The organism is Pseudomonas sp. P4_C4, assembly GCF_056402055.1.
The window spans coordinates 111,435-168,432 of sequence record NZ_JBFUID010000003.1 but is presented as its reverse complement, the minus strand read 5'-3'; the positions used below and the strand labels follow the sequence as shown (position 1 = coordinate 168,432).

Genomic DNA, 56,998 nt, shown 5'->3' with positions numbered 1-56,998 from the left:
AGCTTGATCGACAATGGATCAGCCGCACGAATCAGATAAGGCGTCAGCAAGGTCGTGATCACCGAAACCGCCACAGCCACGGGGTACAGAAAGTTACTGGTAACCTGCAACGTCATGCCCAGTGCCGCGATGATGAAAGAGAATTCGCCAATCTGTGAAAGACCCATCCCGACACGCAGCGAGGTGCGTCCGTCATTGCCGGCGATAAATGCACCAAGGCCACAGGACAGCATCTTGCCGAGCACTACGGCTACGGTAATGACGGCGATTGGCCAGGCGTACTGAAGCAGGATCGCCGGATCGAGCATCAGCCCGATGGCCACAAAGAAAATCGCACTGAAAAGATCGCGAACCGGTTCAATCAGTCGTTCAATTTTCAGCAGTTGCCGGGATTCAGCCATGATTGCGCCAATCAGGAATGCCCCGAGGACCATGCTGTATTCAAGCTTGACCACCAGCAGGCAGAAGCCAAAACACAGGCCCAGCACCGTGATCAGCAGCATTTCGTTGCTCTCGAATCTGGCCACGTAGGCCAGCAAGCGCGGCACCATCAGGATGCCGATGACCAATGCGACGATCATGAACAGCGACAACTTGCCGACCGTGGAAAACACTTCGCCGGAGCTGACCGTACCGCTGACCGCTATGCTGGACAGCAGCGCGATGATGCCGATGCCCAGAATGTCTTCGACGATCAGCACTCCGAATATCAACTGGGCAAATCGCTCGTTCTTCAACTTCAGATCATTGAGCGCCTTGACGATGATGGTGGTCGAGGAAATCGCCAGGATCGCGCCGAGGAACAGTGAATCCATGGTGTTCCAGTCAAACCAGCGGCCAATTTCGTAGCCGATCCAGATCATCAGCACGATTTCCAGGAACGCCGCGATGAATGCCGTGGCCCCAACCTTGAACAGCTTGCGCAGGCTGAACTCCAGGCCCAGGCAGAACATCAGGAATATCACTCCGAGTTCGGCCAGGGTCTTGATGGTTTCTTCGTCGTGGATCAGGCCGAATGGCGGAGTGTGCGGGCCAATGATGAAACCGGCGACGATGTAGCCCAGCACTACCGGTTGTTTCAGCCGATGGAAGAGTACGGTTACCACGCCTGCGATCAACATGATCACTGCCAGATCCTGAATGAAACTGATGGCATGCATGGCGTGAGACTCCCTGGATGGTATTGCTCGATCCCCGGAAGCAGGAAAAGTCTGATCGAGCAGAACAAAAATCGGAATTGCACGTAGGAAATGCCCTTGAGGCAAGGCTTTTTGCAGGGTAACACCGCGACTTCTGACAGAAAGGCGGTGCAATATATGGAAACAGATCGTTCCGGCGTGACGGCGACTCCGCACCCGGCGTCCCGATAACTGTTGGTTTGAAAAAACCGCTGAGGCACCCGCAGAGGTGCATCCCTCAAACCTGGCCTTGACCCGTGAGAATGCTATGGAACCCGGAAACGCCCAGCTGTCGATGACGGTATTGATGACCCCTGACATGGCCAACTTCTCTGGCAATGTTCACGGCGGTACCCTGCTCAAATACCTCGACGAAGTGGCCTACGCCTGCGCCAGCCGTTATGCCGGCCGCTATGTGGTGACCCTGTCGGTGGATCAGGTCATTTTCCGTGAGCCGATCCATGTCGGCGAACTGGTGACCTTTCTCGCCTCGGTCAACTACACCGGCAACACCTCCATGGAGGTGGGCATCAAAGTGGTGACCGAGAACATCCGCGAACGCTCGGTGCGCCACACCAACAGTTGCTTCTTCACCATGGTCGCGGTGGATGACCAGCGTAAACCTGCATCGGTACCACCGCTGCAACCGCAGAACAGCGAGGACAAGCGCCGCTATATGCAGGCTCAACAGCGTCGGCAGATTCGTCAGGAGTCGGAAAAGCGCTATCAGGAGATCAAGGGCGACGTCTGACGTGTTCGATCGTTCAATCGCCATCGCGGGCAAGTCGAATCGTCGCACCGCCGCTCCCACAGGGATTCAAGTTGTAAGCACTCTTTGTGCAACACAGCAAAACCTGTGGGAGCGGGCTTGCTCCGGGCGGCGATCCGACGATTGGCGTCAACGCCAGATCAGAGGCTGATCGAGGTCGCCTCGAACCGCACCCGCGGATGGGCAATCCGGTCCTGGGCCCGGACCAGTTCCAACTCGTAGCTGGTACACGCCTGGGTTTCCAGCAGCACTTCATGCACCGCCGACGCCGTGAACTCGAAAGCTGCCACCAGGCTGTCACCCAACAACACACGCGCCAGGAACAGCCCGGACGTCAGATCGCCCACGCCCACCGGCTGACGCGGGAACGCCAGCAGCGGACGCTGCAAGTGCCAGCTGCCTTCGGCCGTCACCAGCAGCATCTCAAAGACCTCCGCCGGTTTACCGGGATAGTCCAGATGCTTGACCAGCACTGCTTTCGGGCCGCGCGCCAACAATGCACGTGCCATGGCCAGGCAATCGAACAGCGATTGCGGCTTGCGCCCGGAGAAGCTGTCCAGCTCCAGCTGGTTCGGACACATGAAGTCCGCCACGGCGGCGGCCTCTTCCAACAGGAAATCACTGACCTCCGCCGGAACACTGCAGCCCTTCTCCGGATGCCCCATGACCGGGTCACACAGGTACAGCGCCTTGGGATTCATCGACTTGATCCGCGCCACACCAGTCAGGATCGCCCGACCCTGGGCCGCACTGCCGAGGTAACCGGAGAGCACCGCATCGCAGTTACCCAACTCGCCAATCGCCGCGATACCCTCGACCAGGTCGGGGATCTGGTGCGGCGCCAGCACCTCACCGGCCCACTGACCGTACTGGGTGTGATTGGAGAACTGCACGGTGTTGAGCGGCCAGACATTCACCCCGACCCGTTGCATCGGGAAAACCGCGGCGCTGTTGCCGGCGTGACCGAATACCACGTGGGACTGGATAGCGAGCAAATGCGGAGTACGTTTCATGCGGTGGATTTCCGTAAAACGATTGAAATTCTAGCCGCGCAGTATGCGACTAAACGCAGCCTGTACGACAGACCAGCGACGCAGTTAAGCTGACACTATCTTGTTGGAGCACCCTGTTGATGCTGACCCTTGGAAATATATTCGTGCTGATGCTGTTCGCCACTGCCGGCGCATGGCTATGGCACAACCACGGCTTGCGCGAGCGCGCGCTGGAGCGGGTCAAGCAGCATTGCGGCAAACTCGGGATCGAATTGCTGGACGGCAACGTGGCCTTGAAAAGAATCGCGTTCATCAAGGATGCCAGTGGTCGGCGACGCCTGGCCCGTGTGTACAACTTCGAATTCACTGTGACCGGTGAAAGCCGGCACAACGGCACCATCACCCAGTTCGGCGCTCACAGTGCACAGATTGAGCTGGCGCCCTACCCGGTCCCGTTCGACGAAACCGAACCAGTGGTCGACGTGGCGAAACCTCGCGCGGAAGTGATCGAGCTGAGCCAGTGGCGTCAGGACCATACCAAGTGGCGGCCTTGAGCCGTTAACACGATCCGGGGCGGCACGCTGCCAGCTCACGCTGCAGTCGTTCTGCATTCTGCGCCTCACTGAAAATCAGCTCGATACGCGAGTCCTGCCGCCATTCACTGGGCTGCCAGTGCAGCACCGAGTTATCCACCGCGTTCGCCGAAACCCAGCCGTGGGCGCTGTGGATAACCAGCTTCGCCCGCCTCCAGGCAAGGCTTTCAAGCCACCGACCAACCAGAGCGGCATCAAACACCTGGCTTGCGTGCCAACGCCATCCGATGCTCCAGCCTCCTTCCTGTTCCTGGCTCAAGCAAATGGGCAACGCAGGATCGCTCCAGACCGCCGGCAACTGCGCCAATCCCTTGGGCAAGGCGAAGTTATCCACACCTGCCAGCGCCTTGGCATTCAGCCCCGGCAATTCGCTCAAGGGTAAAGCCGCCTGTTGCGTCCAGCACAGGGGGAGCGGCGGCAATTGTCCGGCGATTCGCTGGCGACTGTCTTCGTCGAGACCTTCAGACTTGTTCAACAGCAGCAATCCCGCATGGCCCAGCGCTTGCTGTTGAACATCCGGCAGCGGTTTGCCAGCGGCGAGCAACTGGGCATCCAACACCAGCACACAAGGCTGAACAGCCAACACGCCTTGCCACGGCGCCTCACTCAATTGCCTGAGCAACTGCGCCGGATGCCCCAGCCCCGAGGGTTCGATGAACAGCCGATCCGGTTGCGCCTTGCGCAACAAGCGCCCAAGACCAATCTGAAACGGCGCACCGTTGACGCAACACAAGCAGCCACCGGCCACTTCCCCCAGTGCGATACCATCGGCGTCCCGGGTCAGTAGCGCAGCGTCGAGACCGATCTGGCCAAACTCGTTGATCAACACCGCCCACCGCTCGCCAGCCGGGCGCTGGGCCAGCAGGTGCTTGATCAGGCTGGTCTTGCCGGCGCCCAACGGGCCGGCAATGACATGAGTGGGGATATTCTGCAGCATGGTTGATGATTTCTGAGGAGGTGGTGGATGCGGTTGATCGGCTTGTCGTTGCTCCTGGCACTCGTTTCAGGCGAGGCACTGGCCCAGGCGTGTGTGGTTCACAGCCAGGGTGAGCGGCTTGACGTCCAGCTTTGCCAGCAGAACCGCAACATCCCGCCAAAGCTCTTTGCCGATGGCTTCTGCCAGCCGAACCTGGCGGGGCAGAAAGTCGAAGTGCAGTATGTCGATCAATGCCCCGGCGGCGCATTTGGTATCTGCAGCAACGCCCAAGTCGCCAATATGCCCTACCGACAGGATATTCACTATTACGGCGTTGCCACCGACACGGCGTATTTGCAGCCGTACTGCGAGGCCCAGAGCCAGGGCACCTGGCTCAAGCCTTGAAGCGCCAGTAGTGGATCAGGCGGCCTCTTCATACCAAGGGCCGAATGGATCAGGCAGCGAACGCCAGCCCTCTACGCCCAGCGCCATTTCCTCATCGGTCAGCAGGCAGGTGTCCAGCTCGGCCGTGAGTTGCGTGAAGTCGATGTTCTGGCCGATGAACACCAGTTCCTGGCGACAATCCCCGCTGTCGGCGGTCCAGTTTTTCATGATCCCGGTGGTACTTTCTTCGTCCTGCGGCCATTGGTTTTTCGGTACGAAACGCCACCAGCGCCCGGCAAAACCATAGCGCATCAAACCACCGGCCTGAGACCAACTGCCGGCGTCCATGTGCTTGCTCGCCAGCCAGAAAAAGCCCTTGGAGCGCAGCAGCTTGCCGTTGTCCCAAGGACCGTCGATGAAGTTGAAGAAACGCTGCGGATGGAACGGCCGGCGAGCCCGGTAAGCACTGGAAGCGATGCCGTACTCTTCGGTCTCCGGTACGTGTTCGCCGCGCAGTTCCTGCAACCATCCCGGTGCCTGGGCAGCCTTTTCGAAGTCAAAACGACCGGTGTTGAGAATCTTGTTCAAAGGGATTTCGCCCATCGCCATCGGAATGATTTCCGCCCGGGCGTTGAGCCGTTCAAGTATGGCGATCAGTTCTTCGCGTTGGTGGCGGCTGATCAAGTCGATCTTGCTGAGCAAAATCACATCGGCGAACTCGACTTGCTCGATCAATAGATCGGTAATTGAACGCTCGTCTTCTTCCCCAAGTGTTTCTCCTCGGGAAGCCAGGCTTTCGGCAGCCTGGTAATCGAGCAGGAAGTTCATGCCATCGACCACCGTGACCATGGTGTCGAGACGTGCGATGTCGTTGAGGCTCTGGCCGTTTTCATCGCGGAAGGTGAAGGTTTCCGCCACCGGCAGCGGTTCGGAAATACCGGTGGACTCGATCAGCAGATAGTCGAAGCGACCCTCCCTGGCGAGTTGACTCACCTCCTCCAGCAAGTCTTCACGTAACGTACAGCAAATACACCCGTTACTCATCTCCACCAACCGTTCTTCAGCCCGATTTAGGCTGACATCACGCTGGACTTCGGTGCCATCGACGTTGATTTCGCTCATATCGTTAACGATGACTGCAACTCGCAATCCATCGCGATTACGTAGTATGTAATTAAGAAGTGTACTTTTTCCGGCGCCTAGAAAGCCGGAGAGAACGGTCACGGGGAGTCGATTGGACATCTGCATATTCCTCACAGGGATGCCCGGTCGCGGTGTCGGGCTTATATAATGTTATACTGTAACAACACAAATAAGCCATCCCCTCTTGCCCGGCAGGGCAAAGGACAGGATGCTGAACGCCGCGCCCTTCGTGAGAAAGCCCATGCGCAACGCCCTTAAACCTGCATTGATCATGCTTTCCCTGCTGGTGGCTGCCGACGCTATGGCCCAGGTCCCGAGCCTGGCCAGATGCACCCGTAGCGCCAACCTGCTGGCCTGTGTGGATGCGGATGGCAACGCCTACAGCGTCAACACCGCCGGCAGCATCATCTACCTGCGGGGTTTCGAAACGGCCGGAAAACGCTATTGGGCGCAGACCAACAGCCGCTACGGCCAGCTTGTGTTTTTCACCGGTATCGCTTCCGACGGCGAGGCCTGGGTTGGCTACAACCAGCGCGTCGGCTGGACCACCATCAACCGGTTTTCCAGCTCTGGCGGCAGCAGCGCCAGGTTCACCTGCAGCCGGTTCACTGGCTGTTAATCCTCTTTGTTTTTCCGTTAAAGGCGTGAAATCAGGCTGAGCAAGTGGCGTCTGTGCATGATGAAAGCCTGCTCATGAAAAGACATCGTCGATTGCATAGTTATGATATAACATTAAAAATCAACTCCCACGATGGATCTGCTCATGAATGCGCTGACTCTGCCGGATATCGCCGCGCAGGCCTCACGCCAAGCCCTGCCACTGGAGTGGGTGGGCATGTGCGGCATTGCTCTACCTGTTTTGTTTGATGGCCAACGATTGAATGCAAAGGTCGATGCCGGCGTGAGCCTCGACGATGGCAACGCGCGCGGCATTCACATGTCACGGCTCTATCTGGCGCTTGAATTGCTGGAGCAGGAAAACCTTTCTCCTGCTTTATTGCGGCGGGTTTTGCAGCGTTTTCTTGAGAGTCATGACGGGCTTTCCAACAGTGCTCACTTAACCCTTCACGCCGATTTGTTGCTGAAAAGGCCGGCGCTGATCAGTCCACTGGCTGGCTGGAAAAGCTATCCCGTCACCCTCGAAGCACGTTTGAAAAACGCGATGTTCCACGTGGAACTAAAAATCGATGTGCCTTATTCCTCAACTTGCCCATGTTCCGCAGCGCTTTCTCGACAGCTGATTCAGCAGCAATTCGTCGATGATTTCGCCAACAAGCCACTGCAACACGCCGATGTTTTAGCGTGGCTCGGCTCCACGAACGGCATCGTTGCCACGCCTCACAGCCAACGCAGCAGCGCCAAGTTGCGCGTACGGCTGGCTGATTTTTTGGATGAGTTGCCTCTGATTGCCGTCATCAACGATGCCGAAGCCGCACTCGGCACAGCCGTTCAAACAGCGGTAAAACGCGCCGACGAACAGGCCTTCGCCCTCGCCAATGGTCAGAACCTGATGTTCTGCGAGGATGCCGCACGCCGTTTGAATCTGGCCCTGAAGTGCTCCACAGGCATCAACGCCTTCCACATTCGAGTCACCCACGCCGAAAGCCTGCACGCCCATGACGCCGTAGCCGAAAGCCGTTTCAACTGGGAGGTCGCATGATTGCTTGCCACGCCTTGCGCTGGGCGTACCGGGGCAGCCACTCACACCCGCGCTGGACTTCGAACTGTCGAAGGGCAGCCTGACCGCCATTATCGGTGCGAACGGCTCCGGAAAAAGCAGCCTATTGAAGGTCATCGCTGGCTTGCAAAAACCGTTGGCTGGAAAGGTGCTACTGAGTGTTCCACTCAAGAGCGGTGTGTCGTTCCTGCCCCAGCAACAACACCTGGACAGGCAATTTCCAATCAGTCTTCAGGCATTGGTCGCCGCCGGTTTCTGGGGCAACAAACAGTCATCGGAGATTCGTAGCCAACGACTGAAAACCGTCCTCCATCACTGGTGCCTGAACGGCCTGGAAGATCGACCCTTGATGGCCCTCTCCGGCGGTGAATTGCAACGCGCCCTGCTCGCCCGATTGAGCCTGACAGACGCGTCTTTGCTGCTGCTCGATGAACCCCACACAGCCCTCGATGAACTCGGCCAGGCATTGCTCTGGAAGCACATACACGATTGGCACCTCGAAGGCCGGACACTGGTGGTCGTGTGCCATGACCTCGCCGCAGTCCGCGAACACATCCCACAAACGTTGCTGATCAAACAAAGCGGTTGTGTATTCGGCCCGAGCACCGAACTGATCCGCCAACAACCACAGGCACAGGTGGCCTGATGATCGCTGCCGCGCATCTTTGGCAACCGTTCCAGGAGTTCGTCTTCATGCGTCGGGCGCTGATCGCCGCTGACCCGGCGAACACAGCCGACTATGAGCGCAACAGTAAGGCGTACCTGACACAGATCTACGCCCTGCTCGCCGAAGCCAAGGCCAAGCTCGGCTCACTGCCACCGGGCAACCGCAAGATCGTGACGTCCCATGACGCCTTCGCTTATCTCGGCCAGGCCTACGGCATCGAGTTCATGTTGCCTCAAGGTCTCTCCACCGAGCGCGAACCTTCAGCCGCCGAAGTGGCCGCACTGATCACCCAGATTCGTCAGGCCAAGGTCAAGGCGGTGTTCATGGAAAACATCAAGGACGCCCGCCTGCTCAAGCAAATCGCCGATGAAAGCGGCGCGCAGATCGGCGGCACGCTGTACTCCAATGCCCTCGCGGCGAGCGGTCCGGCCAGTACCTTCACCGGGTTGTTCGAGTACAACCTCAACACCCTGTACAACGCGTTGAGCCAGCCATGATCCGCCAGAACCCTTCCGGAGATTTACCGCTGACTGCCGAGTCGGCCTACGTCGACAAGACGGCGATCATCTGCGGCAAAGTGGTGATCGGCGAGAACGTGTTCGTCGGTCCCTACGCCGTGATCCGCGCTGACGACGTCGATGACTCAGGCGACATGCCGCCGATCACTACACTGGTGGCCAAAACCAGCCACCGTGTCGCCGATCTATTCGCCATTCCCGATCGCGGTTATCTTCGAGAAGGCTATTGGGCAGATCTGATGCTGATCAAACCCGAACCCGGCGGCGTTGCCGTTTCCACGCAACCGATCCTGTCGCAATGCGGCTGGACACCCTTCGCCCGCTGCAGCTTTCGGCACAGTGTCAGAACCACGATCGTGTCGGGGCAACTTGCCTGGCGCGACAAACGTCTTAATGACAACTGCCAGGGTTTGCCCCTACGGTTTATGCGATAACGCTCGTTAGAAGCACCTGAGTACGCCGACCATGATCCAGATCACCCTATCCGACGGTTCATTGCTTGAGTACGACCAGCCGCTGTCCGTGCACGAGGTGGCCGCCAGCATCGGCCCCGAACTGGCCAGCGCGGCTGTAGCGGGCCGAGTCAATGGTGTGCTGGTGGACTGTGAATACATGATCGAGGCGGATGCCCGGGTCAGCATTGTCACCCCCCGGGAGCCGGACGGCCTGGAGATCTTGCGCCGCTCCTGTGCCTTGATGCTGGCGATGGCGGTCAAGCAACTCCACCCGCATGCGCAAATGCGTGCGGGCAAGGAATTGGGCGACGGTTTCTTTTACGAGTTTGCCGTCGAGCCACCGCTGACCGCGGCAGACCTGCCCCTCATCGAAGCGCGCATGCAATCACTGGCAGCGACCAATCACTCGATCCGTCGTCGGCAACCGCGCGAAGAGGTCTCGCTGTACCGGCTGGGGGACACCGAGTACCAGAGCCATGGACCGCATGTCCCCACCACCAAAGTCTTGCAGGCGTTTACCCTCGACCACATCAACGGCACGTTACAACAACGGATCTACGGCACCTGCTGGTCCAGCCATCAGGAACTGCAACAGTGGTGCGTTCCACCCCTCGTGGTCGTTGTGAGCATGGATGATCGCCAGGCGACTTATGCACAAGCGGTGACCGAATCCTTGCGCCAACGGGGCGTGCGCGCCAGGGCCGACCTGCGTAACGAAAAAGTTCACTACAAGATTCGCCAGCACAGCCAGACCGTGCCGTATCTGGTGGTGGTGGGCGAGAAAGAACAAGCTGGGGGATTTGTCAGTGTGCGCAGCCGCACGGGGGAAGATTTTGGCCGGATGCCTGTCGAGGCGGCGTGTGAATGGTTGAGTCGGCCGGGGATTTAGGGAGCTGTGCGGACGCTTTCGCGAGCAGGCTCGCTCCCACAGAGAACGCACAATCAATGTGGGAGCTGTGCTCGCGAAGCTCTTTTAAGCTCTTGGCTTCACCGTGCCGCAATCCTGTCCCAACCAGACGGCGCGGGATTCGAGGCTGCCCTTCTGCTGAATGCCGGTGGCGTTGAACGTCCCGTTGACCTTGGTGGTGAATTCGCGATCACTGAGGAATGTCGCCACGCCCGCACCCTGGGCTCTCGGGCAGCTGAAACGGAATTTCCACTGATTGCCGGAGCGGTCGGTGATTTCCTGCTTGCAGCCCGACTGCGGATCGGTCAGCGGAATGTTATCGGTCTTGACTTGCTCCGGGGTCAGGCACGCCCGGACCCCTTTACCGCCCATAGTGATGCCCTGTTTTTCCAGCTGTGCACGCTGCTCAGGGGTCATCTGGCTCTGGAGCTGACCGAGGATCAATTGCAGGTCCGGCATATTCTGTTCATCGACCTTCATGTTGCTCGTAGTCAGCTCCCACAATCCTGGTTGCAGCATTTGCGCGTGAGCCGCCACAGGAAGTGCCAAACCCAGTGCCATGGCCAAACCCAGCAGACGAACGTTCATCGAGTAACTCCTGATCAGTAGTGGCCGTTAGACGTCAGCCGCGCGCTTCGGTTCATGGGCCAATTAATTAGCGACATTCTGCACGGAACATGGTCTGTTAAGCACTGAATCTTCAGGAGCAAGGCAGCCCCCATGGATTATTTCGGACCGCATATTTTCGGTTATACCATCGCCCTGTTGCACTCGCTGGGCATGATCGCAGCCATACATGCCGTATTGACCGTCCGTACCGCTCAAGGCTCGATCGCCTGGGCGCTGTCGCTGTTTTTCATCCCTTACTTCACGCTGATCCCGTACCTGATGTTCGGCCGCAGTACCTTCGATGGCTACATCAAGGCCCGGCGGCAGGCCAACGAAGAAATGCGCAAGGCTGTTTCCGAACTCAACTGGCGACCCTGGGTAGAAGAAGCGCTCACCGCCCGTGCTTCCTCTGCATACGCCTCACTCAGAGCGATGCTCAAGCTCGGACACATGCCCTGCCTGGCCAACAACCAAATGCGTCTCTTGATCAACGGTCAGAACACGTTCGAGGCCATTTTCGAGGCCATCAGCCAGGCGAAAGAAGCTGTGCTGATCCAGTTTTTCATCGTTCACGACGACCGCCTCGGCCAACGCCTGCAAACCCTGCTGTTGAAGAAAGCCGCCGAGGGCGTGGCGATTTACCTGTTGTATGACCGAATCGGCAGTCACTCCCTGCCCCACGGCTACGTACAGGCCTTGCGTGATGGCGGGGTCGAGGTCAAAGCCTTCGCCACCCGCAGTGGCTGGCTCAATCGCTTTCAGGTGAACTTCCGCAACCACCGCAAGATCGTGGTGGTGGACGGCATTCTCGGCTTCGTCGGCGGGCACAACGTCGGTGACGAATACATGGGCGAGAAACCACCCCTGGCCCCTTGGCGCGATACCCACGTGCAAGTGCGCGGGCCGGTGGTGGCGTGCATGCAGGAGTCTTTCGCCGAAGACTGGTTCTGGGCGGCTCGTGCACTGCCGCTGCTGATCCTGCCCGAGGTTTATCCGGAAGACGGCGTGCTGTGCCAGTTGCTCGCCAGCGGGCCGGCAGACGCCTACGAAACCTGTTCACTGTTCTTTGTCGAGGCCATCCATGCGGCGACGAAACGGGTGTGGATTACCAGCCCGTACTTCATCCCCGACGAAGCCGTATTCGCAGCTTTGCGCCTGGCGGTACTGCGCGGTGTGGATGTGCGCCTGCTGTTGCCGTCCAGGCCCGACCATCGAATCGTCTATGCCGCCTCCAGCCTCTATGCCTTCGAAGCGGTGCGCGCCGGAGTGCGGGTGTTCCGTTACCAACCCGGGTTCCTGCACCAGAAAGTGGTGCTGATCGACAGCGAAATCAGCGCCATCGGCAGCGCCAACCTGGACAACCGTTCGTTCCGGCTGAATTTCGAAGTGATGTTGCTGACCGTCGACCGCGCGTTCGCCGCCGAGGTGGAACAGATGCTCAACGATGACTTTGCCAACGCCCACGAAATCGCCAAAGAAGAAGGCCAGGAGACCCGCCGCCTGCAGCAGGTCGGCATGCGGGTCGCCCGGCTGATTTCACCGATTCTCTAGAGGTAGATATCGTCACGGGTCCATGGCAGTTCATGACTGCCATCGGCGTGGGCCTTCACCGCGAGAATCTGATGCAGGTTGATCCAGCCGCGAGCGAACGCGTAGGCGCAACCAGCCAGGTACAGCCGCCAGATGCGCAGGACTTGTTCCGGTACGAGTCTGGAGGCCGCTTCGAGGTTGTCTTCCAGGCGTTCGCTCCAGTGATCGAGCGTGCGAGCGTAGTGCAGGCGCAAACTCTCGACATCGACGATTTCCAGCCCGGCGTCACTGATCTCCGCTGAGATCATCGACAGGTGCGGCAACTCGCCGTTGGGGAACACATATTTCTCGATGAATTCTCCGGCACCACGTCCCACCGGACGACCGTCAATGTGTTTGGCGGTGATCCCGTGGTTCATCACCAGGCCGCCCTCTTTCACCGCGCCGAACAAGGTCTTGCAGTACTCGGCCAGATTGGCGTGGCCAACGTGTTCGAACATGCCGACGCTGACAACCTTGTCGAAACGGCCATCCTGCGGCAGATCGCGATAGTCGAGCAGTTGCAGTTCGACCAGGTCCTCCAGGCCCTCCGCTTTTACACGTTCCCGGGCCAGGTCCAACTGTTCCTTGCTGAGGGTGATACCGAACACTTTCGCGCCAAATTCTCGCGCCGCAAAACGCGCCAATCCGCCCCATCCGCAACCCACATCCAACAGGTATTCACCGGGCTGCAGGCGCAGCTTGCGGCACAGGTGACGGAACTTGGCTTGCTGGGCCTGTTCGAGGGTTTCGCTGCCCGTCTCGAAGTAAGCGCAGGAATACGCCATGTCGCTGTCGAGCCACAGCTGATAGAACGCGTTGGAAAGGTCGTAGTGGTAGGAAATCGCCTTGGCGTCCATCTCTTTGTCGTGGGCGCTACGAACCGGCTGATTGTCGTCGCTTTCATCCAGCAACGCCTGGCTCCATTCATCGCAGACGCGGATCACATCGCTGATGGAGCCTTCCAGTTCCAGTTTGCCTTCGACATACGCAGCGCCAAGGGCATCCAGGCTTGGATGGGTAAACTGGGTGACCATTTGTGGGTCCTTGACCACAATCGTGACACTGGGTGTCGGCCCCAGATTGAATTCATGGCCATCCCAGAGTCTCAGGCGAAGCGGTAGCTGCAGATTCTGTAAGGCCGGTGGAAGATGCGCGAGCATGGAGAATCCCCCTTGTTTCAGACGTCTAAACAGAGGGTAGACCATCTTTGAAAAATAGCTGGCTATCGAATCAATAGCCGTTTTCAATGAATCGCGATGCCTACACCTGCCGCCGCGAACGCACAAAAATGATGTGCCCTCATCTTCAATGACTACGAACCGGGCGCACAGTTCTAAAAAGTTGAAGCCCCGTGATTACCCGGTTTAGAGCGTTCGCCTTCAGGTTTCGTCCTTGAGCTTGAGCAACGGCTCCTGGAACCGCAGCAAACGACCGGCATTGCCCAACACCAGCAAGGTGCTGAGGTTATGCAGCAACGCCGCAATCATCGCCCCGGCAGCGCCAAGCCAGCCGAACGCGGCGAAGGCTACGATCGCCAGGGTCCAGCCCAGTCCGATGATCACATTGACCTGCAACGTCTGGCGGCACTGACGACTCAGGCGCACGCAGGTGCCGAGGCGGCGCAGGTCACTGCCGATCAGCACGATGTCCGCCGATGCCAGGGCGATGTCTGCACCACCGGCGCCCATGGCCACCCCCACCACACCAGCCTTGAGGGCCAGGGAGTCGTTGATACCATCGCCGACCACCATCGGCCGGAAGCCGCTGTCGATTTCCTTGAGCACGCGGTTCAGTTTGTCTTCGGGCAAGGCTTGCGCTTCGACGTCACTGATCCCGACATCCCGGGCCAGCGTTTGCGCGACGCTGTGCCGGTCACCGGTGAGCAACAACTGACGACCCAACCCCAGATCACGCAACTCACCCAAGGCAAACTGCGCCTCGGGTTTGACGCTGTCAGCCAGCAACAGCCACGCAAGAAACTCCCCGTTGAGCGCCAGCCCGGCAATAGGACCGTCGTGATCGGGAACCGCCGTCGTACTGATGCCCAGTTGCGCGAACAACTCCGGCCGGCCGAGTGCCGCTTCGCCCTGCCCGGTCATCGCCACCACACCGAGGCCCTGGCGTTCACGAATGTCGGAAAGCAGCAGGAAATGCTCCTGGGTCACCAACCCCGCGAGCGCACGGCTGACCGGGTGACTGCTGGCCGAGCCGAGGCTGGCGGCGAGCTTCAGGACATTGCTGCGATCTACCAGCGGACTGTCGATGGATTGCAGGCGCAGGGTGCCGAATGTCAGCGTCCCGGTTTTGTCGACCACCAGCGAGGTCAGGTCCGCCAACTCTTCAAGGAACGCGGAGCTGCGGATCAGAATGCCGTGACGCGCCGCCACTGCCACTCCGGCAATCGCCGTGGCCGGTGCCGACAACACTAACGCACAAGGGCAGGCCGCCACCAACACCGCGAGCATCGCTTGCGCATTGTTGGTGATGAACCAGGTCACAGCGGCCAGCAGCAAGACCAGCACCATATAACTGCCGGCGTAACGCTCCAGCAGACGAGTGATCGGCGGCTTCGAGCGCTCGGCGTTTTGCATCAGGGCGATGACTTTGCCGAGGGTCGACTCATGGCCGGTACGGGTCACTTTGATTCGCAGCAAACCGTCGAGGTTAATTGCGCCACCGAACACCGACATGCCGACGCCCGCCTCCATCGGTACCGACTCGCCGGTAATGGAAGCAGTGTCGAGACTGGCCTGACCGGACAACACCCGGCCATCCGCCGGCACTCGGTCACCGGCTCGCACCTCGACCAGATCGCCAGCTTTGAGTGTGCCGTTGTCGACTTCAATGATGGAGCCGTCCGCCTGAATCTTGCGCGCGTGGCTGCGGGTCAGTTTGCCGAGGGCGTGAATCGCTTCCTGGGAACCGATCACGCTACGCTCTTCCAGCACGTGACCGAAAATCATGATGATCGGCAACAACGCCGCCGTCAGCAGATCCCCGGTGGCCCAGGCACCCAGCATGGCCAGGGCAATCAATTGATCGGTGATGCCGTGCAGGCTCGGATATCGCAAGCTGTACCAGGCCGAGCGCATGACCGGCACGGCAACCAGCAGTGACGCAAAACCCAGCAGCAGCTGACTGACGCCAGTCTGCTCCGGCGCAAGCCAACGCCAGATCAGGCCCAGCGCAAGCAGGCCCAATGCGAGCATGGCCAGGGTCAACTGGCGCGCAGCGCGGCGCTGTTCGGCCGAAGACAGCAGGCTCGGCCCGGCGGCGGTTTGAGCGGTCATTGTGCAGCTCCCTGAATGATCAGGCGGGAATCGTCTTTGGGATCAATCGTCGTGACCGATCCGGCCTGACCGAGAATTTTCGGCATCCGCTCGCGGTAAATCCGCAGCAGCATTTGCGGGTCGGTACCTTGTTGTTGTGCCTTGGCCAGGCTTAACACGGTGGCCGTATCAGCCGACGCCTTGGCCAGTCGTTCACTCGCCTGGGCATGGGCCACTTGCAGCGTACGGTCGGCTTGCTCGTTGGCGGTCTGCGTCAGCTTCTCCGCCTCGGTGCGCGCATTGGCGACAGCCTTATCGGCTTGCTGGCTGGCCGTCAGTACCGCGTTGAAAGCGTTCACCGCAGGACTGGGCAGACTCGATTGCACATCGACCCGCGCCACTTCGATCCCCAAGCCTTGCCCGGTTGCAGTGAGTTCGGCCAGCCGTTGATTGATGCCCTGCACCAGATCACCACGCAAGCGCTCGCGTCTTTCAGCCGCCTGGCTATCGGCGCCGATCAATTCCGGGCGAGCAACCAGGATAGTGTCCAGATCCCGTGCGGCCGTGAGCGCAACCGCACTGCGGGTTACCAGTCGGTCCAGCGCCGGCAACACGTGTTCGCCCTGGAGCACGAACGCATAGGGCTCGGTGACTTTGTAGAAAACCCGCACATCGAGTTGCACCACACCGGCATCACCCGTTAACAGATAGCCGGAGCCTGCGAGGGCATCGCTGATGGGCGTGGCAAAACTGGCCACGCGATCTGCCTGCATCGCGGTACCACTGCGCAACAGACTGTCCACTCGACGCTCGATCACCCGATCTGCCGCTGGCAACAAAATCACCTGCTCGAAGGGTTGAGGCCAGGCCAATAACAGCCCGGCATTCTGAATGCGATCCAGCGCGCCGAAATGCAAAACCACCGCGCGATTTTGCGGATCGATCTGCCGCACATTGGAAAACGCCCACGCCAATGCCGCCAACACCGTTACCGCATACAGGGCAATAAATGCCAAGCGCCCGGCCTGAATCCAGGGGCTACTCAACTCATTTGTTCCACGTGGAACCAAACTCATGGCTGCGATCCGGATTTGTTGTCGAGGCTCGGCGGACCGTCAACCAACACGCGGAATGGTGCGGCGTCGGTGCGCAGAATCAACTTGGTCCCCGGCGTCACCACCGTTCCCAAGGTGTCGAGCGAGCGCAGCAGGTTGTAGAGCTGCGGTGATCCAGCATAGGCACGACCATAAATCTGCGCCGCTTCGACACGCGATTGCGCTTCGATATCTGCCGCTTTCACTGTGGCATCGGCCTGCACGATCCGCGCATCACGTTCGGCGGCGGAACGAATTTGCGCGGCTTCACGCTTGCCGATCGCCGTACGTTCAGTAGCGATGGTTTCACGCTCGGCGCGCATCCGGTCGACAGTCGCGGTGAGCGTCACCGAAGGTAGCGTCAATCGTTCGATACCGACCTGCAACACGCGCACGCCATAAGTGGTGAGCAGCTGCTGATCGATTTGCTTGCGCAGTTGTGCTTCGAAATCGGCGATGCGTACTTGGCTGGCATCGGTATTGACCAGGTTCGCCAAATCAAAACTGCTGGCGGTGGTTTCCAGTGCGGAGCCGACAAAGGTGCGGATCTGCCGCGCAGCTTCATCGGGTTGGTTCTGCACCGCGCGCATGAAACGTTGCACGTTGTCCGAATCACCCTGCACCTGCCAAGCCACGTAGGCCTGAACGATGATGCGTAAACCGTCCCGGGTGCCGACATCCTGCAAACCGCTGGACGTGGTGCGCAACCGCAGATCCACCGGGATCGCCGCCTCGAACGGTGCCGGCCAACGCCAGCCCAGTCCCGGTTCCAGCAAAACTCGCGATGGATTGCCGAAGCGTGTGATCACTGTGGCTTCCCCCGAACGCACCTGCACCAGGCTCGCGGCAGCGACCGCAAACGCCACCAGCAATGCAGCCCAACCCATACGGCGCCATGGAAACGGTCCGGCCTCCTGAGGATCGCCGTGGTGATGATGGTGATGGCCGTGGTGGTGATGCCCGCCATGGCCGTGATCGTGGCCGGCGTGGTCATCGTGATCATGAGTATGGGACTGGCTCAATTGGCAGCTCCTGGCTGAGCGGTTTTACGCGACGGCGCAGGGTCAACCGGCAGCGTGAACGTACGGAGGTCGATGGTCGGCGAATTGCTGCTGCCGCCCAGTCGATGATCGAGAACCAGCAATTTGGCGTTGGCCAAACCCTGGGACAACTGGCTGAAATACTGCTCCAGCACGAAGGCCTGGCCAGCGCTGGCATAGGCTTTTTGCTCGGCGTTGAATTTCAGGTCCGCCGCCTGGGCGCCTGCATTGATCTCTCGGGCGCTGGCCGTCGCCTGATCGCGGGCGATGCTGGCCTGCAACTGCGCCTGGTTGGTGGCCTCGGCAGCGGCGCCGCGTTCACGGGCGATCAAGGCTTGCGCACCTATCTGCGCCGCTTGCACGCCGTGATAGGCGTTGGCTGCACCGGCCGGAGGGTGAATCGCCTCGACCACCGTGGCGAGAATTTCCACGCCACTGTCGAGCTTTCGCAAGTCAGCCTGGACGGCGCGGCCGATTTCTTCGGCCAGCCCTACCCTGTCCTCGCCCAGCAAACCGTCGAGGGTGCGCGAAGCGAAGTCGTGAACCAGGATTCGGCTGGCGGTGCTGCGAATCAACATCGGCACATCGGCACTGTTATAGGTCGCGGCCAACGCCGCCTGATCGGTCAGGCCAATGCGATAGACGAAGCGCACGTCCATGTTGACGATCTGAAAACTCTGCTTGTCGGCTCGGCTGCTGGCAATCACCTGGGATTTGTCGTTCACATGGCTGGCGTCCCACAAACGATTGGCAATTGCCGGGGCCGGGCCTTCGGCGGGGTCGGCCTGAGCGGGGGCCGAGGTTTCGCCAACACTGGTGGCCAACTCGTGAACCACGCCATTTTCGACGCTCAACACCCGGCCCAATGGCCAAGGCAAACCCATATGCAAACCTGGGCCGAACACCTCCACTGGCTTGCCGAATCGCTCGTAGATGCCACGCCCTTGCAGGGCAATTTCGTGAATGCCGGTCAGCGACCAGCCAACCAGCGAAACCACCGCCAACACCGGCAGGAATGCCCGGCGCATATAAGTGAAGGCCCAGATTTGCCGCAGATCGATGCCGAAGCGGTTATGCAATTCGTGCTGCAACGCCAGCAATGGCTGTGGTGGCCAGCGCAGCATGTCAGCGACAACGCTGCGCGCCAGTAGCTCCGGCTCAAGGCGTTCGCGGCGCGGGCTGAACAATGACAACAGCGCACGCAGCAACAGTTCTGCCGCCACCAGCCCCGGCAGCAGCCCGATCAAAACCGCCAGGCGTACGGGCCATACCGACGTTTCATCGGCAAACAACAGACAAAAGGCACCAAGTACCAGGCTGATGATCAGCACACGAATCAATTGCGCCAACGCGGCGGCTTCAGGCCATTGCGCGGTGTTTTCCTGCGCCAGATGTCGCTCCATCACCAACATGCCGAAGGCCAACAGCAAAGAGCACGCCGCCCCGACAGTGGCCGCCAGGCCCAGTGCTGCCGAGGGCAATGCAAGGTTCCAGGCCTGTTCGACGCCCAATACCGCCAATAATGCCCAGCCACCAAGCGAAAGCGTCGGCGCGCCGATTTGCCCGAGCAGGTGCTGCGATTGCCGGCCGATCCGGTCCAGCAAACGTTCATACCATCCCGAAGGCGCGACAGACTCGTCGACAACGACCACGGGCACCACGGGATTCATGGCGCGGGCACGCCACTGGGCTACCCACCAGGCCGATTGCAAACCCGCCATCAACACGACAAACGCCATGCTCAGGTTCAACAGCAACGCTGGCCACAATGTTTGCGACGTAAACAGCCCGGCAAACAACGCCAGCAGCACACCCACCGTCGCAAGTACGCCCGCACCGATGGCGAACTGGCGCAAACGCCGCCCTTGAATGAACGCCTGCTGAAAGCGCGGCAACCCGGCTAACGGCGTTTCATCAACATCGAGATCGACTTGCATACCACTCCAGAGTGTCTTCGCTTACAGGGCAGTTCGTTACGATATAACGAAAATGGTGAAATTTCCGTATTCAGGCGCGCTATCTAAAGATGCCCAACCTGTCGCTTACCTGAAGCCTTGACCGAAATGCGACAGAATGCACATATTACGTTCGTAATTTTATCCAGTGACTACTTTTACCCATCCCTTCCCCTTTCGATCCAGGAGTACATCCATGAGCACTTATGACGTCGTGATACTCGGCGGTGGCCCCGGCGGTTACAACGCGGCGATCCGCGCCGGACAACTGGGTCTGAAGGCGGCCTGCGTGGAAGGACGCGCCACACTCGGCGGCACCTGCCTGAACGTCGGTTGCATGCCATCCAAGGCGTTGCTGCATGCCTCCGAACTGTACGACGCGGCCATGGGTGCGGAATTCGCCAACCTGGGGATCGACGTCAAACCCAGCCTCAATCTCGCCCAGATGATGAAGCAAAAGGATGAAAGCGTTACCGGGCTGACCAAGGGCATCGAGTTTCTTTTCCGCAAGAACAAGGTCGACTGGATCAAGGGCTGGGGCCACATCGACGGGCCGGGCAAAGTCACTGTGACCGACAGCGCCGGCGGCAAGACCGAACTGAGTGCCAGGGACATCATCATTGCCACCGGTTCCGAGCCCACGCCCCTGCCCGGCGTGGACATCGATAACAAACGCATCCTCGACTCCACCGGTGCCCTGGCGCTGACCGAGGTGCCCAAGCATCTGGTGGTGATCGGCGCCGGCGTGATCGGCCTGGAGCTGGGCTCGGTCTGGCGGCGACTGGGAGCGCAGGTGACGGTGGTCGAATTCCTCGACCGGATTTGTCCCGGCGTGGACATCGAAGCCGGCAAAACCCTGCAGCGTTCCCTGAGCAAGCAAGGCTTGAGTTTCAAATTGAGTTCAAAAGTGACCAGCGCCACCACCTCCGCCACCGGCGTGCAACTCAGCGTCGAGCCTGCCGCTGGCGGTGCTGCCGAGTTGCTGGAAGCCGATTACGTGCTGGTGGCCATCGGGCGCCGACCTTATACACAGGGCCTGGGCCTGGAGAACGTCGGCCTCGCGACGGACAAGCGCGGCATGCTCGCCAACAAGGGACATCGAACCGAAGCCGCCGGGATCTGGGTGATTGGCGACGTGACCTCGGGTCCCATGCTCGCGCACAAGGCCGAGGACGAAGCCATGGCTTGCGTCGAGCAAATCGTCGGCAAGGCGGGCGAGGTCAATTACGACCTGATCCCCAGCGTGGTCTACACCAGACCGGAGCTGGCCAGCGTCGGAAAGACCGAAGAGCAGCTCAAGGCTGAAGGTCGGGCGTACAAGGTCGGCAAGTTTCCCTTCACTGCCAACAGCCGGGCGAAGATCAACCACGAAACCGAAGGCTTCGCCAAAGTGCTGGCCGATGAGCGCACGGACGAAGTCCTCGGCGTGCATCTGGTCGGCCCGAGCGTCAGTGAAATGATCGGCGAGTATTGCGTGGCCATGGAATTCAGCGCCTCGGCCGAAGACATCGCCCTGACCTGCCACCCACACCCGACCCGCTCCGAGGCCTTGCGTCAGGCGGCAATGAATGTGGAGGGGATGGCGACGCAGATGTAAGGCCCCGAGGAATTGGGTGACAGATAGATCGCCATCGCGAGCAGGCTCGCTCCTACAGGGTTTGCGCTGTACCTGTGGGAGCGAGCCTGCTCGCGATGCAGGCGACTCGGTCTAAAGCGGCAAATGCTCCAGCGGCAACGCCCCCGGCGCCTTCACCGTATGAATCGCAAAATTGCTGCGGATATCACTCACTCCCGGCAACTTCAACAAGCGCCCGGTGAGAAAGCGGTCATAGGCACGCAAGTCCGGCACCACCACCTGCAGCAGAAAATCCGACTCCCCCGACACCAGAAACGCCGAAATCACCTCGGGCAACGCCGTCACCGCCAGGCGAAAACTTTCGGCTTGTTCGTCGTTATGGCGCTCGACCTTGACCCCGACAAACACCGTCAGCCCCAACCCCACTTCGTCGCGATCCAGATTGGCCTGGTAGCCGCGAATAACCCCCGCCTCTTCAAGCATCCGCACCCGGCGCAAGCAAGGCGATGCCGACAGGCCAATCTCGTCTGCCAGTTGCACATTGCTCAGGCGGCCATCCCGTTGCAGCGCGGCGAGAATCTTGCGGTCGTAGGCGTCGAGTTTCATGGTTTGGCAGATCCCGATGGTTCATGCGAAAAAAGTGGCAGATGATGCCAATACTGAGCCAGACATAAGCTGACAACGCAAGCACCTGCCCCACCCTCCAGCCCTAGACTGGCACGACCGAATCGACAACGAATGGGGTGCAACATGCAAGGGCTCTGGCTGTTTTTCATGGCGCTGGCGGTGGTCTATCTGTTGCCGGGGCCTGACATGATCCTGCTGTTGCAGACCGGTGCCCGCCAGGGCAAAGGCGCCGCGCTGGCCACCGCCGTGGGCCTGGGCATCGCCCGGGGTTGTCATGTGGCATTGGCGGCACTGGGGCTGGCAGCACTGTTCAAGGCTGCGCCCTGGACCTTCGATGTGGTGCGCCTGGCAGGCGCCGCGTACTTGCTGTGGATCGGCATTCAGTGCCTGCGAACCACGATGCTGCCGAGCTTGACCAGCACTGACACAACCGGCGAAAAACCGCGCTGGGGCGCAGCCATTCGACGCGGACTGTTGACCAACCTGCTCAACCCCAAGGCACTGTTGTTCTGCTCGGTGCTGCTACCGCAATTCATCAACCCACAGGCCGGGCCGGTGCTCGGGCAATTTGCGGCATTAGGCGTGGTGCTGGTCGGTGTCGGTTTGCTGTTCGACAGCGCTTACGCCCTGGTCGGCGCGGCACTCGGCCGTTGGCTGCAACGCAGCCCCTCAGCCCAGCGCCTGCAACAATGGTTGTTCGGCAGCCTGTTGATCGGTTTCGCCGTGCGGCTGACCTTTGTGCAACAGGCTTGAACCTTACTGCGCCTTGCGGCGGCGACGCTTGAACATCAACAGCGCGGCTGCCGCGAACGCCACTACGCTACCGATCTGTAACGGCGTCTTGTACGGTCGCAAGGCCGAACGCGCCGCGTCGGTGACTTGGGTCACGTAGCGTTTGTCGGCGTTCTCGAAGTCGGGGTACGGGCACTGGTGGCCGAAATCGGCGGCCCATTCCACGTAAGGCCCTTCTTTGACATAACGCTGATAAATCGCACTTTGCTCCTCGAGGCTGCTGTTCCACCCAGACGCCTCGCACAGCACCGCCGCAAACGCCTGGCTGGTATGAGGCAAGTTATCCGCCGCCTTGCTTGCCAGCGCGGTGGCCACGAAGCGATAGTGGTAACGCTGATCTGGCTGGGCAGCGCTGGCCTGCTGGCGCTTCACTTCGTCCTCGGCCACCAACGGACCGACCTTGAGCTCGTCGTTTGCCAGGGTGAAGTTACCGCCGAAGGTGGCGTAATCCGGCGCCATTTCGTAGCCCAGGATGTCCATGCCCCACTCGCGGGCCGTCCAGGCCGCATTGAACAGCGCAGCGGCGCGACGGGTCGGCCACCAGGCTGAATCAGCCGCCAGACGTTGCTCGCCATACAATCTCGCCTTGTGCCGCAAGCCGTCATTGTCAAAGTACGCCGGTGCTTGCTCGTAATGCCCCTCGCGCAACAAACGCCGCCCCAGCAGATTGCGCAGGCTCGCCGCCACCGGCAAGGGCACGTAGTTGTCGCGGTCCTGCTGGCTAAGCGGCGGCGGGGCCGGCACTTGTGTGTCGACGTAGTGCTTGAGTTCTTCAAGGGTCAACACACGCTCGGCAACGGTGGCGGCATCGAACCAGTAAATGCTTTGGCTGCGATACAGCTGATCGAAGGCTTGCAGGTAATCCCCGCGTTGCAGGGCCAGGATCGCACTTTCACCCTCGACCCGGCACTTGGGCTGAAGTGTTTCGTAATCGTAGTCCGGGGTCCGTCGCTCGCCCCAGGATTCGTTCTGCGGGAAGGCCTGGGCCGCTTTGGCGTAGGCTGCGGCGGCCGCGATTTTATCGCCCTCGCGCACCGCCAGTTTTGCCCGCAGCCACCACGCCAACCCGCCATCGCCGGCATGTTCGAGGAAGGCCTTGGCGCTGGCGTAATCGCCCTGTTGATAATTCATCGCCGCCAGGCGGTCGGCGTTTTCGAGACTGCCACGGGTGCTGTTTTGCAGCAGTTTGATCATTTTTTGTTCGTTGGCCGGTTGATCGCCGAACGACCAACCCAACCGGCTGATCAGCGACGCGGTCACCAACTGCTGCACGGGCTGCCCCTTGAGCAACTCGGCCACTTGATCCTCCGGCAGCGTCATCAGGTCCGCCATCAACAGCTTCAACGAGGTGTAGCCCACCGCGGAACCGTGCAGATTTTGCGTGGCGTACAGCTCGATGGCGCGGTTCCAGTCACCGGCAGTGCGCACCACCCGGGCTTCTTCGCCGAGGCTAGCGACACCCAGTTCCAGTGGATCGCTGAAGCCGTCGATGCTCAGTTGCCGGGTTTGCTCAAAGGCCTTGCGCGATTGTTCGAGCAAATCCGGGGCCGCATCGGCTTCGACGCTCATGGCGAACAACGCGCGCCCCAACGAGTAAGCCGCCCAGGTGCTGCGCGAAGCCCGTTGTTCTGCGGGCAGGGCCAGCACTCTCTTGAAATAGCCGGCGGCCAAGGCCGTATCCCCCGCGCCAAATGCCACAGCGCCGGCCAGGTACAACCTGAGCTCAGGCGGCAGTTGCGCCCCTTGGGTTTCAACCTGACGGGCATCGGTCAGGCTGCGCAGGTGTTTCACCAACACTTGTTGCTCAGCGGAAAGTCCCACCTGCTCGGCCTGATCCCGCAGCGCAACAGGGCCAGTCTCATCCGCGTAGTTGGCGCCAGCGGTGACGTTCTTCAACCCGTTGATGGTGTGGCCGAGGCGGCTGATTTCAAAGCTGAAGTTGCCTTCCGGCAGTTCCGCCAGCGACTGGCCACGGTTATCCAGCAGGCGCATGGGGAAGTCCGGGCCGCAGGCCAGCGCCGAACCCAGTGGCAGGCTGAGGCTCAGGCAAAGCAAATGACGCGGCCAGTTACGGGTGAACATTCGAACCTCCTTGATCAATGTGTGCGCAGCGAGCCCAACCAATGGCACGCTGTCCGCCGGCCGGTATTCGACCGTCGCGCAGGCGGGTGAAGGTAAGCAGATCCGGGCTCTGTTGCAACGCGTAACCGGCCAGGGCATCGGCCCCCTCACAATCACTGACCGCCAGGGTCAGACGTTCGGGCCAGGCGCGATCGAGATTGCCCTGGTTGCTAATGCCGATGTCATAGAGGTCATTGTCGGCCGAGAGCTGCAGTTTCAATTGACTGTCGAGGGCGTCACCACGCGCCACGGCGCGCAAAGTGATCAAGCTCCAGGCCCGACGGTCGTTGGCCAATGGCAGGCGAAACCAGATCAGGCCCACCATATGTTTCGGCGGATCGGCACGCAACTCGGTGCCGAGGGTGCGCAATGACTGCGGATCGGCAAGTAATTCACGGCGCAGGCCTTCACGCTCCACCGTCACTTCACTTTCCACAACAGGTGCGCCGCCCACCGACGGCAGCAACGCCACGCCATAAGCCGGCAGCGCCAGAAAGAAAGGTTTTGTTGTGATGCGGCTCCAGGCCTTCGCCCATTGCCGCGCCTGATCGGCATCAAACAAGCCGCGACGCGGATCGCTCACCGCGTGCACCTGCAACACGCTGCTGTCGACTGTGGATAACAGCGCCGGCAGTTCACGACTGTCGAGCCAGGACGGCAACGCCGTGATGCTCAGCGGCAGCGAAGTCGGCAATGCTTCGCGCAAATGCACGAGAAACTCGCGGTACGCCGGTAGCCGGGCATTACCGGCATCGTGGTCGATTTCCACGCCGGTGAGGTTCAACCCCTGTCCCTGCCAATCGCTGATCACCTGGCGGATCTGCGCAGTGACTTCCTCCTGATCCAGTGCCTTGAGCTGCCCATCCAGGCGAACCACCGCAATCACCGGCCGGCCATCACGCTTGAGCAGTGCCGGGTCAATTCGGGCCCGACTCCAGCCCGCGTTGGGGAAAGCCTGCAAGGCCAGCACTCGCAACGTCGAAAAATCGGCGCGGCTGTCCCTGAGGGCAGCGTCGTGGGCCGGCGTCCACTGCCGCTGCCAGACGTAAAGCTGTTGATCCAGCGGCGGTGCATCCTGTCTTTCGCATCCGGTGGTGAGCGCCAGCGCCATCAGCAAGACCATCGAGCGAGTGGAAAAAACCATTGAAACGCCTGTTCTTGAAATGCAGAAAGGGCTTCTGCGGCCCTTTTTCGTTCTGCCCACTACCCTACCCAGCCATCGACCGGCGGGCAATGTTGGCCTGCAATGATCTTTAGATATCGAGCACCAACGGCTGCGCCCCCTGCGCCGGAATCGCACAGCAAATCAGCACTTGTCCGTCATCCGGCACCTCCGCGGGCGGCAGTGGATAATGTACCTGTCCGCTGATCAAGCGCGTCTTGCAGGTGCCACAGGAGCCGCCTCGGCAACTGAATTCCGGGCGCAGGCCACGGCTTTCCGCCAACTCCAGCAAGCTGCCGCCCTCTGGCTGCCAGCGCGCTTCCTTGGCCGAGCGCTGGAACACCACGGGCACCGACGTGGTGGCGGCTGGCGGTTGCTCGATGACCACCGCATCGGGGTCCGGTCGCCGGCGCAAGGTGGACGGGCCGAAGGTTTCGGCGTGAATCCGCGAATCGCGAATGTTCAATTCGCGCAAGCCGTCGTACAACGCCTGGGTAAAACTCCCGGGACCACAGACGACAAAATCCAGCTGATCGTAGTCCTCGACTGTCAGCAGATCCTTGAGCAGCGCGACATCGATCCGTCCACTGAGGTCGAAGTCCTCTCCTTGCATCGCCTCGGGTTCCGGTTGGCTGAGCAAACGCACCACCCGCACCGCGTCACCGGCGTCTTCGAGCAAGCGATCCAGTTCGCGGCGAAACGGCTGGTCACCCAGCGTACGCGAACTCTGGATAAACCATGTCGGGCGGATACGGCGGGTACGCAAGCCCTGGTAAACCACCTCCCGCAGCATCGACAACAGCGGCGTGATGCCCACCCCGGCCGCCAGCAACACCAATGGCCGACGCTCATGGGGTGCCACGGTGAAATGCCCTTGCGGCGCCCGCGCCTCCAATACATCGCCAACACGAATCTGCTCGTGCAAATGCGTAGACACCCGCCCGTCACGCTTCACGCTGATGCGGAAAAAATCATCGGACGGCGCGCTCGATAAACTGTACGTGCGGATGTGCACTTCACCGTCGATATTGAAACGCAGAGGCAAATGCTGCCCGGCCTGGAACAGTGGCAACCCGGCTCCGTCAGCGGGCTCCAGGTAAATCGAGCGAATGCTGTGGCTTTGCGCTTCAATCCGCGCCACCCGCAACGGCCGCCATTGATCGCCCAGGGCCTTGGCCTGCAAACGCGCCTTGGCCTGCTCCCAGGTGCCAGTGAGCAAACTGGTGGGTGAAACACCGTCGAAACGCCAGCGCAGCGCCAGAGCGGCGGGGCGACGTACCACCTGCTCGACATCGATTGTCCACAGGCGCTCGGCTCCCTGGAACGCCTCGACCTGAGGGCCCTCCAGGATGATTTCAGTGCGTCCGCTGAGCTGCAGCAAATCACCGCTATTGAAATCGATGAACAGCAATCCGGCCCGGGGGTTGAGCAGCAGGTTGCCCAAGGTGTTGAAATGCAGGTTGCCGGCGAAGTCCGGAATGGTCAGGCGATTGCCTTCCACCCGTACGAAACCGCTCTGCCCGCCACGGTGAGACACATCCACCGAACGTTCACCGTCGACCTCCACATAACTGGCAACGAAGAACGTGTCTGCCTCGGCGATCATGGCTTTGGCCGCGTCATCCAGTTCGTTGAAATGCTGGGCGGCACGCGTCGAAGGATCGGTCAGCGGCACCGAGCGAAACTGGCGCAACTGAATGTACTGCGGGCAATTGCCGAAGGACTGGTCTACCGTCACCGCGAATCCACCCGCAGTCATGGCGCGGACATGGCCATTGATGCGGTTGCGACGGCGAGTGTGCAGCTCGATACCCAACAGGCCAATGGCCGAGCCGTCGCTCATCTGCGCAGGATCGTCAACGGCAGGCAGGCCGCGAAATTGCAGCAAGCCAGGTTCAGGCGAGTAGGCGAAACCAGGCTCACCTTCAAGGATGCTGGCCCAGGGATGACCGTCGGCATCCACCGCCCCGTACAGCATGAACGGCAATTGCTGATAGAACGTGCGGTGCTGGTCCGGCATCTCGCTGCGAATCACCTTACGACCGAACACCTCCATTCGTTCGGCAACGCCCACGTGCGCCTGCAATTGTTTTTCGCCGGCATGCCAGGGTGAACGGTCCATACGGTTTCTCCCGTGCGCCATTGGCGCAGAACGGGGCGGCCCGGCAATACCGGGCCACCAGTATCAGGCGGTTTTTTGCAGACCGGCAACGGTGCGCGGCATGCCGACAAAACCCGGCAAGGCTTCGATGCGGGCCAGCCAGGCTCGAATGTTGGCGTACTCGTCCAGCGACACATTGCCCTCAGGCGCATGGGCGATGTAGCTGTAGGCGGCGACGTCGGCAATCGTCGGTTCAGTGCCGGCCAGATACAGCGTATTGGCCAGTTCGTGATCGATCACTTTGAGCACGGTATGGGCGTAGGCAATCACTTCTGCAGCGTTGTAAGGCGCGCCAAACACAGTGATCAATCTTGCCCGGGCAGGACCGAAGGCAATCGGGCCGGCAGCCACCGACAACCAGCGCTGGACCTTGGCCGCACCCTCCGGATCAGCCGGCAGCCAGCGACCGTTGCCGTACTTTTGCGCCAGATACACCAGAATCGCGTTGGAGTCGGCCAACACCACGCCCTGGTCATCAATCACCGGCACTTGGCCGAATGCATTGAGCGCCAGGAACGCCGGTTGCTTGTGTTCGCCCTTGGCGAGGTCAACGAAGATCAGTTCGGTCGGCAATTTCAGCAGGGACAGCATCAACTCGACACGGTGCGCATGGCCGGAACGCGGGAAGTTGTAGAGTTTGATCGCTTGCATGGTCGACACCTCGGGTCAGTGGTGCTGCTCAGGAAGACCAGCGCCGATGGGTCGTATCTTCCACCTACAACCAAAACAACAGAATCACCAGCAAACGCAATCCATTATTTCAGTGGGTGAAATAACTCAACGCGCGAGCGCCGGATGCTCGCGCAGGGTCTTCACCGCGAAATCAACAAAACTGCGCACCCGGGCCGGCGCTTTGCGTCCGCCCTGATAGACCACATGGATGGGCAACGGCGGCAGTTCGAAGTCGGCCAGAATGATTTCCAGCTCTCCGGCAGCCACCTTGCTCGCGACTTGATAAGACAGTACCCGCGTGAAGCCCAACCCCAGACAGGCTGCCGTGATGGCCGCCTGATTCGCTGTCACCACCAGTCGTGGTTCAGCCCGGACACTCAAGGTTTCGCCGTCTTCAATGAATGGCCAACTCCTGAGTTGGCCGATAGCAGAGGTCGCGATAATCGGCGCCAGAGCCAGTTCCTGTGGATGCCTGGGCCGACCATGGCTGGCCAGAAACTGTGGCGATGCGCAGATCACCCGCCGCACCTCACCCACGCGGATCGCATGTTGATTGCTGTCAGGAAGTTCGCCGATGCGGATGGCCACATCGACGCCCTCCTCGACCACGCTCACTACCCGGTCCACCAGCAGCGCGTTGATGCAGACTTCGGGGAATTGCGTCAGGTAGCTCACCATCAGCGGCGTGACAAACAGCTCGCCGAACAAAACCGGAGCGGTGATGGTCAGTTGCCCACGAGGATGGATATGGCTGCCCGCTGCCGAATCCTCGGCTTCCTGCACCTCGGCGAGAATTCTCCGACAGTCCTCCAGATATCGCTGACCGGCCTCGCTCAAATACACGCTGCGCGTGGTACGTGTGAGCAGTTGCGTGCCAATACGCTGCTCCAGCGCCGCCACCGCTCGGGTGACGCTGGCCGCCGACAGCCCCAAACGCCGCGCCGCCGCCGAAAAACCCTGTTCCTGGGCGACGGCAGCGAAGACCTGCATTTCCTGGAAACGGTCCATGGGCATGTCCTTATTTCAGATAGATAAATCGTAATAAAAGGCCGGGATGTTAAACGCAAGTGCTCAATAACAAAGTTGGGCGTCCGACCATCAAGTAAATCAATGGGCTACTGCACTCTAGCGCCTGCGCTGTAAAAACCAAGCGTGGCACAAACCTCAAAGAGCAGGCCGGGGGATTATTGATAATTAATGAGGGTTATTTTCTTGCGACAGGTGCGACTGTTCGCAATTATCCGGACCCACCCGCTGCAACGGCTAATGCCTGACAGGGAAAAAGAGCCACTGGCTCGGCTCCCAACCCGTTTCCAGGCATGGGCTCGTCAGCGGACGATATCCACAGCGGCAGAATTCCAGCCTGCATAAACAGGCGGAATATACGACTGCTCCTATACTACAAGCCACCCTGTTACCTATTGAGTATTAGTAGGTACCTCGTTGAAATCTTCCCTACGTGAAATAAGGCGTTAGTTGTTAACGCTTGGACGCCTGTCCATCGATCTTGCTTCCAAGAGTCACTGAGTAGGGAAGAGTGAACTTCAACTAGCTGGCTAACCTGGTGACACCGCAAGGAGTTCGAGAATGTTGCGCACAAACATTTCCGCAAGAGCACTGTCCGGTGGTTTGCTCGATGTACTGATACGCGCCGGGCTGATTACCGTGCTGGTGCTGTTCTGCTTTCAGATCTTCCACCCGTTCCTCAACCTCATGCTCTGGGCGCTAATTCTGGCCATCACCCTGTATCCGCTGCATGCGCTCATCAAGCGCAAGCTGGTCAACAAGGACGGTCGTGCCGCCACCCTGATCGTGGTGGTCTCCCTGGCCTTGCTGATGGTGCCGATCTACCTGCTGGGCACCTCGATCAGTGAATCGATCCAGGGCACTCTGGCGATCCTCAAGTCCGATACGATGCAGATTCCGCTACCCAGCGAAAAAATCGCTTCCCTGCCGCTCATTGGCAAGCCGCTCTACGGCTACTGGATGCAAGCCGCCACCGACATGAGCAGCGTGCTGATGAAGGTGATGCCCTATATCAAGTCCGTCGGGCTGACCTTGTTGGGCAAAATGGCCGACGTTGGCGTGGGCTTTCTGTTGTTCATCGGCGCCCTGATCATTGCCGGCGTGCTCATGGCCTATGGCGAAAACGGCGAAAGAAGCGCCCTGGCCATCACCTCGCGTCTTTCCGGACCAGAGCGTGGCCCTCGCATTACCGAACTCTGCACTGCAACCATCCGCGCGGTCGCCCAGGGCGTGGTGGGTATCGCGTTCATTCAGATGTTGCTGGTCGGCGTGGGCTTCGTGCTCATGGGCGTCCCCGGTGCCGGGCTGCTGGCCATGGTGGCGCTGTTGATGGGGATCATGCAATTGCCGGTGCTGCTGGTGACCCTTCCGGTGATCGCTTATGTCTTCGCCACCGAAGGGACCAGCCTGGCCACCATCGTGTTTGGCATCTACAGCCTGATTGCCGGAATGGCCGATAACGTCCTCAAGCCATTGATGTTGGGTCGCGGCGTCGATGTGCCGATGCCGGTAATTCTGATTGGCGCCCTGGGCGGCATGGTGAGCGGCGGCTTCATCGGTTTGTTCATCGGACCGGTTGCGCTGGCGGTGGGCTACCAACTGTTCTGGCAATGGGTCCAGGACCAACCGTCTGCCGAGGTAATGAACGAGACACCCGAGATCGAGGCGTTGAACGAGACACCGAAGATAGAGGCAATGAACGATCAGCGTCCTGTCTGAGGAGTTTGCGCTTGATGCCACGCCCTGCTCGCATCAGCCGGCTTCTGCTCTGTGGCACCGTCGTTCTGGGGGGCTGTGTGCAACTGGGCCCGGATTTCCAGTCGCCGGCCCAGCCCTGGGTCGACCACTGGAACAGCCCGGCCCTGGAGATCGCCGGCCAACAACACGCACAACCTGACAGCCGCCAATGGTGGCGCGTTTTCAACGACCCGGTGCTGGACCATTTGATGGCCGAAGCCGATGCCCACAACGCCGACCTGCAGGTCGCTGGCCTGCGGGTCATGGAATCCCGCGCACAATTGGGCATCGCTCTGGCCGGCCGCTACCCGCAATTGCAACAGGCCAGCGCCGACAGCCTGTACCTGAACCGTAAGCAATCGGGCGGCAGCAACCCCCAGGACACGCATTTCTGGCAACACAGCGTCGGCTTCGATATCGGCTGGGAGCTGGACTTCTGGGGGCGTTTCAGCCGTGCCATCGAGTCGGCCGACGCGTCCTGGTTTGCCGCCCAGGCCAACTATGAAAATGCCTTGGTGCTGTTGCACGCGCAACTGGCGCAAAACTACTACGCCTTGCGCACCGCCGAGGCGCGCCTGCAAATCGCCCGCAGTAACGCCAAATTGCAAAAGCGCAGCTACGAGATCACCGAGCGCCTGTTCAACAGCGGGGCCGAAGCCGAACTCGACCTGCAACAAGCCAAGACCCAGTACCTGGGCACCCTGAGTACCATCCCGGATTTCGAGAGCCAGGTGGCGAGCTTGCGCAATGCGCTGTCCACCCTGATCGGCCAGCCACCCGGCTCGATCCCTGACCTGGATCGCAACACCGGAGTGGTGCCACTGCTCGATACCGCGGTCTTGCAGGATGTGCCTGCCAACCTGCTGGTGCGGCGCCCCGATGTTCGCGCTGCCGAGCTGCAAGTGGCGGCGCAGTCGGCGTTGATCGGTGTGGCCGAGACCGACCTGTACCCCTCCATCAGTCTGCTGGGCAGCATCGTCTGGTCCGCCAGCTCGCTCAACGCTGCGCCCAATACCCTCGATATGGTGGCCGGCCCCAGCCTGCGCTGGGACATCTTCGACCATGGCCGGATCACCAACAACGTCCGCGTGCAGGATGCACGCTTGCAGCAGCTGATCGTTATCTACCAGGACAGCGTGCGCCAGGCGGCGCGCGAGGCTGACGATGCCGCTACCGGCTTGATCAAAGCGCTGGAGCGCGACCAGATCCTCAGCGAAGCCTCGGTAGCCGCTGAACGTTCGGTGACCCTGGCCAATGCCCAATACCGCGAAGGCTATTCGGATTTCCAGCGCGTACTGGATGCCCAGCGCGCCCTGTTTGCCCAACAGGATATCTACCTGGTCAACCGTGGCACCGCGGTCAACAGCTTGATCGCCCTCTACAAGGCTTTGGGCGGAGGTTGGTACAGCGACCAGCCGATGATCGACCCGGCCACCCGCAAACAGATGCAACAACGGACCGACTGGGGCGATCTGCTCGACGAACCGAAGGAAAGTGCCCATGACTGACAGCCAACAACCGGTCGACGAGAAAGCCCCGGCACCTGCCGCCGACCCTGCGAAAAAAGCGATCAACTGGGTGGTGCTGCTGATCATCCTGAGCCTGGTCTGGTACCTGATGGCCGACCGTTACACGCCCTACACGCAACAGGCACGGGTACAGGCCTTCGTTGTGCCGGTGGCGGCTGAGGTATCCGGCCGGGTGACCAAGGTGCATGTACGCAACAATCAGGACGTCAAGGCCGGCGAGTTGCTGTTTGAAGTCAATCCAGAGCAGTACCAGATTGCCGTCGATCGCGCCCGCGCCGACCTTGAATCGACCCGTCGCCAGGTGGGCGCCAACACCGCCGGCGTCGACTCCAAGCAAGCGTCCCTGCGCGCGTCCCAGGCCAACGAGCTCAAGGCACGCCAAGACATCCAGCGGCTTGAACGCCTGTACCGCGAAGACCCGGGCACCATCTCGCTACGACGCCTGGAGATATCCCGTGCCACCCTGGAAGAGTCCATCAGCCAGGTCGCCGCGGCCAAGGCCGAAGTGCAACGAGCACGGGAACAACAGGGCGGTAACGAAGACGAAAACGCCCAGTTGCTCAGCGCCGCCAGCAACCGTGAAAAAGCCGAGCTGGACTTGAGCAATACCAAGGTCCACGCGCGCTCGGCCGGTCTGATCACCGATTTGCGCACCGATGTCGGCCAGTTTGCCGCTGCCGGTGCGCCGGTGATGACCCTGATCGCCATCCACGATGTGTGGATCAGCGCCGACATGACGGAAAACAATCTGGGAAGCGTCCAGCCCGGGACGCCGGTGTCCATCGTCCTCGACGCCCTGCCGGGGGAGATTTTCAAAGGTCATGTGCGCAGCGTCGGCTATGGCGTCGATATCGGCCAGACCACCCAGCCGGGCAGCCTGCCGAAAGTGGAGAACAGCCGCGATTGGCTACGTCCTGCCCAGCGCTTTCCAGTCATCATCGAGTTCGAGCCTGGTGAGTTGACCAGCCCGCAGGGCATCCGCTCCGGTGGGCAAGCAGAAGTCATGGCGTTCCCGAGTGAAGGTAACCCGCTGAATATACTGGGTCGCCTGTTCCTGCGCCTGATGAGCTGGATGTCCTATGCGTATTGAGCGCCCGGCCCGGGTCCAGCGCGCCCTGCGTTTGGGCTTCGGTACGGCGCTGTGCCTGGCGGCGAGCTTTGGTCTGGCCCTGCCCATCCCGTTCCTCGCGCCGATGCTGGCGCTGATGATGCTGGCAGCGATGAACCGACCGTTACCGTTCAAGGCCAGCCTGGGTCTGATCCTGATCCTGATGTTGACCACCGGGACCGGCCTGCTGTTGATTCCCCTGCTGCGTTACTACCCGTTCAGTGGTGTGCTGCTGGTCGGACTGTGCCTGTTCATGGCCTTCGGGTATGGCCTGCGCGGCGGCAACCCGCTGGTGGCGACTTTCCTGGTGGTGGGCCTGACCTTGATCAGTTCGGCCGGAACCGCTGAATTCGCCCTGGCGCTAGAAGTGATCGTGGCCTTGGTCAAGGGGCTGTTCCTGGCCGTCACGACGCTGACCATCAGCCATTGGCTGTTTCCCGACCCCGCCAGCGCCCCCGCGGCCAAGCCCGGCCCGAGCCTTACTCCCACCGAAAGCGGTTGGCTGGCGCTACGTGCCACGCTGGTGGTGCTGCCGACTTTCCTGCTGGCCATGATCGACCCGGCCAGCTACCTGCCGATCATCATGAAAGCCGTCAGCCTCGGCCAACAAAGCTGCGCGACCAGCGCCCGCACCGCCGGCCAGGAGTTACTCGGCTCTACCCTGCTCGGTGGCTTGATGGCGATTCTTTTCTGGTGCGCGCTGAGCCTGTTCGTCAACCTGTGGATGTTCTTTCTGTGGATGTTGCTGTTCGGATTGCTGGTGGCCAGAAAGCTCTACGGCCTGGCCCGGACCCGACAACCACCGAGTTTCTGGCTCAACAGCCTGGCGACCCTGATCATTCTGCTTGGCCAATCGGTACAGGACAGTGCCGCGGGCAAGGATGTCTACACCGCTTTCGCCATCCGCATGGGCCTGTTCATTCTGGTGACTTTGTACGCCTGTGTGATGGTCCATTTGTTGGATACGCGTCGGCAACGTCGCCATGTCGCCAAGCCGACACCTGAAGAGGGTCCCGGTTGATCACACGGTACGAACCAGGAAAGCGTCTTGAATATGTTAGAAAAGCCCCCCTCACATTCCTCGGGCCCATCCAGTTACTGTAAGAAAACTCTCTGGTCAGTGAAGGCTGCATCCGTAAATAAAAGATTCTTGAACATCCTGCTTGTGCAGTCGCCCCTATCTGAATCAAAGATACATTCATGAATGGAAATTTTTCAGGTATTACTTGGGGTCTTCCCGATATCGACCGGCGCCTGCTGAAACTGCAATTCAGCTTTTTGCTGATCACTCTGGGTGGACGGTGCAATCAACTGGCGGTGGCCTGGTGGGCCCTGCAGGTAACAGTCTCTGCCACCTACTTCGCCAACATGATTGCCTGTTCGATCGCGGCGGAAGTGTTAGCCAAACCCTTGCTGGGATGGCTGGGCGACAAGTACAACAAAATCCTGATCATCAAACTGACCTCATGGATCAGCCTGCTGACAGCGTTATTGATGGCGGTGCTGTCCGCCACGGAGGCTTTCAACCCTTGGGCGGTTGGCGTGCTGATGATGCTCAGCAGTGCGATCGTCGGCGTTCGCGACCCTCTCCAGGCGTCGATCATTCCTTTGTTTGCAGACGACGATAAAGTCTCCTTGGCCCTTCGGACCAAAAGTGTGATGTCGTCCTTATCTATTCTTCTGGGGCCGGTACTTGCCAGCGGGTTGATTTACGGGTTCGGCATCACATTCGCCCTTGCCACCGATTTTTTTGCAATTCTCATCGCCGGCGCATTGATCGCAACCATCCCGAACTACATCGGTGCGGCTGACGAATACGAAAAAACACCACGTGCCAGTGGCTTCAGAATGATCTATTCCGGCTTCAAAGTGGTTTATGGCGTGAAAGTCGAATTTTACCTGGCGATTATTTCGATGCTGATCAACTTCGCCCTGTTTCCGTTTTTCACTATCCTGATCCCGCTGTATGTAAAGGACGTCATCCAGTATCCAGTCACTTACATCGGTCTTCTGGATTCGTGCTTCGGGCTGGGCATTTTGGCAGGTAGTTACAGAATCATCGGATGGTTATCCACCCGGTTACCACGTGACATGTGCGTGTCCGCAGGTTTTGCGCTACTGGGAAGCAACCTCGTGGTGGTTGGGACTGTTTCATCGTCGTTCTTCATACCCGTAGCCTTTTTCTGCGGAGGCGTCGGCTTGATGTTAATCAACATTCCCACCTCTGCCGTGAGGTTGTTGGCGACGCCAAAGCTCCATCGCAACAGGGTTTTCGCCATAGTTTCATTTCTGTCTGCGGCGGCCAGCCCCTTGGGCAGTTTCGCGATGCCCTCCCTGATCGTTTATCCAGGAGTCGAATTGACAATCACGCTGCTGGGCGTATTGGTTCTACTCTTGTCTTTGCTGGTCTTTCTGGTACCCGATTTCACGACTTTCATGCGTTCCCGGGATACGCAGCTCAATGATGCCTATCGGGTCAAATACCCTAAAGCGTTTACGCAGTGACGTGCCTCGACGTACGGCAGCAAAAAGTCCTAGGAAAATATCAGAGCTGTGAATAAGTCTGAGTACCAATACCAGACTAATTCCCTGGCAAGATCACAGACAAAATTGGACATACAGTGGAGGAATAAAAAAAGCCCCTGAAATCAGGGGCTTTTGGCATTTTTCAAAATCTATTATTTGGCGTCAGAATGTTTTGTCTGTTGTCAAAATCTATTGTCTGAAACCAGGTTTCTTTCATCTGTGGATAACTTATTCCACAGTGACCGACTTCGCCAGATTGCGCGGCTGGTCGACGTCGGTGCCTTTGAGTACGGCAACGTAGTACGACAGCAGCTGCAGCGGGATGGTGTAGAGGATCGGCGACAGGATGTCGTGGATGTGCGGCATGTGCACCACGTGGGTGCCTTCACCGTTGGTCATGCCGGCCTTCTCGTCAGCGAAGACGATCAACTGGCCACCGCGGGCGCGGACTTCCTGGAGGTTGGACTTCAACTTCTCCAGCAGTTCGTTGTTCGGCGCCACGGTCACCACTGGCATGTCGTTATCCACAAGCGCCAACGGGCCGTGTTTCAACTCGCCGGCCGGATAGGCTTCAGCGTGGATGTAGGAGATTTCCTTGAGCTTGAGTGCCCCTTCCATCGCTACCGGGAACTGCGCACCGCGGCCGAGGAACAGCGTGTGGTGTTTCTCGGCGAACAGCTCGGAGATTTTTTCCACGGTGCTGTCCATGGCCAGCGCTTCGCTCAGACGGGTTGGCAAACGACGCAGTTCTTCGACCAGTGTCGCTTCGACGCCTTTGGCCAAGGTGCCACGAACCTGGCCCAGGGAAAGCGTCAGCAACAACAGGCCAACCAATTGCGTGGTGAAGGCTTTGGTCGAAGCCACACCGATTTCGCGACCGGCCTGGGTCAACAGGGTCAGATCGGACTCACGCACCAGCGAGCTGATGCCGACGTTGCAGATCGCCAGGCTAGCGAGGTAACCCAGTTCCTTGGCATTGCGCAGTGCGGCCAGGGTGTCGGCGGTTTCACCGGACTGGGAAATGGTCACGAACAAGGTGTCCGGCTGCACCACCACCTTGCGGTAGCGGAATTCGCTGGCGACTTCGACCTGGCAAGGAATGCCGGCCAGCTCTTCGAGCCAGTAACGCGCGACCATGCCGGCGTGGTAGCTGGTGCCACACGCGACGATCTGTACGTTACGCACTTTGGCGAACAGCTCGGCCGCCTGTGGGCCGAATGCCTGTACCAGTACCTGGTTCTGGCTCAGGCGACCTTCCAGCGTGCGCTGGACCACAGACGGTTGCTCGTGGATTTCCTTGAGCATGAAGTGGCGGAACTCGCCCTTTTCAGCGGCTTCGGCGCCGTCACGATATTGCACGGTTTCGCGCTCGACAGCCTGGCCGTCAACGTCCCAGATCTGCACGCTGTCGCGGCGGATTTCGGCGATATCGCCTTCTTCCAGGTACATGAAACGGTCAGTGACCTGACGCAGGGCCAACTGGTCGGACGCCAGGAAGTTTTCCCCCAGGCCAAGGCCGATCACCAACGGGCTGCCGCTGCGGGCTGCGACCAGGCGATCCGGTTGCTGCGCGCTGATCACTGCCAGGCCGTAAGCACCGTGCAACTCTTTGACGGTCGCCTTGAGGGCCACGGTCAGATCACGCAGATCCTTGAGCTTGTGGTTCAGCAGGTGGGAGATGACTTCAGTGTCGGTGTCCGAGGTGAACACATAGCCCAAGGCTTTGAGTTGTTCACGCAGGGCTTCGTGGTTTTCGATGATGCCGTTGTGCACCACCGCCAGGTCACCGGAGAAATGCGGGTGGGCATTGCGCTCGCACGGTGCACCGTGGGTGGCCCAGCGCGTGTGGGCGATACCCAGACGACCGACCAGCGGCTCGGTGGCCAATGCCTGCTCCAGCTCACTGACTTTGCCCGGGCGACGCAGGCGCTCGAGTTTTTCATCGTTGGTGTAGACCGCCACGCCAGCGCTGTCATACCCACGGTATTCGAGGCGTTTCAGGCCTTCGACGAGGATGGCGGTGATGTTACGTTCTGCGACTGCGCCGACAATTCCACACATGCTATTTCTCCTGACTGATAGCCGCGCAAATCAAATTGATGCCGCGGGCCTGAATCTGATCGCGAGCCTCAAGCGGCAGGCGTTCATCCGTAATAAGGGTATGGACGCTGCTCCAGGGCAGCTCCAGGTTGGGAATCTTGCGGCCGATCTTGTCGGCCTCCACCATCACGACCACTTCGCGGGCGACTTCGGCCATGACCCGGCTCAGCCCGAGCAGTTCGTTGAAGGTGGTTGTACCGCGAACCAGATCGATGCCATCGGCCCCGATGAACAGCTGGTCGAAGTCGTAGGAGCGTAGTACCTGCTCGGCAACCTGCCCCTGAAAGGACTCGGAATGCGGGTCCCAGGTGCCACCGGTCATCAACAGCACCGGTTCGTGCTCAAGTTCGCTCAGGGCATTGGCGACATGCAACGAGTTGGTCATCACCACCAGACCGGGTTGCTGTCCGAGTTCCGGGATCATGGAGGCGGTGGTACTGCCACTGTCGATAATGATGCGCGCATGCTCGCGAATCCGCGCGACGGCGGCACGAGCGATGGCTTGCTTGTATATGGAAACCGGCTGACCAAGGTCCGCGACCAGCTCCTGAGGCATGGTGATCGCCCCGCCGTAACGACGCAGCAACAGGCCATTGCTTTCAAGTGCTGCCAGATCCTTGCGAATCGTAACTTCCGACGTTTCGAAGCGCTTGGCCAACTCATCCACACTGACTTCGCCCTGCTCATTGAGCAAGGCGAGGATGTTGTGACGACGTTGAGGTGTGTTGCGCTTCGACATGAGCTGATAAGTTTCGTTTCGAAAGATAGCAGAAGCAATCAAAACCTATCAGCGAAACTTCGTCAAGCATGTTGCGACAAAAAGATCTGTGGATAACTTGTAGGAGCGAGCTTGCTCGCGATGGGCGTTAACGATGACGCGTTCTTTCTGAAAAAATGCGTCGCACGCGTATTCATCGTCGGAACGCCGCCCGGAGCAAGCTCGCTCCTACAAGGGAGTTGTGGATAACTCAGCTCTTGTTGATCTTCTCCGGCCGCTTCCAGCCGTCGATGTTCTTCTGACGAGCACGCCCGATGGCCAACTGGGATTTATCCACAGCCGAGGTAATAGTCGAACCGGCCGCCGTGGTCGCACCATCCAGGATATCCACAGGTGCTACCAACGAGTTGTTGGAACCAATGAACACATCTTCACCCAACACGGTTTTCCACTTGTTGGCGCCGTCATAGTTGCAAGTGATGGTGCCAGCACCGATGTTGGTGCGCGCGCCCACTTCAGCATCACCCAGATAAGCCAGGTGACCGGCCTTGGCGCCTTCTCCCAAGTGCGCGTTTTTCAACTCGACGAAGTTACCCACATGCGCCCGGGCTTCCAGCACGGTACCTGGACGCAGACGCGCGAACGGGCCGGCATCGCTGCCTTCACCCAGAATGGCACCTTCGATATGGCTGTTGGCCTTGATGATCACGCCTTTGCGCAGGGTGCTGTCCTTGATCACGCAGTTCGGACCGATCACCACGTCATCCTCAATGACGACCTTGCCTTCGAGGATCACGTTGATGTCGATCAACACATCGCGGCCTACGGTCACGTCTCCACGCACGTCGAAACGAGCCGGGTCGCGCAGCGTCACACCTTGAGCCATCAAACGACGACCGGCGCGCAATTGATAATGCCGTTCCAGTTCGGAAAGCTGCTTGCGGTCGTTGGCGCCCTGCACTTCCATGGCGTCGTGCGGTTGCTCGGTGGCCACCACCAGACCATCGCTCACTGCCATGGCAATGATGTCGGTCAGGTAGTACTCGCCCTGGGCGTTGTTATTGGAGAGACGGCTCATCCAGTCGCCAAGACGGGCAAAAGGCAGCGCCAGAATGCCGGTATTGCCTTCGGTGATCTGGCGTTGGGCTTCATCGGCATCTTTCTGCTCGACAATGGCGGCAACCTTGCCAGCGCTATCACGAACGATTCGGCCGTAACCGGTCGGGTCATCCAGTTCGACGGTCAGCAGGCCCAATTGCTCTGGACCCACTTGCTTGAGCAGGCGCTGCAGGGTTTCGACCTCGATCAACGGCACATCACCGTAGAGCACCAGCACGGTGTCGGACTGAATGAATGGCACTGCTTGAGCAACGGCGTGACCGGTACCCAACTGTTTATCCTGCAGGACGAAGTTGAGGTCATCCGCCGCCAGGCGTTCGCGCACGGCGTCGGCACCATGACCGATTACGACGTGGATGCGCTGTGGATCAAGTTGCCGAGCGCTGTGGATAACATGACCGAGCATGGAGTTGCCGGCAATCGGGTGCAAAACTTTCGGCAAAGCGGAACGCATGCGCGTGCCTTGGCCTGCAGCGAGAATAACGATTTCAAGAGACATGACTGGCTACCAATCCTGGGTGGTCAGCGGCTGCGACCGGGTTGTAAAAATCGGAAAAGAAAAAAGGGTAGCCGAGGCTACCCTTTTTAATCAATCACACAACAAGCGCTGCCTTAATGGCCGAACTTCTTGCGGATCTGCTGGACGGTGCGCAGCTGAGCTGCAGCCTCGGCCAGACGTGCGGCAGCAGAACCGTAATCGAATTCCGCGCCTCGTTCATGCAAGGCCTTCTCGGCAGCCTTGACGGCTTCCTGAGCGGAGGCTTCATCCAGGTCGGCAGCACGTTGCACGGTATCGGCAAGAACCTTGACCATGTTCGGCTGAACCTCGAGGAAACCACCGGAGATGTAATACACCTCCTCTTCCCCGCCCTGCTTGACCAGGCGGATCGGACCTGGCTTCAGATTAGTGATCAGCGGCGCGTGACCCAGGGCGATACCAAGATCACCCAGTGCACCGTGCGCAATCACCATCTCGACCAGACCGGAAAAGATTTCTCCTTCCGCGCTGACGATATCGCAATGGACTGTCATAGCCATCTGATTGCCTCAACCTAAATTAGCGCCCGTTTCCGGGCGCCGGGATTACAGTTTCTTGGCTTTTTCGATCGCTTCTTCGATGCCGCCAACCATGTAGAACGCTTGTTCTGGCAGGTGGTCGTAGTCACCGTTGAGGATGCCTTTGAAGCCAGCAATGGTGTCTTTCAGGGAAACGTATTTACCCGATGCACCGGTGAAGACTTCAGCCACGAAGAACGGCTGCGACAAGAAGCGCTGGATCTTACGAGCACGGTTTACCAACTGCTTGTCGGCTTCCGACAGCTCGTCCATACCCAGGATCGCAATGATGTCCTTCAGTTCTTTGTAACGCTGCAGAACGTACTGAACGCCGCGAGCGGTGTCGTAGTGGTCCTGGCCGATTACGTTCGGGTCCAGCTGGCGCGAAGTCGAGTCGAGTGGATCGACCGCCGGGTAGATACCCAGGGAAGCGATGTCACGGGACAGAACGACGGTAGCGTCCAAGTGGGCGAAGGTGGTCGCTGGCGACGGGTCGGTCAAGTCATCCGCAGGTACGTATACCGCCTGGATCGAAGTGATCGAACCTTCCTTGGTCGAAGTGATACGTTCTTGCAGAACGCCCATCTCTTCAGCCAGGGTCGGCTGGTAACCTACAGCCGAAGGCATACGGCCCAGCAGTGCGGATACTTCAGTACCGGCCAGGGTGTAACGATAGATGTTGTCGACGAACAGCAGAACGTCGTTACCTTCGTCACGGAACTTCTCGGCCATGGTCAGGCCGGTCAGTGCTACGCGCAGACGGTTACCCGGCGGCTCGTTCATCTGACCGTAAACCAGTGCCACTTTGTCCAGAACGTTGGAGTCCTTCATCTCGTGGTAGAAGTCGTTACCCTCACGAGTACGCTCACCCACACCGGCGAACACGGAATAACCGCTGTGCTCGATGGCGATGTTACGGATCAGTTCCATCATGTTTACGGTTTTGCCTACACCGGCACCACCGAACAGACCGACTTTACCGCCTTTGGCGAACGGGCAAACCAGGTCGATAACCTTGATGCCGGTTTCCAGCAGGTCGTTACCGCCTGCTTGTTCAGCGAACGAAGGTGCTGGACGGTGAATGCCCCAACGCTCTTCGGTGTCGATCGGACCAGCTTCGTCGATCGGGTTACCGAGGACGTCCATGATCCGGCCCAGAGTCGCTTTACCGACCGGTACGGAGATGGCTGCGCCAGAATCGGTAACTTCCAGACCGCGCTTCAAGCCCTCGGTGGAACCCATCGCAATGGTGCGAACCACGCCGTCGCCCAGCTGTTGCTGAACTTCCAGAGTGGTTTCAGCCGCGCTCATTACTTTCAGCGCGTTGTAGATGCTCGGTACGCTGTCGCGTGGAAATTCCACGTCGATAACGGCGCCGATGATTTGAACGATACGTCCGCTACTCATAGCTGGATCCTCTGAATATTTGAACCGTTAAACCGCGGCAGCGCCGCCGACGATTTCCGAGATCTCTTGGGTGATCGCAGCCTGACGCGCCTTGTTGTAGACCAGCTGCAAATCGCTGATCAAATCACCGGCGTTGTCGGTAGCGTTCTTCATCGCGATCATCCGCGCAGCCTGTTCAGCCGCGTTGTTCTCGACCACCGCCTGGTAGACCTGCGACTCGACGTAACGGACCATCAAGCCGTCAAGCAGCTCTTTGGCATCCGGTTCGTAGAGATAGTCCCAGTGGTGCTTGAGGTCTTGATCCGGGGTTGCCACCAGTGGAATCAACTGCTCCACGGTAGGCTGTTGCGTCATGGTGTTGATGAACTTGTTGGACACCACGGACAGGCGGTCAATACGGCCGTCCAGGTAGGCATCCAGCATCACCTTGACGCTGCCAATCAGATCATTGATCGACGGCTCTTCACCCAGGTGGCTGATAGCTGCTACGACGTTACCGCCGAAGTTGCGGAAGAAAGCCGCACCCTTGCTACCAACGACACACAGATCGATCTCGACGCCGTTTTCGCGGTTTACCGCCATGTCCTTGACCAGAGCCTTGAACAGGTTGGTGTTCAAGCCACCACACAAACCACGGTCACTGCTCACTACGACATAACCAACTCGCTTTACTTCACGGTCGATCATGAACGGGTGGCGATATTCCGGGTTGGCGTTGGCCAGATGACCAATAACCTGGCGGATGCGCTCCGCGTAAGGACGGCTAGCAGCCATGCGCATTTGTGCCTTGCGCATTTTACTGACCGCCACTTTTTCCATGGCGCTGGTAATCTTTTGCGTGCTTTTGATGCTCGCAATCTTACTGCGAATCTCTTTTGCGCCTGCCATGTAACACCTATCAGGTTAGCAAGCGGGAGCCTTGCGGCTCCCGCTGCGGCTTACCAGGTTTGGGTGGCCTTGAACTTCTCGATACCGGCTTTCATGCCAGCGTCGATTTCGTCATTGAAGTCACCCTTCACGTTGATCTTCGCCATCAAATCGGCGTGATCGCGGTTGAAGAAAGCAATCAGCGCTTGTTCGAAGCTGCCGATCTTGGCGATTTCAACGTCAGTCAGGAACCCACGCTCAGCGGCATACAGCGACAGCGCCATGTCAGCGATCGACATTGGTGCGTATTGCTTCTGCTTCATCAGCTCGGTAACGCGCTGACCATGCTCAAGTTGCTTACGGGTCGCTTCGTCCAGGTCAGAAGCGAACTGGGCGAATGCCGCCAGTTCACGGTACTGAGCCAGAGCGGTACGGATACCACCGGACAGCTTCTTGATGATCTTGGTCTGAGCGGCACCACCCACACGGGATACCGAAACACCGGCGTTCACTGCAGGGCGGATGCCCGAGTTGAACATGGCCGATTCCAGGAAGATCTGACCGTCGGTGATGGAAATCACGTTGGTCGGAACGAACGCGGAAACGTCGCCAGCCTGGGTTTCGATGATCGGCAGTGCGGTCAGGGAACCGGTTTTGCCGGTCACTGCGCCGTTGGTGAACTTCTCTACGTATTCTTCCGAAACGCGGGATGCGCGCTCCAGCAGACGGGAGTGGAGATAGAACACGTCGCCTGGGTAAGCTTCACGGCCTGGTGGACGGCGCAGCAGCAGGGAAATCTGGCGGTAAGCCACTGCTTGCTTGGACAGATCGTCATAAACGATCAGCGCGTCTTCACCGCGGTCGCGGAAGAATTCACCCATGGTGCAACCGGAGTACGGTGCCAGGAATTGCAGCGCAGGAGATTCCGAAGCACTGGCAGCCACGATGATCGTGTTGGCCAGGGCGCCGTTTTCTTCCAGCTTGCGAACCACGTTGGCGATGGTCGATTGTTTCTGACCGATCGCTACGTAGACGCAGAAAATGCCGCTGTTCTTCTGGTTGATGATCGCGTCGATCGCCAGAGCGGTTTTACCGATCTGACGGTCACCGATGATCAGCTCACGCTGGCCACGGCCGACCGGGATCATGGCATCGACAGCCTTGTAGCCAGTCTGTACAGGCTGGTCTACCGACTTACGCCAGATCACGCCTGGAGCAACTTTCTCGACCGCGTCGGTCTCGGTGTTGCCCAGTGGACCTTTGCCGTCAACAGGGTTACCCAGTGCGTCGACTACGCGACCCAGCAGTTCCTTACCAACCGGAACTTCGAGGATGCGGCCAGTGCACTTGGCGCTCATGCCTTCAGCCAGAGACTGGTATGCGCCCAGTACAACGGCACCTACGGAGTCTTGCTCCAGGTTGAGGGCCATGCCGAAGACGCCGCCCGGAAACTCGATCATCTCGCCGTACATTACGTCGGCCAGACCGTGAATCCGCACGATACCGTCAGATACGCTGACGACAGTGCCTTCGTTACGGGCTTGGGAGGTCACATCGAGCTTGTCGATGCGGCCCTTGATAATTTCACTTATTTCGGAAGGATTGAGTTGCTGCATTGCTCTGCTGCCCCTTCAAACTCAAGATTTCAATGCTTCGGCCAGTTTCGCGATTTTGCCGCGAATCGAGCCATCGATAACCAGGTCGCCGGCGCGGATGACGACACCACCAATAAGGGCAGCGTCCTCCGCAACTTGCAGGCGCACTTCCCGGTTGAGTCGTGCACTGAGAACCTTGGCGAGTTTGTCTTGCTGTTCTTGGTTCAATGCAAAAGCACTGGTCACTTCAACGTCTACCGACTTCTCTTGCTCGGCCTTGTACAGGTCGAAAAGAGCGGCAATCTCCGGCAATAGCAGGAGACGGTCGTTTTCGGCAACGACATTGATGAAGTTCTGTGCCTTGGCATCAAACTTGTCGCCACACACGTCAATGAACGTGGTGGCCTTTTCTGCGCTCGTCAGTCGCGGGGCCTTGAGCACGCGCTGCAGAGTGTCGTCTTGCGACACCGCTGCAGCCAGGCCGAGCATGGCTGACCAATTGGCCAGTTGCTGGTGGGCCTGAGCGTGCTCGAAGGCCGCCTTAGCGTAAGGTCGGGCCAACGTGGTCAGTTCTGCCATGATCGCCCTCGCTTAGATTTCAGCAGCCAGTTGGTTAACCAGCTTTGCGTGCGCGTTTTGATCGATTGTGGCACCCAGGATCTTCTCGGCGCCTTCGACTGCCAGCAAGCCCACTTGGGCACGCAGCACGTCTTTGACACTGTTCAGTTCCTGTTCGATCTCGGCCTGAGCCTGAACCTTCACACGGTCAGCGTCGACACGGGCTTTTTCAACAGCCTCTTCGACAATCTGATTACCGCGTTTCTTGGCTTGCTCGATGATTTCAGCTGCCTGAGCTTTCGCTTCGCGCAGTTGCTGACCCGCTTTCTCTTGGGCCAACTCCAGGTCGCGAGCTGCTCGGCTGGCAGCGTCCAGACCATCAGCGATCTTCTTTTGACGTTCGTGCAGAGCCGCAATGACCGGAGGCCATACGAACTTCATGCAGAACAGTACAAAAATCAGGAACGCAACGGACTGGCCAATCAGGGTCGCATTAATGTTCACGCCAACACCTCGCAGTTACGTTGTCCATCACACCAAATTACCCGGAAGATCCGAGTAATCAGCCAGCGATTTGACCAACGAACGGGTTCGCAAAGGTGAAGAACAGAGCGATACCAACACCGATCATGGTTACGGCGTCGAGCAGACCGGCAACGATGAACATTTTAACTTGCAGCATTGGAACCATTTCTGGCTGACGCGCTGCGCCTTCCAGGAACTTGCCGCCCAGCAGGCCGAAACCAATTGCGGTACCCAGTGCGCCCAGGCCGATCAACAGTGCAACAGCGATAGCGGTTAGACCAACTACAGTTTCCATCTTTCCTCCCGACTTTTACGTCGTATGGTTTAGGTTTTTTTAATTTAAAGCGGTAAAACAAATCGTTTCAGAGGCCCCGTTAAGAGCCCCCTCCCGTTTAACGGGGAGGGACATCAGACTAGTCGAGACTGGTCTTAATGGTTTTCTTCGTGTGCCATCGACAGGTAGACGATGGTCAGCATCATGAAGATGAACGCCTGCAGGGTGATGATCAGGATGTGGAACACAGCCCACGCCCACTGCAGAACAACGCCCAGGCCACTAAGCCAGAGCAGACCGCTGCCGAACATCACAGCAATCAGAATGAAGACCAGCTCGCCGGCATACATGTTGCCGAACAGACGCAGAGCCAGGGAGATCGGCTTGGCGATCAGGGTCACGAATTCCAGCAGGAAGTTCACCGGGATCAGCAGCGCCTGAAGGAAGATGTTCTTGCTGCCGAACGGGTGCAGGGTCAGCTCGCCGATGAAGCCGCCGAGGCCCTTGATCTTGATGCTGTAGAAAATGATCAGCGCGAACACCGAGAAGGCCATGGCCAGAGTAGCGTTCGGGTCGGTGGTCGACACGGCACGGAACGGGATGTGGTGGTCGCCGGAGATCAGGATGGCCAGCTGAGGAATCCAGTCGACCGGTACCAGGTCGACGGCGTTCATCATGAACACCCAGACGAAGATGGTCAGTGCCAGTGGTGCAACCACAGGGCTACGGCCATGGAAGCTGTCTTTCACGCTGCCATCGACGAATTCGACCAATACTTCAACGAAGTTCTGCAAAGCACCAGGAACACCGGTAGTCGCCTTCTTTGCCGCCATGCGGAAAAGAAGAACGAAGATCAGACCCAATGCGACCGACCAGCCGAGGGTATCGACGTGGAAAGCCCAGAAGCCCATTTCCTTGGCTTCTGCTGCGGTGTGGGCAAAGCCCCAGCCGCCGTTGGGTAGCTGACCGAAGGTCAGGTTCTGCAAGTGGTGCTGGATATAGCCCGAAGCGGTTGTTTCTGCCATGGTTGCCTCAAACGCCCTAAGGTCTCGAAAGTCTTGTTCTCATCAGCAGGGGAGCGAACCAGCTGACCGACTGAGTCAGCACGAAGGCACCGAATACTGCAATCGGCGCCAGTGGCTTCACACCTGCAAACACCAGTGCAAACAGCACTGCCGTCAAAATCAGTTTGCCTGCCTCGCCGGCATAAAAAGACCGGACGATGGACTGGGCTGCTCGGGCGCCGGAAAACCGAAATGCCCTGTGAGCGAAATAAACATTCGGTAGCAAGGCTATCAGGCCTCCGCAGAGTCCCGAGTACCCGGCAACGACTCCATATCGGTACCAGAGCGCCAAAGCGGCGATCAGCAACACGACAAATTGAGCCATTAACACCGGAAAAACTGCCAGGCGATGGAAGGGCAGGCGGTTTGGCGTGCGGGTTTCCATCACTTTTACTCCCCAATGGTCGGCTGCCGAAATTCAATAACTTGGCATAATTTGTGCCGACAAAATGCGCGCAGAGTATAGGGGCGGTTCTGCCCCTATTCAACTGTCAGGTAGTGATTTCCGACTGCGCGCTACATGAGGAAATGTTTCAGCGGATATGCGCAAGTACGCCTTGAAGCTCATCCAGTGAGTTGTAGCCAATCACCAACTGCCCTTTACCCTTCTTACCGTGGCGGATCTGCACCGCAGAGCCTAGGCGCTCGGCCAGGCGCTGTTCAAGACGGGCGATATCCGGGTCCGGTTTTGCCGCTTCAACAGGCTCCGGTTTACCACTCAACCACTGGCGAACCAGTGCCTCGGTTTGGCGCACGGTCAGCCCGCGTGCGACAACATGTCGCGCCCCTTCAACCTGTTGAATTTCCGGCAAACCGAGCAAAGCACGGGCGTGACCCATTTCCAGGTCGCCGTGGGACAACATGGTCTTGATGACTTCCGGCAAGGAAATCAGGCGCAACAGGTTAGCCACGGTCACCCGGGACTTGCCCACTGCCTCGGCGACCTGTTGCTGGGTCAGCTGGAACTCCTGCTGCAACCGCTGCAGAGCCACCGCTTCTTCGATCGGGTTCAGGTCTTCGCGCTGGATGTTCTCGATCAGCGCGATGGCAATAGCGGTTTCATCGGGTACATCGCGAACCATCGCCGGGATGGTTTCCTTCCCGGCTTGCTGGCTGGCGCGCCAGCGGCGTTCGCCGGCAATGATTTCAAAACGGCCGCTGCCGATCGGGCGAACCACGATGGGCTGCATGACGCCCTGGGCCTTGATCGACTGCGCCAGCTCTTCGAGCGCCTGCGGATCCATGTCACGACGCGGCTGGTATTTGCCGCGCTGGAGCAGATCCAGGGGAAGGTGCTGCAGCTCACGCTGATCGGCTTGCGCCGCTTGTTCTTCCAGCGAGCTGACAGTCGGACCACTCAACAGAGCATCCAGTCCACGTCCGAGACCTCGTTTCTTGACGGCCATGGGGATTCCTTAAGTTGCCTGAGCAGCGGCGATGCGTGAGTTTTTGCGTTGACGACGAACCATTTCGCCCGCCAATGCCAGATAGGCAACGGCGCCTCGCGATGCTTTGTCGTACGCCAGCGCCGGCATGCCGTAGCTTGGCGCTTCGGCCAGACGGATGTTGCGCGGAATGACGGTGTCGTAGAGCTGTTCGCCGAAGTGTTCCTTGAGCTGCGCCGAGACATCGTTCATCAGGCTCAGGCGCGGGTCGTACATCGTCCGCAGCAGGCCTTCGACCTTCAGGTTCGGGTTCAGCAGTTCAGCGATACGCTTGATGTTATCCACAAGGTCGCTCAAGCCTTCGAGTGCGAAGTACTCGCACTGCATGGGGATAATTACCCCGTCGGCGGCAACCAGTGCGTTCAGGGTCAGCATCGACAGCGACGGTGGGCAGTCGATCAGGATGTAATCGTAGTTTTCCCGGATCGGCGCCAGCGCGCTGCGCAGACGGCTTTCCTTCATCTGCATTTCCAGCAGCACTACTTCGGCCGCGGTGAGGTCGCGGTTGGCTGGCAACAACTGGTAACCACCGTGTTCGGAAAAGTGCATGGCCTGGGCCAGGTCGCACTCACCGATCAGCAGGTCGTAGACCGAGTTTTCCAGGCCATGTTTATCCACACCGCTACCCATGGTGGCGTTGCCCTGTGGATCAAGGTCGATCAACAGCACCCGGCGCTTGGTCGCGACCAGGGATGCTGCGAGGTTGATGCAGGTGGTGGTTTTGCCCACGCCACCCTTTTGGTTCGCAATCGCGAATACCTTAGCCATTCTTGCTTGTGTTCCCAATCATGCCGTGCGGCGCAGTATCAGCAGATGGCGTTGGCCTTGGCAACCAGGTACGGCCAGGGCGTGTTCGCTATCGAGGTGGAAGTCTGCCGGCAATGCTACCAGCTCATCGGCCGGATGAACGCCCTTCATTGCCAGCCAGCGTGTTTCGCTATCGCCGAGGTGGCGAGTCCAGTTGCTGAAGTTCTCCATGCTGCTGAACGCCCGGGAAATGATCCCGTTGAACGGCTGGGCAGGCTGGAAGGCTTCAACGCGACTGTGGATAACTTGCAGGTTATCTAGTTTGAGTTCGAGTTTTACCTGGGTCAGGAAGCGGGTTTTCTTGCCGTTGCTGTCCAGGCAGGTCACCTGGGACTCGGGAAACAGGATCGCCAGCGGAATGCCAGGCATGCCGCCGCCACTGCCGACGTCGAGCCAACGACCGTTTTCGATGAACGACATCACACTCAGGCTATCGAGCAAGTGACGGGAAACCATTTCGTCCGGATCACGCACGGCGGTGAGGTTGTAAGCCTTGTTCCATTTGATCAACAGGGCCAGGTAACCCAGCAGTTGTGCGTGCTGGGTTTCTGTCAGCGTGACGCCAAGCTGGCGGGCACCTGTGGATAACTCTTCTGCGTGTTGCGAAGTGACCAACGAACTCAAGCGCTTTGCTCCAACTGACGGCCCGCGCCGCGTTTTTTCAAATGAATCATCAACAGCGAAATGGCTGCCGGCGTAACGCCCGGGATACGCGAGGCCTGGCCCAAGGTTTCTGGACGGGTCGCGCCGAGCTTGCTCTGGATCTCTTTGGAGAGACCGGAAATATTTGTGTAATCGATATCCACAGGCAATTTGGTGTCTTCGCTGGCGCGCAGGCGGGCGATTTCATCCTGTTGACGATCGATGTAGCCGGCGTACTTGGTCTTGATTTCGACCTGCTCGGCAACCTGTGGATCTTCTGCGCCCCCACCGGTCACGGCGATCAGACCAGCGTAGTCGATTTCCGGACGGCTCAAGAGATTGAGCAGGTTGTATTCGTGAGTCAGTGGCGTGCCGAACTTTTCGGCAATGGCATCGCCTTGTTCGGTGCCCGGGCGTACCCAGGTGCTTTTCAGGCGCTGCTCTTCCAGTTCGATGCTTTCGCGTTTTTTGCAGAAAGCCGCCCAGCGCACGTCATCCACCAGGCCCAGTTCGCGACCTTTTTCGGTCAAACGCAGGTCGGCGTTGTCTTCGCGCAGAATCAGACGGTATTCGGCACGGGACGTGAACATCCGGTACGGCTCTTGGGTACCGAGGGTAATCAGGTCGTCAACCAACACGCCGATATAGGCCTCGTCGCGGCGCGGGCACCAGGCCTCTTTGCCTTGTGCGCGCAGCGCTGCGTTGGTCCCGGCGAGCAAACCCTGGGCACCGGCTTCTTCGTAACCGGTGGTGCCGTTGATCTGCCCGGCGAAGAACAGGCCGCCGATGACTTTGGTTTCCAGGCTGTATTTCAGGTCACGCGGATCGAAGTAGTCGTACTCGATCGCGTAGCCAGGACGCACGATGTGCGCGTTTTCCATGCCGCGGATCGATTGCACGATCTGCAATTGCACGTCGAACGGCAAGGATGTGGATATCCCGTTCGGATACAGCTCATGGGTGGTCAAACCTTCCGGTTCGATGAACACCTGATGGCTTTCCTTGTCGGCGAAGCGATGGATCTTGTCTTCGATCGACGGGCAATAACGCGGGCCGATGCCTTCGATCTCACCGGCAGCGGAATACATCGGCGAACGGTCGAGGTTCGCGGCAATGATTTCGTGGGTACGGGCGTTGGTGTGGGTAATCCAGCAGCTGACTTGCTTCGGATGCTGCTCTTTGGACCCCATGAACGACATCACCGGGATCGGCGTATCACCCGGTTGCTCGGACATCACCGAGAAATCCACAGACCGGCCGTCGATACGCGGCGGAGTACCGGTTTTCAAACGACCCACACGCAATGGCAGTTCACGCAGACGGTGAGCCAGCGCGATCGATGGCGGATCACCGGCGCGACCGCCGGAAAAATTCTGCAAACCGATGTGGATAAGTCCACCGAGGAACGTACCGGTGGTCAACACCACGGAATCGGCGAGGAAACGCAGGCCCATCTGGGTGACAACACCACGGACTTGTTCCTGCTCGACGATCAGATCGTCAGCGGCCTGTTGAAATATCCACAGGTTCGGCTGGTTCTCCAGGATTTCGCGGACAGCTGCCTTGTACAGAACCCGGTCTGCCTGTGCGCGGGTTGCTCGCACGGCCGGGCCTTTGCGGCTGTTCAACACGCGAAACTGGATACCGCCTTTATCGGTAGCCATGGCCATCGCGCCGCCGAGGGCGTCGATTTCCTTGACCAGGTGGCTTTTGCCGATCCCGCCAATGGCCGGATTGCAACTCATGGCACCGAGGGTTTCCACGTTGTGCGTCAGCAACAGGGTTTTAACCCCCATACGTGCTGAGGCCAGTGCTGCCTCGGTACCGGCATGACCGCCGCCGATGACGATCACTTCAAAACGGGAAGGGAAATCCACCACGCACCTCGTGCCTGCTTAAGTAGGTAATTCAGGAATAGTTTGAGCTCAGGTTTTTGGACCTGGTCGACAAGTATAGGGACTTCGCCCTTCCTAAAGAACCCTTTGCACAAAATTTAACCAGCTGTGGAAAACTCGGAGTTATAGAAATTAAAAAGAAAGAAATTTATTAAATCTTTGTTTTTATGTTTATTTCTATGCAGGCAACTATCTGTGGATAGATCTATGAAGCCCTTTGTTTTCAATGTGTACAGAGATTCAAAACCCTGTGTTCATGTGCCAATGAGGCCCTTGGATAACCGGTGTAAGCCTGTGGATGAAATGGGTGGTTATCCACAGAGACGGTTATGTTCAGTTTTAGAGCCCTGTTATCAACTGACCTTAGCTGCGGTTATTCACAGGGCTTAATCCACAGAAAAGTGCCGTTCGCTCGAAATTCGGGTACAGGAATTGCGCTCAAGCAGACGAAGTCCGCTCGGCACTGGAGGTTTTTTTCAGAAAAGGAGGGAGCAGACAGGCACGAATGGCCTGTCTGTGAATAACAGGAGGGCTACTTACCGATACAGAAGCTGGAGAAAATTCGCCCCAGCAGATCGTCAGAGCTGAAAGCACCGGTGATTTCACCCAGCGACTGCTGAGCCTGGCGCAAATCCTCGGCCAACAACTCGCCAGCGCCGGCCAGGGTCAATTGGGCACGGCCATGCTCGAGGGCAGTACTGGCATGACGTAGCGCCTCAAGGTGTCGCCGGCGAGCACTGAAGCTGCTTTCGGACGTTTGTTCATAGCCCATGCAGGCCTTGAGGTGATCACGCAGCAGCTCTAGCCCGACACCACCAGACTTGGCGCTCAGGCTGATGGTGACATGGCCGTCGTCGCTGACCTCCATGGCAATGGGTTCAGCCGTAAGGTCGGCCTTGTTGCGGATCAGGGTGACTTTCGCGGGATCGGGACGGATTTCGAGAAACTCCGGCCAGAGTGCGAACGGATCGAGGGCTTCAGGTGCCGTGGCATCGACTACCAGCAGTACCCGATCCGCTTCGCCAATGGCTTTCAAGGCACGCTCTACGCCGATTTTTTCCACATGATCATCGGTATCGCGCAGACCGGCGGTATCCACCACGTGCAGCGGCATGCCATCGATGTGGATATGTTCACGAAGCACATCACGGGTGGTGCCAGCAATTTCGGTCACGATCGCCGCTTCACGCCCGGCCAGTGCATTGAGCAGGCTGGATTTACCGGCATTCGGACGACCGGCAATCACCACGGTCATGCCGTCACGCAGCAAGGCACCCTGCCCGGCTTCGCGCATGACGGTAGATAACTCGTCGCGCACTTTGTCGAGCATGCTCAGGACGTGGCCATCGGCGAGGAAGTCGATTTCCTCTTCCGGGAAATCGATGGCCGCTTCGACATAGATGCGCAGGCCGATCAATTGCTCGGTGAGGTTATGCACACGTGACGAGAAGGCACCCTGCAGGGAGCGCAATGCGTTTCGCGCAGCCTGGGCAGAACTGGCTTCAATCAGGTCGGCAATGGCTTCGGCCTGGGCGAGGTCCAGTTTGTCGTTGAGGAAGGCGCGCTCACTGAACTCCCCCGGTCGGGCGAGACGGCAACCCAGTTCCAGGCAACGCTTGAGCAACATATCCAGAACGATCGGGCCACCATGACCTTGCAGCTCCAGCACATCTTCGCCGGTGAACGAGTTTGGCCCTGGAAAATACAGCGTGATGCCCTGGTCCAGCACCTCGTCGTTTTCACCGAGAAACGGACCATAGTGGGCAAATCGCGGCTTGAGCTCGCGACCGCTGAAAGCCTTGGCCGCAACGCTGGCCAACGGCCCGGAAATACGCACGATGCCTACACCGCCACGACCTTGAGCGGTGGCGACGGCGGCGATGGTTTCACGAGGAACGCTCATAAACCGGTATCCAGACAAAAGTGACAGATAGCAAAACGCCCCACTAGGGGGCGTTTTGAGTGGTTATCCACAGTGTAAATCAGGCAGCTGCTTTGGTAGCCGCTTCGATCTTACGCGTGATGTACCACTGTTGGGCGATCGACAGGCAGTTGTTCACTACCCAGTACAGCACCAGACCCGCCGGGAACCACAGGAAGAAGAAGGTGAAGATGATTGGCATCAGTTTCATCACCTTGGCCTGCATCGGATCCGGTGGAGTCGGGTTCAACTGCTGCTGGATGAACATGGTTGCACCCATGATGATCGGCAGAATGAAGAACGGATCCTTGATCGACAGGTCAGTGATCCACAGCATGAACGGCGCCTGGCGCATTTCGACGCTTTCCAGCAGAACCCAGTACAGCGAGAGGAAAACCGGCATCTGCACGAGGATTGGCAAGCAACCACCCAGCGGATTGATCTTCTCTTTCTTGTACAGCTCCATCATGGATTGCGACATTTTCTGCCGGTCATCGCCATGTTGCTCTTTCAGCGCGGCCAGTTTCGGTGCCACTGCACGCATGCGCGCCATGGATTTGTAGCTGGCAGCCGACAGCGGGAAGAAAATCCCTTTGATCAGCATGGTCAGGAAGATGATCGACCAGCCCCAGTTACCCACAATGGCGTGGATGTGTTGCAGCAACCAGAAGATCGGTTGGGCGATGAACCACAGAATGCCGTAGTCGACCGTCAGTTCCAGACCTGGGGACAACTCTTTCAGCACGGCCTGGCTTTTCGGACCGGCGTACAGAACAGCACTGGTCTCGGCCTTGGCACCCGGCGCAACACTCATCGATGGGCCGGTGTAGCCGATGATGTAGTTGCCTTTGCTGTCTTTACGGGTCTGGACGACGTTGTTTTCGCCCTTGGCCGGAATCCATGCGGTCACGAAGTAGTGCTGCAACCAGGCAACCCAACCGCCAGTGATGGTTTCTTTCAGCGGCGCCTTGTCCATGTCCTTCATGGACACTTTCTTGTACGGCTCGGAACTTGTCCACAGGGCAGCGCCCAGGTAAGTCGCGGTGCCGGTGGCGGTTGTGGAAGATGGATCGGCGCTGGCGTCACGCTTCAATTGCGCGAACATCGCACCGGACCAGGGCTGAGCGCTCTGGTTGTCGATCAGGTAGGAAACGGTTACGTCGTACAGGCCGCGTTTCAGGGTGAAACGCTTGATGTAGTTGACGCCGTCCTTGCTGAACTTCAGGTCTACGACCAATTGGTCCTGACCGTCAGCCAGTTGATAAACCTTCTTCTCCGAGGAATAAACCGGACGACCGGCCGGATTGGCATCCGGACCATTGCTGCCGATCAGACCGCTTTGCGCCAGATAAGTACGTTCGCCGCCGTTATCGAACAGCTGGAACGGAATTTCCGGGTGATCCTGACGACGCGGATACAGCGGCAGGGTCAGTTGGGCAACATCGCCACCTTGTGGGTCGACAGCCAGGTCCAGTACATCCGTTTTGATCTGGATGAGGTCCTTGCTCACAGCCACCGGCGTTTCAGCAGGTGCACTGGTGTCGCTTGCAGCACGTGGAATGTCGTCACTGGCGGAAGCGTTGGAGCCAGATGCCGTATCCGGCAGGCCCGATGCAGTCGTATTGGTGGCAACATTCTGAGTCGGCAGGGCAGCCTGGCCATAGTCCTGGTTCCATTTAAGAACCATAACGTAGGACACGATTGCCAGGGCGACGATCAGGATCGTGCGTTTGATATCCATGATTACTCGGCCATCGAAGAAGAACGGGAGGTAGGGATAGGTGGAACCGGGTCATAACCACCGGGATTCCACGGATGACAGCGACCTAAACGACGAAAGGTCAGCCAGCCACCGCGAAGAAGGCCATGATTTTCGATGGCTTCTAACGCGTAGCAGGAACAACTGGGGTAGAAACGACAGTGACTGGCCATCAGGGGACTAATGGCATAGCGATAAAACTGGATCGGAACGAGTGCCAGTTTACGCATCTGGACTGTCTACCCCTACAGTTTCGGTTTTGACTGCTGGTACCGGCGAACTGCGAGCCAGACGTTTCCAGAGTTTGCCGAAATGCTGAATCAATTCGGGGTTTTCTACATCACCCAAACCTTTGCGCGCGACGATAACGATGTCCCAACCGACCAGAGAGTCCTGGTTCAGGCGAAACGATTCGCGCATCAGACGTTTGAGGCGATTGCGCTCGACGGAGAGCTTTACGCTCTTTTTCC

At 59.1% G+C, this 56,998-nt stretch carries 50 protein-coding genes and 4 pseudogenes (2 of these 54 only partly in view); 18 read left to right on the top strand and 36 right to left on the bottom strand.

The window, feature by feature from the left end; genetic code table 11:
• Positions 1–1,160 carry the 5' portion of a cation:proton antiporter gene (locus tag AC1DXW_RS03870; RefSeq protein WP_477759772.1) on the bottom strand. The gene continues 604 nt to the left of window position 1, outside the view, so only the first 1,160 of its 1,764 coding nucleotides appear in the window; its start codon is at positions 1,158–1,160; the stop codon falls past the left edge of the window.
• A 286-nt stretch (positions 1,161–1,446) separates the two neighbouring features.
• Between AC1DXW_RS03870 and AC1DXW_RS03865 the strand changes: the two genes are divergently transcribed.
• Complete coding sequence (locus tag AC1DXW_RS03865; RefSeq protein WP_046038855.1) at positions 1,447–1,929, top strand: acyl-CoA thioesterase; 483 nt, start codon at positions 1,447–1,449, stop codon at positions 1,927–1,929.
• A gap of 158 nt (positions 1,930–2,087) precedes the next feature.
• Here AC1DXW_RS03865 and pdxY read toward each other — a convergent pair whose 3' ends face one another.
• Positions 2,088–2,960 carry a pyridoxal kinase PdxY gene (pdxY, locus tag AC1DXW_RS03860; RefSeq protein WP_477752231.1) on the bottom strand — a complete coding sequence of 291 codons (873 nt, stop codon included), beginning with the start codon at positions 2,958–2,960 and terminating at the stop codon, positions 2,088–2,090.
• Positions 2,961–3,079: 119 nt separating this feature from the next.
• Between pdxY and AC1DXW_RS03855 the strand changes: the two genes are divergently transcribed.
• Positions 3,080–3,493 carry a DUF3301 domain-containing protein gene (locus AC1DXW_RS03855; RefSeq protein WP_056726805.1) on the top strand — a complete coding sequence of 138 codons (414 nt, stop codon included), beginning with the start codon at positions 3,080–3,082 and terminating at the stop codon, positions 3,491–3,493.
• 4 nt (positions 3,494–3,497) lie between these two features.
• Here AC1DXW_RS03855 and AC1DXW_RS03850 read toward each other — a convergent pair whose 3' ends face one another.
• On the bottom strand, positions 3,498–4,469 hold the full coding sequence (locus AC1DXW_RS03850) for a CobW family GTP-binding protein (RefSeq protein WP_477752230.1): 972 nt from the start codon (positions 4,467–4,469) through the stop codon (positions 3,498–3,500).
• A gap of 27 nt (positions 4,470–4,496) precedes the next feature.
• Between AC1DXW_RS03850 and AC1DXW_RS03845 the strand changes: the two genes are divergently transcribed.
• Complete coding sequence (locus AC1DXW_RS03845; protein WP_477752229.1) at positions 4,497–4,853, top strand: NADH:ubiquinone oxidoreductase; 357 nt, start codon at positions 4,497–4,499, stop codon at positions 4,851–4,853.
• Between the two features lie 15 nt (positions 4,854–4,868).
• On the opposite strand, the gene zigA is transcribed toward AC1DXW_RS03845, so the two are convergent.
• Positions 4,869–6,074, bottom strand: coding sequence for a zinc metallochaperone GTPase ZigA (gene zigA / locus AC1DXW_RS03840; protein ID WP_477752228.1), 1,206 nt, complete (start codon positions 6,072–6,074; stop codon positions 4,869–4,871).
• Positions 6,075–6,216: 142 nt separating this feature from the next.
• Between zigA and AC1DXW_RS03835 the strand changes: the two genes are divergently transcribed.
• The 7 genes and pseudogenes from AC1DXW_RS03835 (at position 6,217) to AC1DXW_RS03805 (ending at position 10,182) form a co-directional block, all read left to right on the top strand.
• Positions 6,217–6,594 (top strand): glutamine synthetase, encoded by a 378-nt coding sequence (locus AC1DXW_RS03835; RefSeq protein WP_477752227.1) that lies wholly within the window; start codon positions 6,217–6,219, stop codon positions 6,592–6,594.
• Positions 6,595–6,738: 144 nt separating this feature from the next.
• On the top strand, positions 6,739–7,635 hold the full coding sequence (folE2, locus tag AC1DXW_RS03830; RefSeq protein ID WP_477752226.1) for a GTP cyclohydrolase FolE2: 897 nt from the start codon (positions 6,739–6,741) through the stop codon (positions 7,633–7,635).
• A pseudogene (locus AC1DXW_RS03825) lies at positions 7,632–8,299 on the top strand (metal ABC transporter ATP-binding protein). The gene folE2 and the pseudogene AC1DXW_RS03825 overlap by 4 nt, the downstream one beginning before the upstream one ends.
• 53 nt (positions 8,300–8,352) lie before the next feature.
• Positions 8,353–8,817, top strand: a pseudogene (locus tag AC1DXW_RS03820) (metal ABC transporter solute-binding protein, Zn/Mn family); the annotation flags it as partial.
• Positions 8,814–8,984: pseudogene (locus AC1DXW_RS03815) on the top strand (carbonate dehydratase); the annotation flags it as partial. The pseudogenes AC1DXW_RS03820 and AC1DXW_RS03815, both read left to right, overlap by 4 nt.
• Positions 8,979–9,272 (top strand): annotated as a pseudogene (locus AC1DXW_RS03810) (dihydroorotase); the annotation flags it as partial. The pseudogenes AC1DXW_RS03815 and AC1DXW_RS03810, both read left to right, overlap by 6 nt.
• Before the next feature lie 31 nt (positions 9,273–9,303).
• Entirely contained in the window at positions 9,304–10,182 is an 879-nt protein-coding gene (locus AC1DXW_RS03805; protein ID WP_477752225.1) for a His/Gly/Thr/Pro-type tRNA ligase C-terminal domain-containing protein, read from the top strand.
• An 84-nt stretch (positions 10,183–10,266) separates the two neighbouring features.
• On the opposite strand, the gene AC1DXW_RS03800 is transcribed toward AC1DXW_RS03805, so the two are convergent.
• Positions 10,267–10,788, bottom strand: coding sequence for a DUF3617 domain-containing protein (locus tag AC1DXW_RS03800; RefSeq protein WP_223459046.1), 522 nt, complete (start codon positions 10,786–10,788; stop codon positions 10,267–10,269).
• Between the two features lie 132 nt (positions 10,789–10,920).
• Here AC1DXW_RS03800 and cls point away from each other — a divergent pair, with 132 nt between their 5' ends.
• A complete protein-coding gene (gene cls / locus AC1DXW_RS03795; protein ID WP_477752224.1) occupies positions 10,921–12,360 on the top strand; it encodes a cardiolipin synthase in 1,440 nt (479 codons plus the stop codon).
• Here the strand turns inward: cls and cfaB are convergent.
• The 5 genes from cfaB to hflK (AC1DXW_RS03770) all read right to left on the bottom strand — a co-directional run bounded on the left by cfaB (position 12,357) and on the right by hflK (AC1DXW_RS03770) (position 19,721).
• Positions 12,357–13,541 carry a C17 cyclopropane fatty acid synthase CfaB gene (gene cfaB, locus AC1DXW_RS03790; RefSeq protein ID WP_477752223.1) on the bottom strand — a complete coding sequence of 395 codons (1,185 nt, stop codon included), beginning with the start codon at positions 13,539–13,541 and terminating at the stop codon, positions 12,357–12,359. The genes cls and cfaB overlap by 4 nt on opposite strands.
• 219 nt (positions 13,542–13,760) lie before the next feature.
• On the bottom strand, positions 13,761–15,671 hold the full coding sequence (locus AC1DXW_RS03785) for a cation-translocating P-type ATPase (protein WP_477752222.1): 1,911 nt from the start codon (positions 15,669–15,671) through the stop codon (positions 13,761–13,763).
• Positions 15,668–16,726: a protease modulator HflK gene (gene hflK, locus AC1DXW_RS03780; RefSeq protein ID WP_477752221.1), complete on the bottom strand. Its 1,059-nt coding sequence runs from the start codon at positions 16,724–16,726 to the stop codon at positions 15,668–15,670. Before hflK (AC1DXW_RS03780) ends, AC1DXW_RS03785 begins: the two co-directional genes overlap by 4 nt.
• Positions 16,723–17,766, bottom strand: a complete 1,044-nt coding sequence (gene hflC / locus AC1DXW_RS03775) for a protease modulator HflC (RefSeq protein ID WP_477752220.1) — start codon at positions 17,764–17,766, stop codon at positions 16,723–16,725. The genes hflK (AC1DXW_RS03780) and hflC overlap by 4 nt, the downstream gene beginning before the upstream one ends.
• Positions 17,763–19,721, bottom strand: coding sequence for a protease modulator HflK (gene hflK / locus AC1DXW_RS03770; RefSeq protein ID WP_477752219.1), 1,959 nt, complete (start codon positions 19,719–19,721; stop codon positions 17,763–17,765). Before hflK (AC1DXW_RS03770) ends, hflC begins: the two co-directional genes overlap by 4 nt.
• Positions 19,722–19,935: 214 nt before the next feature.
• Here hflK (AC1DXW_RS03770) and lpdA point away from each other — a divergent pair, with 214 nt between their 5' ends.
• The gene (gene lpdA / locus AC1DXW_RS03765) at positions 19,936–21,336 is read left to right on the top strand and encodes a dihydrolipoyl dehydrogenase (protein WP_477752218.1); all 1,401 of its coding nucleotides are present in this window, start codon (positions 19,936–19,938) and stop codon (positions 21,334–21,336) included.
• Positions 21,337–21,447: 111 nt separating this feature from the next.
• On the opposite strand, the gene AC1DXW_RS03760 is transcribed toward lpdA, so the two are convergent.
• Positions 21,448–21,921 carry an Lrp/AsnC family transcriptional regulator gene (locus tag AC1DXW_RS03760; protein ID WP_085723574.1) on the bottom strand — a complete coding sequence of 158 codons (474 nt, stop codon included), beginning with the start codon at positions 21,919–21,921 and terminating at the stop codon, positions 21,448–21,450.
• A 144-nt stretch (positions 21,922–22,065) separates the two neighbouring features.
• Between AC1DXW_RS03760 and AC1DXW_RS03755 the strand changes: the two genes are divergently transcribed.
• Positions 22,066–22,695 (top strand): LysE family translocator, encoded by a 630-nt coding sequence (locus AC1DXW_RS03755; protein ID WP_477752217.1) that lies wholly within the window; start codon positions 22,066–22,068, stop codon positions 22,693–22,695.
• A gap of 3 nt (positions 22,696–22,698) precedes the next feature.
• On the opposite strand, the gene AC1DXW_RS03750 is transcribed toward AC1DXW_RS03755, so the two are convergent.
• From AC1DXW_RS03750 to AC1DXW_RS03730, 5 genes are all read right to left on the bottom strand, one after another.
• The gene (locus AC1DXW_RS03750; protein ID WP_477752216.1) at positions 22,699–24,816 is read right to left on the bottom strand and encodes a hypothetical protein; all 2,118 of its coding nucleotides are present in this window, start codon (positions 24,814–24,816) and stop codon (positions 22,699–22,701) included.
• The gene (locus AC1DXW_RS03745; protein ID WP_477752215.1) at positions 24,803–25,999 is read right to left on the bottom strand and encodes a DUF3142 domain-containing protein; all 1,197 of its coding nucleotides are present in this window, start codon (positions 25,997–25,999) and stop codon (positions 24,803–24,805) included. The genes AC1DXW_RS03750 and AC1DXW_RS03745 overlap by 14 nt, the downstream gene beginning before the upstream one ends.
• A 109-nt stretch (positions 26,000–26,108) precedes the next feature.
• Positions 26,109–28,139, bottom strand: coding sequence for a pyridoxamine 5'-phosphate oxidase family protein (locus tag AC1DXW_RS03740; protein WP_477752214.1), 2,031 nt, complete (start codon positions 28,137–28,139; stop codon positions 26,109–26,111).
• A 63-nt stretch (positions 28,140–28,202) separates the two neighbouring features.
• Positions 28,203–28,829, bottom strand: coding sequence for a glutathione S-transferase family protein (locus tag AC1DXW_RS03735; protein ID WP_477752213.1), 627 nt, complete (start codon positions 28,827–28,829; stop codon positions 28,203–28,205).
• A gap of 126 nt (positions 28,830–28,955) precedes the next feature.
• Complete coding sequence (locus tag AC1DXW_RS03730; RefSeq protein ID WP_477752212.1) at positions 28,956–29,858, bottom strand: LysR family transcriptional regulator; 903 nt, start codon at positions 29,856–29,858, stop codon at positions 28,956–28,958.
• A gap of 579 nt (positions 29,859–30,437) precedes the next feature.
• Between AC1DXW_RS03730 and AC1DXW_RS03725 the strand changes: the two genes are divergently transcribed.
• The 5 genes from AC1DXW_RS03725 to AC1DXW_RS03705 all read left to right on the top strand — a co-directional run bounded on the left by AC1DXW_RS03725 (position 30,438) and on the right by AC1DXW_RS03705 (position 36,755).
• Positions 30,438–31,595, top strand: coding sequence for an AI-2E family transporter (locus AC1DXW_RS03725; RefSeq protein ID WP_477752211.1), 1,158 nt, complete (start codon positions 30,438–30,440; stop codon positions 31,593–31,595).
• A gap of 14 nt (positions 31,596–31,609) precedes the next feature.
• Entirely contained in the window at positions 31,610–33,121 is a 1,512-nt protein-coding gene (locus AC1DXW_RS03720; protein WP_477759771.1) for an efflux transporter outer membrane subunit, read from the top strand.
• The gene (locus AC1DXW_RS03715) at positions 33,114–34,232 is read left to right on the top strand and encodes an HlyD family secretion protein (RefSeq protein ID WP_477759770.1); all 1,119 of its coding nucleotides are present in this window, start codon (positions 33,114–33,116) and stop codon (positions 34,230–34,232) included. Before AC1DXW_RS03720 ends, AC1DXW_RS03715 begins: the two co-directional genes overlap by 8 nt.
• The gene (locus AC1DXW_RS03710) at positions 34,222–35,271 is read left to right on the top strand and encodes a DUF2955 domain-containing protein (RefSeq protein WP_477752208.1); all 1,050 of its coding nucleotides are present in this window, start codon (positions 34,222–34,224) and stop codon (positions 35,269–35,271) included. The genes AC1DXW_RS03715 and AC1DXW_RS03710 overlap by 11 nt, the downstream gene beginning before the upstream one ends.
• A gap of 179 nt (positions 35,272–35,450) precedes the next feature.
• Positions 35,451–36,755, top strand: a complete 1,305-nt coding sequence (locus AC1DXW_RS03705) for an MFS transporter (protein WP_477752207.1) — start codon at positions 35,451–35,453, stop codon at positions 36,753–36,755.
• Positions 36,756–37,004: 249 nt separating this feature from the next.
• On the opposite strand, the gene glmS is transcribed toward AC1DXW_RS03705, so the two are convergent.
• From glmS to rnpA, 20 genes are all read right to left on the bottom strand, one after another.
• The gene (gene glmS, locus AC1DXW_RS03700; RefSeq protein ID WP_477759769.1) at positions 37,005–38,837 is read right to left on the bottom strand and encodes a glutamine--fructose-6-phosphate transaminase (isomerizing); all 1,833 of its coding nucleotides are present in this window, start codon (positions 38,835–38,837) and stop codon (positions 37,005–37,007) included.
• 1 nt (position 38,838) lies between these two features.
• The gene (locus tag AC1DXW_RS03695) at positions 38,839–39,615 is read right to left on the bottom strand and encodes a DeoR family transcriptional regulator (protein WP_007985041.1); all 777 of its coding nucleotides are present in this window, start codon (positions 39,613–39,615) and stop codon (positions 38,839–38,841) included.
• Positions 39,616–39,844: 229 nt separating this feature from the next.
• Positions 39,845–41,212, bottom strand: coding sequence for a bifunctional UDP-N-acetylglucosamine diphosphorylase/glucosamine-1-phosphate N-acetyltransferase GlmU (glmU, locus tag AC1DXW_RS03690; protein ID WP_477754450.1), 1,368 nt, complete (start codon positions 41,210–41,212; stop codon positions 39,845–39,847).
• 113 nt (positions 41,213–41,325) lie between these two features.
• Entirely contained in the window at positions 41,326–41,751 is a 426-nt protein-coding gene (locus tag AC1DXW_RS03685) for a F0F1 ATP synthase subunit epsilon (RefSeq protein WP_007969909.1), read from the bottom strand.
• Between the two features lie 45 nt (positions 41,752–41,796).
• Positions 41,797–43,176: a F0F1 ATP synthase subunit beta gene (gene atpD, locus AC1DXW_RS03680; RefSeq protein WP_034152182.1), complete on the bottom strand. Its 1,380-nt coding sequence runs from the start codon at positions 43,174–43,176 to the stop codon at positions 41,797–41,799.
• 27 nt (positions 43,177–43,203) lie between these two features.
• On the bottom strand, positions 43,204–44,064 hold the full coding sequence (atpG, locus tag AC1DXW_RS03675) for a F0F1 ATP synthase subunit gamma (protein WP_085723558.1): 861 nt from the start codon (positions 44,062–44,064) through the stop codon (positions 43,204–43,206).
• 50 nt (positions 44,065–44,114) lie between these two features.
• The gene (gene atpA / locus AC1DXW_RS03670; RefSeq protein ID WP_030132553.1) at positions 44,115–45,659 is read right to left on the bottom strand and encodes a F0F1 ATP synthase subunit alpha; all 1,545 of its coding nucleotides are present in this window, start codon (positions 45,657–45,659) and stop codon (positions 44,115–44,117) included.
• A gap of 21 nt (positions 45,660–45,680) precedes the next feature.
• Positions 45,681–46,217 carry a F0F1 ATP synthase subunit delta gene (locus AC1DXW_RS03665; protein ID WP_108218799.1) on the bottom strand — a complete coding sequence of 179 codons (537 nt, stop codon included), beginning with the start codon at positions 46,215–46,217 and terminating at the stop codon, positions 45,681–45,683.
• Between the two features lie 12 nt (positions 46,218–46,229).
• On the bottom strand, positions 46,230–46,700 hold the full coding sequence (locus AC1DXW_RS03660) for a F0F1 ATP synthase subunit B (protein ID WP_116262423.1): 471 nt from the start codon (positions 46,698–46,700) through the stop codon (positions 46,230–46,232).
• Between the two features lie 58 nt (positions 46,701–46,758).
• Positions 46,759–47,016, bottom strand: coding sequence for a F0F1 ATP synthase subunit C (atpE, locus tag AC1DXW_RS03655; protein WP_003097235.1), 258 nt, complete (start codon positions 47,014–47,016; stop codon positions 46,759–46,761).
• A 134-nt stretch (positions 47,017–47,150) separates the two neighbouring features.
• The gene (atpB, locus tag AC1DXW_RS03650; protein ID WP_477754448.1) at positions 47,151–48,020 is read right to left on the bottom strand and encodes a F0F1 ATP synthase subunit A; all 870 of its coding nucleotides are present in this window, start codon (positions 48,018–48,020) and stop codon (positions 47,151–47,153) included.
• Positions 48,021–48,036: 16 nt separating this feature from the next.
• A complete protein-coding gene (locus AC1DXW_RS03645) occupies positions 48,037–48,444 on the bottom strand; it encodes a F0F1 ATP synthase subunit I (protein WP_008045685.1) in 408 nt (135 codons plus the stop codon).
• A gap of 148 nt (positions 48,445–48,592) precedes the next feature.
• The gene (locus AC1DXW_RS03640; RefSeq protein ID WP_108218795.1) at positions 48,593–49,465 is read right to left on the bottom strand and encodes a ParB/RepB/Spo0J family partition protein; all 873 of its coding nucleotides are present in this window, start codon (positions 49,463–49,465) and stop codon (positions 48,593–48,595) included.
• Between the two features lie 9 nt (positions 49,466–49,474).
• The gene (locus tag AC1DXW_RS03635; protein WP_007969897.1) at positions 49,475–50,272 is read right to left on the bottom strand and encodes a ParA family protein; all 798 of its coding nucleotides are present in this window, start codon (positions 50,270–50,272) and stop codon (positions 49,475–49,477) included.
• A gap of 18 nt (positions 50,273–50,290) precedes the next feature.
• The gene (gene rsmG, locus AC1DXW_RS03630; RefSeq protein WP_007969895.1) at positions 50,291–50,935 is read right to left on the bottom strand and encodes a 16S rRNA (guanine(527)-N(7))-methyltransferase RsmG; all 645 of its coding nucleotides are present in this window, start codon (positions 50,933–50,935) and stop codon (positions 50,291–50,293) included.
• A complete protein-coding gene (mnmG, locus tag AC1DXW_RS03625; RefSeq protein WP_414913590.1) occupies positions 50,932–52,830 on the bottom strand; it encodes a tRNA uridine-5-carboxymethylaminomethyl(34) synthesis enzyme MnmG in 1,899 nt (632 codons plus the stop codon). The genes rsmG and mnmG overlap by 4 nt, the downstream gene beginning before the upstream one ends.
• Before the next feature lie 550 nt (positions 52,831–53,380).
• A complete protein-coding gene (gene mnmE / locus AC1DXW_RS03620; protein WP_477754446.1) occupies positions 53,381–54,751 on the bottom strand; it encodes a tRNA uridine-5-carboxymethylaminomethyl(34) synthesis GTPase MnmE in 1,371 nt (456 codons plus the stop codon).
• 79 nt (positions 54,752–54,830) lie between these two features.
• Positions 54,831–56,510: a membrane protein insertase YidC gene (gene yidC, locus AC1DXW_RS03615; RefSeq protein ID WP_477754445.1), complete on the bottom strand. Its 1,680-nt coding sequence runs from the start codon at positions 56,508–56,510 to the stop codon at positions 54,831–54,833.
• Between the two features lie 2 nt (positions 56,511–56,512).
• Positions 56,513–56,758, bottom strand: a complete 246-nt coding sequence (gene yidD / locus AC1DXW_RS03610) for a membrane protein insertion efficiency factor YidD (RefSeq protein WP_010207715.1) — start codon at positions 56,756–56,758, stop codon at positions 56,513–56,515.
• Positions 56,751–56,998, bottom strand: the 3' portion of a protein-coding gene (rnpA, locus tag AC1DXW_RS03605) for a ribonuclease P protein component (RefSeq protein WP_056727027.1). 154 nt of this gene lie beyond the right edge of the window; only the last 248 of its 402 coding nucleotides appear in the window; its start codon lies beyond the right edge, outside the window; its stop codon occupies positions 56,751–56,753. The genes yidD and rnpA overlap by 8 nt, the downstream gene beginning before the upstream one ends.

Bases quoted from the DNA above. Each gene is read 5' to 3' on its own strand.
- glmU (WP_477754450.1), bottom strand. From the start codon at position 41,212: ATGTCTCTTGAAATCGTTATTCTCGCTGCAGGCCAAGGCACGCGCATG.
- zigA (WP_477752228.1), bottom strand. From the start codon at position 6,074: ATGTCCAATCGACTCCCCGTGACCGTTCTCTCCGGCTTTCTAGGCGCC.
- AC1DXW_RS03805 (WP_477752225.1), top strand. From the start codon at position 9,304: ATGATCCAGATCACCCTATCCGACGGTTCATTGCTTGAGTACGACCAG.
- cfaB (WP_477752223.1), bottom strand. From the start codon at position 13,541: ATGCTCGCGCATCTTCCACCGGCCTTACAGAATCTGCAGCTACCGCTT.
- atpE (WP_003097235.1), bottom strand. From the start codon at position 47,016: ATGGAAACTGTAGTTGGTCTAACCGCTATCGCTGTTGCACTGTTGATC.
- pdxY (WP_477752231.1), bottom strand. From the start codon at position 2,960: ATGAAACGTACTCCGCATTTGCTCGCTATCCAGTCCCACGTGGTATTC.
- mnmE (WP_477754446.1), bottom strand. From the start codon at position 54,751: ATGAGCGTTCCTCGTGAAACCATCGCCGCCGTCGCCACCGCTCAAGGT.
- AC1DXW_RS03695 (WP_007985041.1), bottom strand. From the start codon at position 39,615: ATGTCGAAGCGCAACACACCTCAACGTCGTCACAACATCCTCGCCTTG.
- AC1DXW_RS03735 (WP_477752213.1), bottom strand. From the start codon at position 28,829: ATGCAAGCGATCAAACTCTACAACTTCCCGCGTTCCGGCCATGCGCAC.
- hflK (WP_477752219.1), bottom strand. From the start codon at position 19,721: ATGCAAGTCGATCTCGATGTTGATGAAACGCCGTTAGCCGGGTTGCCG.
- yidC (WP_477754445.1), bottom strand. From the start codon at position 56,510: ATGGATATCAAACGCACGATCCTGATCGTCGCCCTGGCAATCGTGTCC.
- AC1DXW_RS03760 (WP_085723574.1), bottom strand. From the start codon at position 21,921: ATGAAACTCGACGCCTACGACCGCAAGATTCTCGCCGCGCTGCAACGG.
- AC1DXW_RS03835 (WP_477752227.1), top strand. From the start codon at position 6,217: ATGCGCAACGCCCTTAAACCTGCATTGATCATGCTTTCCCTGCTGGTG.
- AC1DXW_RS03850 (WP_477752230.1), bottom strand. From the start codon at position 4,469: ATGCTGCAGAATATCCCCACTCATGTCATTGCCGGCCCGTTGGGCGCC.
- AC1DXW_RS03705 (WP_477752207.1), top strand. From the start codon at position 35,451: ATGAATGGAAATTTTTCAGGTATTACTTGGGGTCTTCCCGATATCGAC.
- AC1DXW_RS03740 (WP_477752214.1), bottom strand. From the start codon at position 28,139: ATGGACCGTTCACCCTGGCATGCCGGCGAAAAACAATTGCAGGCGCAC.
- AC1DXW_RS03635 (WP_007969897.1), bottom strand. From the start codon at position 50,272: ATGGCTAAGGTATTCGCGATTGCGAACCAAAAGGGTGGCGTGGGCAAA.
- folE2 (WP_477752226.1), top strand. From the start codon at position 6,739: ATGAATGCGCTGACTCTGCCGGATATCGCCGCGCAGGCCTCACGCCAA.
- AC1DXW_RS03845 (WP_477752229.1), top strand. From the start codon at position 4,497: ATGCGGTTGATCGGCTTGTCGTTGCTCCTGGCACTCGTTTCAGGCGAG.
- AC1DXW_RS03715 (WP_477759770.1), top strand. From the start codon at position 33,114: ATGACTGACAGCCAACAACCGGTCGACGAGAAAGCCCCGGCACCTGCC.
- glmS (WP_477759769.1), bottom strand. From the start codon at position 38,837: ATGTGTGGAATTGTCGGCGCAGTCGCAGAACGTAACATCACCGCCATC.
- AC1DXW_RS03755 (WP_477752217.1), top strand. From the start codon at position 22,066: ATGCAAGGGCTCTGGCTGTTTTTCATGGCGCTGGCGGTGGTCTATCTG.
- lpdA (WP_477752218.1), top strand. From the start codon at position 19,936: ATGAGCACTTATGACGTCGTGATACTCGGCGGTGGCCCCGGCGGTTAC.
- AC1DXW_RS03685 (WP_007969909.1), bottom strand. From the start codon at position 41,751: ATGGCTATGACAGTCCATTGCGATATCGTCAGCGCGGAAGGAGAAATC.
- atpG (WP_085723558.1), bottom strand. From the start codon at position 44,064: ATGGCAGGCGCAAAAGAGATTCGCAGTAAGATTGCGAGCATCAAAAGC.
- AC1DXW_RS03640 (WP_108218795.1), bottom strand. From the start codon at position 49,465: ATGGCCGTCAAGAAACGAGGTCTCGGACGTGGACTGGATGCTCTGTTG.
- AC1DXW_RS03855 (WP_056726805.1), top strand. From the start codon at position 3,080: ATGCTGACCCTTGGAAATATATTCGTGCTGATGCTGTTCGCCACTGCC.
- AC1DXW_RS03725 (WP_477752211.1), top strand. From the start codon at position 30,438: ATGTTGCGCACAAACATTTCCGCAAGAGCACTGTCCGGTGGTTTGCTC.
- AC1DXW_RS03645 (WP_008045685.1), bottom strand. From the start codon at position 48,444: ATGGAAACCCGCACGCCAAACCGCCTGCCCTTCCATCGCCTGGCAGTT.
- AC1DXW_RS03710 (WP_477752208.1), top strand. From the start codon at position 34,222: ATGCGTATTGAGCGCCCGGCCCGGGTCCAGCGCGCCCTGCGTTTGGGC.
- AC1DXW_RS03865 (WP_046038855.1), top strand. From the start codon at position 1,447: ATGGAACCCGGAAACGCCCAGCTGTCGATGACGGTATTGATGACCCCT.
- atpB (WP_477754448.1), bottom strand. From the start codon at position 48,020: ATGGCAGAAACAACCGCTTCGGGCTATATCCAGCACCACTTGCAGAAC.
- atpD (WP_034152182.1), bottom strand. From the start codon at position 43,176: ATGAGTAGCGGACGTATCGTTCAAATCATCGGCGCCGTTATCGACGTG.
- AC1DXW_RS03785 (WP_477752222.1), bottom strand. From the start codon at position 15,671: ATGACCGCTCAAACCGCCGCCGGGCCGAGCCTGCTGTCTTCGGCCGAA.
- yidD (WP_010207715.1), bottom strand. From the start codon at position 56,758: ATGCGTAAACTGGCACTCGTTCCGATCCAGTTTTATCGCTATGCCATT.
- AC1DXW_RS03745 (WP_477752215.1), bottom strand. From the start codon at position 25,999: ATGGTTTTTTCCACTCGCTCGATGGTCTTGCTGATGGCGCTGGCGCTC.
- AC1DXW_RS03750 (WP_477752216.1), bottom strand. From the start codon at position 24,816: ATGTTCACCCGTAACTGGCCGCGTCATTTGCTTTGCCTGAGCCTCAGC.
- cls (WP_477752224.1), top strand. From the start codon at position 10,921: ATGGATTATTTCGGACCGCATATTTTCGGTTATACCATCGCCCTGTTG.
- atpA (WP_030132553.1), bottom strand. From the start codon at position 45,659: ATGCAGCAACTCAATCCTTCCGAAATAAGTGAAATTATCAAGGGCCGC.
- AC1DXW_RS03720 (WP_477759771.1), top strand. From the start codon at position 31,610: ATGCCACGCCCTGCTCGCATCAGCCGGCTTCTGCTCTGTGGCACCGTC.
- AC1DXW_RS03730 (WP_477752212.1), bottom strand. From the start codon at position 29,858: ATGGACCGTTTCCAGGAAATGCAGGTCTTCGCTGCCGTCGCCCAGGAA.
- AC1DXW_RS03665 (WP_108218799.1), bottom strand. From the start codon at position 46,217: ATGGCAGAACTGACCACGTTGGCCCGACCTTACGCTAAGGCGGCCTTC.
- hflK (WP_477752221.1), bottom strand. From the start codon at position 16,726: ATGAGTTTGGTTCCACGTGGAACAAATGAGTTGAGTAGCCCCTGGATT.
- AC1DXW_RS03800 (WP_223459046.1), bottom strand. From the start codon at position 10,788: ATGAACGTTCGTCTGCTGGGTTTGGCCATGGCACTGGGTTTGGCACTT.